The organism is Pseudomonas sp. MF08875, assembly GCF_059862525.1.
The window spans coordinates 1-57,671 of the sequence record NZ_JCBCUW010000005.1; the positions used below are offsets into that span (position 1 = coordinate 1).

41 protein-coding genes and 2 pseudogenes (1 of these 43 running past the window's edge) are annotated in these 57,671 nt (G+C 63.5%); 22 read left to right on the forward strand and 21 right to left on the reverse strand.

Annotated elements, in window-relative coordinates:
- The first annotated feature begins 331 nt into the window (after positions 1-331).
- The 7 genes from glyA to fdhA all read left to right on the forward strand — a co-directional run bounded on the left by glyA (position 332) and on the right by fdhA (position 9,164).
- Positions 332-1,585 (forward strand): serine hydroxymethyltransferase, encoded by a 1,254-nt coding sequence (gene glyA / locus AC19YT_RS04095; RefSeq protein WP_095110932.1) that lies wholly within the window; start codon positions 332-334, stop codon positions 1,583-1,585.
- Positions 1,586-1,607: 22 nt separating this feature from the next.
- Positions 1,608-2,858 carry a sarcosine oxidase subunit beta gene (locus AC19YT_RS04100; protein WP_095110931.1) on the forward strand — a complete coding sequence of 417 codons (1,251 nt, stop codon included), beginning with the start codon at positions 1,608-1,610 and terminating at the stop codon, positions 2,856-2,858.
- 15 nt (positions 2,859-2,873) lie between these two features.
- Positions 2,874-3,203 carry a sarcosine oxidase subunit delta gene (locus AC19YT_RS04105; RefSeq protein ID WP_095110930.1) on the forward strand — a complete coding sequence of 110 codons (330 nt, stop codon included), beginning with the start codon at positions 2,874-2,876 and terminating at the stop codon, positions 3,201-3,203.
- A complete protein-coding gene (locus AC19YT_RS04110; RefSeq protein WP_500609805.1) occupies positions 3,200-6,217 on the forward strand; it encodes a sarcosine oxidase subunit alpha in 3,018 nt (1,005 codons plus the stop codon). Before AC19YT_RS04105 ends, AC19YT_RS04110 begins: the two co-directional genes overlap by 4 nt.
- A gap of 77 nt (positions 6,218-6,294) precedes the next feature.
- The gene (locus AC19YT_RS04115; protein WP_500609806.1) at positions 6,295-6,927 is read left to right on the forward strand and encodes a sarcosine oxidase subunit gamma; all 633 of its coding nucleotides are present in this window, start codon (positions 6,295-6,297) and stop codon (positions 6,925-6,927) included.
- 68 nt (positions 6,928-6,995) lie between these two features.
- Positions 6,996-7,853, forward strand: coding sequence for a formyltetrahydrofolate deformylase (purU, locus tag AC19YT_RS04120; RefSeq protein WP_095110927.1), 858 nt, complete (start codon positions 6,996-6,998; stop codon positions 7,851-7,853).
- Between the two features lie 111 nt (positions 7,854-7,964).
- Positions 7,965-9,164, forward strand: a complete 1,200-nt coding sequence (gene fdhA / locus AC19YT_RS04125) for a formaldehyde dehydrogenase, glutathione-independent (RefSeq protein WP_095110926.1) — start codon at positions 7,965-7,967, stop codon at positions 9,162-9,164.
- A 47-nt stretch (positions 9,165-9,211) separates the two neighbouring features.
- On the opposite strand, the gene AC19YT_RS04130 is transcribed toward fdhA, so the two are convergent.
- On the reverse strand, positions 9,212-9,559 hold the full coding sequence (locus AC19YT_RS04130) for a DUF3757 domain-containing protein (RefSeq protein WP_095110925.1): 348 nt from the start codon (positions 9,557-9,559) through the stop codon (positions 9,212-9,214).
- Between the two features lie 250 nt (positions 9,560-9,809).
- On the opposite strand from AC19YT_RS04130, the gene AC19YT_RS04135 reads away from it, so the two are divergent.
- The gene (locus tag AC19YT_RS04135; protein ID WP_095110924.1) at positions 9,810-10,361 is read left to right on the forward strand and encodes a DUF2780 domain-containing protein; all 552 of its coding nucleotides are present in this window, start codon (positions 9,810-9,812) and stop codon (positions 10,359-10,361) included.
- A gap of 1 nt (position 10,362) precedes the next feature.
- On the opposite strand, the gene yihG is transcribed toward AC19YT_RS04135, so the two are convergent.
- Positions 10,363-11,250, reverse strand: a complete 888-nt coding sequence (gene yihG, locus AC19YT_RS04140; RefSeq protein ID WP_095110923.1) for a 1-acylglycerol-3-phosphate O-acyltransferase, YihG family — start codon at positions 11,248-11,250, stop codon at positions 10,363-10,365.
- Positions 11,251-11,424: 174 nt separating this feature from the next.
- Between yihG and rloA2 the strand changes: the two genes are divergently transcribed.
- The 4 genes from rloA2 to creD all read left to right on the forward strand — a co-directional run bounded on the left by rloA2 (position 11,425) and on the right by creD (position 15,561).
- Positions 11,425-11,925 carry a retropepsin-like aspartic peptidase RloA2 gene (gene rloA2, locus AC19YT_RS04145; protein ID WP_095110922.1) on the forward strand — a complete coding sequence of 167 codons (501 nt, stop codon included), beginning with the start codon at positions 11,425-11,427 and terminating at the stop codon, positions 11,923-11,925.
- A 61-nt stretch (positions 11,926-11,986) separates the two neighbouring features.
- Positions 11,987-12,667, forward strand: a complete 681-nt coding sequence (creB, locus tag AC19YT_RS04150) for a two-component system response regulator CreB (RefSeq protein ID WP_500599899.1) — start codon at positions 11,987-11,989, stop codon at positions 12,665-12,667.
- Positions 12,667-14,091 carry a two-component system sensor histidine kinase CreC gene (gene creC, locus AC19YT_RS04155; RefSeq protein WP_500609807.1) on the forward strand — a complete coding sequence of 475 codons (1,425 nt, stop codon included), beginning with the start codon at positions 12,667-12,669 and terminating at the stop codon, positions 14,089-14,091. Before creB ends, creC begins: the two co-directional genes overlap by 1 nt.
- A gap of 105 nt (positions 14,092-14,196) precedes the next feature.
- The gene (gene creD, locus AC19YT_RS04160) at positions 14,197-15,561 is read left to right on the forward strand and encodes a cell envelope integrity protein CreD (protein WP_095110919.1); all 1,365 of its coding nucleotides are present in this window, start codon (positions 14,197-14,199) and stop codon (positions 15,559-15,561) included.
- A 198-nt stretch (positions 15,562-15,759) separates the two neighbouring features.
- Here the strand turns inward: creD and AC19YT_RS04165 are convergent, their stop codons facing one another.
- From AC19YT_RS04165 to AC19YT_RS04200, 8 genes are all read right to left on the reverse strand, one after another.
- Entirely contained in the window at positions 15,760-16,389 is a 630-nt protein-coding gene (locus tag AC19YT_RS04165) for a glutathione S-transferase N-terminal domain-containing protein (protein ID WP_500599903.1), read from the reverse strand.
- Positions 16,390-16,540: 151 nt separating this feature from the next.
- Positions 16,541-16,720 (reverse strand): hypothetical protein, encoded by a 180-nt coding sequence (locus tag AC19YT_RS04170; RefSeq protein WP_500609808.1) that lies wholly within the window; start codon positions 16,718-16,720, stop codon positions 16,541-16,543.
- Positions 16,717-17,835, reverse strand: coding sequence for a PepSY-associated TM helix domain-containing protein (locus AC19YT_RS04175; RefSeq protein ID WP_500599906.1), 1,119 nt, complete (start codon positions 17,833-17,835; stop codon positions 16,717-16,719). The genes AC19YT_RS04170 and AC19YT_RS04175 overlap by 4 nt, the downstream gene beginning before the upstream one ends.
- A 169-nt stretch (positions 17,836-18,004) precedes the next feature.
- Positions 18,005-20,452: a TonB-dependent siderophore receptor gene (locus AC19YT_RS04180; RefSeq protein WP_500609809.1), complete on the reverse strand. Its 2,448-nt coding sequence runs from the start codon at positions 20,450-20,452 to the stop codon at positions 18,005-18,007.
- A gap of 347 nt (positions 20,453-20,799) precedes the next feature.
- Positions 20,800-21,777 carry a FecR family protein gene (locus AC19YT_RS04185; protein WP_095110914.1) on the reverse strand — a complete coding sequence of 326 codons (978 nt, stop codon included), beginning with the start codon at positions 21,775-21,777 and terminating at the stop codon, positions 20,800-20,802.
- Positions 21,774-22,292 (reverse strand): RNA polymerase sigma factor, encoded by a 519-nt coding sequence (locus AC19YT_RS04190; protein ID WP_095110913.1) that lies wholly within the window; start codon positions 22,290-22,292, stop codon positions 21,774-21,776. Before AC19YT_RS04190 ends, AC19YT_RS04185 begins: the two co-directional genes overlap by 4 nt.
- A gap of 122 nt (positions 22,293-22,414) precedes the next feature.
- Positions 22,415-23,122, reverse strand: coding sequence for a 3'-5' exonuclease (locus tag AC19YT_RS04195; RefSeq protein WP_500599912.1), 708 nt, complete (start codon positions 23,120-23,122; stop codon positions 22,415-22,417).
- The gene (locus AC19YT_RS04200) at positions 23,119-25,053 is read right to left on the reverse strand and encodes a putative nucleotidyltransferase substrate binding domain-containing protein (protein ID WP_095110911.1); all 1,935 of its coding nucleotides are present in this window, start codon (positions 25,051-25,053) and stop codon (positions 23,119-23,121) included. The genes AC19YT_RS04195 and AC19YT_RS04200 overlap by 4 nt, the downstream gene beginning before the upstream one ends.
- A 243-nt stretch (positions 25,054-25,296) precedes the next feature.
- Here AC19YT_RS04200 and AC19YT_RS04205 point away from each other — a divergent pair, with 243 nt between their 5' ends.
- On the forward strand, positions 25,297-25,740 hold the full coding sequence (locus AC19YT_RS04205; RefSeq protein WP_095110910.1) for a response regulator: 444 nt from the start codon (positions 25,297-25,299) through the stop codon (positions 25,738-25,740).
- A gap of 82 nt (positions 25,741-25,822) precedes the next feature.
- On the opposite strand, the gene AC19YT_RS04210 is transcribed toward AC19YT_RS04205, so the two are convergent.
- Positions 25,823-28,000 carry a malate synthase G gene (locus tag AC19YT_RS04210; RefSeq protein ID WP_500599915.1) on the reverse strand — a complete coding sequence of 726 codons (2,178 nt, stop codon included), beginning with the start codon at positions 27,998-28,000 and terminating at the stop codon, positions 25,823-25,825.
- Positions 28,001-28,494: 494 nt separating this feature from the next.
- Here AC19YT_RS04210 and AC19YT_RS04215 point away from each other — a divergent pair, with 494 nt between their 5' ends.
- Positions 28,495-29,013: a glycine cleavage system transcriptional repressor gene (locus AC19YT_RS04215; protein ID WP_095110908.1), complete on the forward strand. Its 519-nt coding sequence runs from the start codon at positions 28,495-28,497 to the stop codon at positions 29,011-29,013.
- A gap of 219 nt (positions 29,014-29,232) precedes the next feature.
- Here AC19YT_RS04215 and rarD read toward each other — a convergent pair whose 3' ends face one another.
- The 8 genes and pseudogenes from rarD to AC19YT_RS04255 all read right to left on the reverse strand — a co-directional run.
- Positions 29,233-30,120, reverse strand: a complete 888-nt coding sequence (gene rarD, locus AC19YT_RS04220) for an EamA family transporter RarD (protein ID WP_095110907.1) — start codon at positions 30,118-30,120, stop codon at positions 29,233-29,235.
- Between the two features lie 227 nt (positions 30,121-30,347).
- Complete coding sequence (locus AC19YT_RS04225) at positions 30,348-31,322, reverse strand: serine/threonine protein kinase (protein ID WP_095110906.1); 975 nt, start codon at positions 31,320-31,322, stop codon at positions 30,348-30,350.
- Positions 31,323-31,477: 155 nt separating this feature from the next.
- Positions 31,478-33,379 carry a PhoX family protein gene (locus AC19YT_RS04230; protein ID WP_500609810.1) on the reverse strand — a complete coding sequence of 634 codons (1,902 nt, stop codon included), beginning with the start codon at positions 33,377-33,379 and terminating at the stop codon, positions 31,478-31,480.
- A 66-nt stretch (positions 33,380-33,445) separates the two neighbouring features.
- A complete protein-coding gene (gene selO / locus AC19YT_RS04235; protein WP_500599920.1) occupies positions 33,446-34,909 on the reverse strand; it encodes a protein adenylyltransferase SelO in 1,464 nt (487 codons plus the stop codon).
- A gap of 48 nt (positions 34,910-34,957) precedes the next feature.
- Positions 34,958-38,308: a mechanosensitive channel MscK gene (gene mscK, locus AC19YT_RS04240; protein WP_095110903.1), complete on the reverse strand. Its 3,351-nt coding sequence runs from the start codon at positions 38,306-38,308 to the stop codon at positions 34,958-34,960.
- A 34-nt stretch (positions 38,309-38,342) separates the two neighbouring features.
- Entirely contained in the window at positions 38,343-40,085 is a 1,743-nt protein-coding gene (locus AC19YT_RS04245) for a potassium/proton antiporter (RefSeq protein WP_500609811.1), read from the reverse strand.
- A 353-nt stretch (positions 40,086-40,438) separates the two neighbouring features.
- Positions 40,439-41,311 carry a methyl-accepting chemotaxis protein gene (locus AC19YT_RS04250; RefSeq protein WP_500599935.1) on the reverse strand — a complete coding sequence of 291 codons (873 nt, stop codon included), beginning with the start codon at positions 41,309-41,311 and terminating at the stop codon, positions 40,439-40,441.
- A gap of 30 nt (positions 41,312-41,341) precedes the next feature.
- Positions 41,342-42,064 (reverse strand): annotated as a pseudogene (locus AC19YT_RS04255) (MCP four helix bundle domain-containing protein); the annotation flags it as partial.
- 267 nt (positions 42,065-42,331) lie between these two features.
- Between AC19YT_RS04255 and AC19YT_RS04260 the strand changes: the two are divergent.
- Both AC19YT_RS04260 and AC19YT_RS04265 read left to right on the forward strand, forming a co-directional pair.
- On the forward strand, positions 42,332-42,562 hold the full coding sequence (locus tag AC19YT_RS04260; RefSeq protein WP_095110900.1) for a hypothetical protein: 231 nt from the start codon (positions 42,332-42,334) through the stop codon (positions 42,560-42,562).
- Positions 42,559-42,864 carry a cell division protein ZapA gene (locus AC19YT_RS04265; RefSeq protein ID WP_095110899.1) on the forward strand — a complete coding sequence of 102 codons (306 nt, stop codon included), beginning with the start codon at positions 42,559-42,561 and terminating at the stop codon, positions 42,862-42,864. The genes AC19YT_RS04260 and AC19YT_RS04265 overlap by 4 nt, the downstream gene beginning before the upstream one ends.
- A gap of 117 nt (positions 42,865-42,981) precedes the next feature.
- On the opposite strand, the gene AC19YT_RS04270 is transcribed toward AC19YT_RS04265, so the two are convergent.
- Entirely contained in the window at positions 42,982-44,784 is a 1,803-nt protein-coding gene (locus AC19YT_RS04270) for an acyl-CoA dehydrogenase (protein WP_500609812.1), read from the reverse strand.
- A 215-nt stretch (positions 44,785-44,999) separates the two neighbouring features.
- The gene (gene putA, locus AC19YT_RS04275) at positions 45,000-48,953 is read right to left on the reverse strand and encodes a trifunctional transcriptional regulator/proline dehydrogenase/L-glutamate gamma-semialdehyde dehydrogenase (RefSeq protein WP_500609813.1); all 3,954 of its coding nucleotides are present in this window, start codon (positions 48,951-48,953) and stop codon (positions 45,000-45,002) included.
- A gap of 461 nt (positions 48,954-49,414) precedes the next feature.
- Here putA and putP point away from each other — a divergent pair, with 461 nt between their 5' ends.
- From putP to AC19YT_RS04305, 6 genes and pseudogenes are all read left to right on the forward strand, one after another.
- Positions 49,415-50,899 carry a sodium/proline symporter PutP gene (gene putP / locus AC19YT_RS04280; protein WP_095110896.1) on the forward strand — a complete coding sequence of 495 codons (1,485 nt, stop codon included), beginning with the start codon at positions 49,415-49,417 and terminating at the stop codon, positions 50,897-50,899.
- A gap of 300 nt (positions 50,900-51,199) precedes the next feature.
- On the forward strand, positions 51,200-54,082 hold the full coding sequence (locus tag AC19YT_RS04285; protein ID WP_500609814.1) for a type VI secretion system Vgr family protein: 2,883 nt from the start codon (positions 51,200-51,202) through the stop codon (positions 54,080-54,082).
- Positions 54,072-54,668, forward strand: coding sequence for a peptidoglycan-binding domain-containing protein (locus AC19YT_RS04290; protein WP_500599929.1), 597 nt, complete (start codon positions 54,072-54,074; stop codon positions 54,666-54,668). The genes AC19YT_RS04285 and AC19YT_RS04290 overlap by 11 nt, the downstream gene beginning before the upstream one ends.
- 75 nt (positions 54,669-54,743) lie before the next feature.
- The gene (locus AC19YT_RS04295; protein ID WP_095110894.1) at positions 54,744-54,968 is read left to right on the forward strand and encodes a hypothetical protein; all 225 of its coding nucleotides are present in this window, start codon (positions 54,744-54,746) and stop codon (positions 54,966-54,968) included.
- 35 nt (positions 54,969-55,003) lie between these two features.
- Positions 55,004-57,024 (forward strand): annotated as a pseudogene (locus AC19YT_RS04300) (T6SS effector phospholipase Tle3 domain-containing protein).
- A protein-coding gene (locus tag AC19YT_RS04305; RefSeq protein ID WP_500609815.1) for a type VI lipase adapter Tla3 domain-containing protein crosses the window boundary here: on the forward strand, positions 57,021-57,671 show its beginning. The gene runs 1,005 nt beyond the window's last position; 651 of the gene's 1,656 nt are visible here — the first part of the coding sequence; its start codon is at positions 57,021-57,023; its stop codon lies off the right edge, out of view. The pseudogene AC19YT_RS04300 and the gene AC19YT_RS04305 overlap by 4 nt, the downstream one beginning before the upstream one ends.

Sequence of the window (57,671 nt, forward strand, 5' to 3'; positions counted from 1 at the left end):
TTCGGCGCGTGGGTGCATGCCCGGCACTACATGAACCGCCGGGCGATCCATCGGTTATCCACCGCGCCGGACCCCGGTTTCTTGCAGCGTTTGGAGCTGGCGTATGAGAGGTTTTTCGCCCATTGAGCGCCGCGCCAGTACTGCCGGGGAGTGTTTAGCCGCAATGCGCGAATGGCCGCTGGCCGCCCATGTCGCAAACAAACCCCTGCGTGGCGTCCATGGGCATTTGGCCGGCCTGCGCCAGCCCTACCATCGCATCCAAAGGGCACGGCCTTAAGGGCTTTTGCCTCACCGAGACGAATGGCGCAGCGCCGCCGCTGGGAGAGATGCGATGTTCAGCAAGCAAGACCAGATCCAGGGTTATGACGATGCACTGCTGGCGGCGATGAATGCCGAGGAGCAACGCCAGGAAGACCACATCGAACTCATCGCGTCGGAGAACTACACCAGCAAGCGGGTGATGCAGGCCCAGGGCAGCGGCCTGACCAACAAGTACGCCGAAGGCTACCCGGGTAAGCGCTACTACGGCGGTTGCGAGCACGTGGACAAGGTCGAGGCGCTGGCCATCGAGCGCGCCAAGCAGCTGTTTGGCGCCGATTACGCCAACGTCCAGCCCCACTCCGGGTCCTCGGCCAACAGCGCCGTGTACCTGGCCTTGATCCAGCCCGGCGACACGATTTTGGGCATGAGCCTGGCCCACGGCGGGCACCTGACCCACGGCGCCAAGGTGTCGTCTTCGGGCAAGCTGTATAACGCCGTGCAGTACGGCATCGACACCCGCACCGGGCTGATCGACTACGACGAAGTCGAGCGCTTGGCGGTGGAATGCCAGCCGAAGATGATCGTTGCCGGCTTCTCGGCCTATTCCAAGACCCTGGATTTCCCGCGCTTTCGCCAGATCGCCGATAAGGTCGGCGCGCTGCTGTTCGTCGATATGGCCCACGTCGCCGGGTTGGTCGCCGCCGGCCTGTACCCGAACCCGCTGCCCTACGCCGACGTGGTCACCACCACCACCCACAAGACCCTGCGCGGCCCCCGTGGCGGCTTGATCCTGGCCAAGGCCAACGAAGCGATCGAGAAAAAACTCAACGCCGCGGTGTTCCCCGGTGCCCAGGGCGGCCCACTGATGCACGTCATCGCCGGTAAAGCGGTGTGCTTCAAGGAGGCCCTGGAGCCTGGCTTCAAGGTTTACCAGCAGCAGGTGATCGACAACGCCCAGGCCATGGCCGGCGTGTTTATCAAACGCGGCTACGATGTAGTGTCCGGCGGCACCGACAACCATTTGTTCCTGGTCAGCCTGATCCGCCAGGGCCTGACCGGCAAGGACGCGGACGCGGCCCTGGGCCGGGCGCACATCACGGTGAACAAGAACGCGGTGCCCAACGACCCGCAGTCGCCGTTCGTCACCTCGGGCCTGCGCATCGGCACCCCGGCGGTGACCACGCGCGGCTTCAAGGTCAGCCAGTGCGTGGAACTGGCCGGCTGGATCTGCGACATCCTCGACAACCTCGGCGATGCCGATGTCGAGGCCAATGTGGCGCGCCATGTCGCGGCCCTGTGCGCGGACTTCCCGGTTTATCGCTGAGCGCGGTTTTGGAGTAACGACTATGCAACGCTATTCGGGCTTCGGCCTCTTCAAGCACTCCTTAAGCCACCACGAAAACTGGCAGCGCATGTGGCGCACGCCCACCCCGAAAAAAGTCTATGACGTGGTCATCGTCGGCGGCGGCGGGCATGGCCTGGCCACGGCCTATTACCTGGCCAAGGAGCACGGCATCACCAACGTGGCCGTGGTCGAGAAAGGCTGGCTGGGCGGCGGCAACACGGCGCGCAACACCACCATCGTGCGCTCCAACTACCTGTGGGACGAGTCGGCGCACCTCTACGAACATGCGATGAAGCTCTGGGAAGGCCTGTCCCAGGACCTCAACTACAACGTGATGTTCTCCCAGCGTGGTGTCTACAACCTGTGCCACACCCTGCAGGACATCCGCGACTCCGAGCGCCGGGTCAGCGCCAACCGCCTTAACGGCGTTGACGGCGAATTGCTCAACGCCCAGCAAGTGGCCGACGAAATCCCGTACCTGGATTGCTCGAAAAGCACCCGCTACCCCGTGCTGGGCGCCACCGTGCAACGGCGCGGCGGCGTGGCCCGCCACGATGCCGTGGCCTGGGGCTTTGCCCGGGCGGCGGATGCCCTGGGCGTGGACCTGATCCAGCAGACCGAAGTCATCGGTTTTCGTAAGGAAAACGGCGTGTGCATCGGCGTCGAAACCAACAAGGGTTTTATCGGTGCCAAGCGCGTCGGCGTGGTTACGGCCGGTAACTCCGGGCACATGGCCGGCCTTGCGGGGTTCCGCCTGCCGATCGAATCCCATCCGCTGCAAGCGCTGGTTTCGGAGCCGATCAAACCGATCATCGACAGCGTGATTATGTCCAACGCGGTGCACGGCTATATCAGCCAGTCCGACAAGGGCGACCTGGTGATCGGCGCCGGCATCGACGGCTACAACGGCTACGGCCAGCGTGGCTCGTACCCGGTGATCGAGCACACCATCCAGGCCATCGTCGAGATGTTCCCGGTGCTTTCGCGGGTACGCATGAACCGCCAATGGGGCGGCATCGTCGATACCACGCCGGACGCCTGCCCGATCATCTCCAAGACCCCGGTGCCGAACATGTTCTTCAACTGCGGCTGGGGTACGGGCGGCTTCAAGGCCACGCCGGGCTCGGGCAACGTCTTCGCGGCCAGCCTGGCCAAGGGCGAAATGCACCCCTTGGCGGCACCTTTTTCCATCGACCGGTTCCACAACGGTGCGTTGATCGACGAACACGGCGCTGCGGCCGTCGCCCACTAACAGGAGAAATTCCCTATGTTGCATATCTTCTGTCCTCATTGCGGCGAGCTGCGCTCGGAAGAGGAATTCCACGCCTCCGGCCAGGCCCACATCCCGCGCCCGCTGGACCCTAACGCCTGCACCGATGAGCAGTGGGGCGACTACATGTTCTTTCGCGACAACCCCCGTGGCCTGCATCACGAGTTGTGGATTCACGCTGCCGGTTGCCGCCAGTATTTCAACGCCACCCGCGACACCCTCACCTACGAAATTCTTGAAACCTACAAGATCGGCACCCGGCCGCAATTCACGGCCAGCGCAGGCGACACCAAAGCGGCCGCGCCGGCCTTGGGAGAGAAGGTATGAGCCAGATCAATCGCCTGGCCAACGGTGGCCGGATCGACCGCACCAAAGCCTTGACCTTCACGTTCAACGGCCAGAGCTACAAGGGCTTTGAGGGCGACACCCTGGCCGCGGCCCTGTTGGCCAACGGCGTGGACATCATTGGGCGCAGCTTCAAGTATTCGCGCCCGCGCGGCATCTTCGCTGCCGGTGCCGAGGAGCCCAATGCGGTGCTGCAGATCGGCGCCACCGAAGCGACGCAGATCCCCAACGTGCGCGCCACCCAGCAGGCGCTGTATCAAGGGTTGGTCGCCACCAGCACCAACGGCTGGCCAAGCGTGAACAACGACGTGATGGGCATTCTTGGCAAGGTCGGCGGCAAGCAGATGCCGCCGGGTTTCTACTACAAAACCTTCATGTACCCGCAGTCGTTCTGGATGACCTACGAGAAGTACATCCGCAAAGCTGCGGGCCTGGGCCGCTCGCCCACCGAGAACGACCCGGACACCTACGACTACATGAACCAGCACTGCGACGTGCTGATCGTCGGCGCCGGCCCCGCCGGGCTGGCCGCCGCCCTGGCCGCCGCGCGCAGTGGTGCGCGGGTAATCCTTGCCGATGAGCAGGAAGAGTTCGGCGGTAGCCTGCTGGATTCACGCGAGAGCCTGGACGGCAAACCGGCCATGGATTGGGTGGCCAGCGTCATCGCCGAATTGAAAGTGCTGCCCGACGTGCTGCTGTTGCCGCGCGCCACGGTCAACGGCTACCACGACCACAACTTCCTGACCATTCATGAACGCCTCACCGACCACCTCGGCGACCGTGCGCCCATCGGCCAGGTGCGCCAGCGTATCCACCGTGTGCGGGCCAAGCGCGTGGTGCTGGCCACCGGCGCCTGCGAGCGGCCGCTGGTGTACGGCAACAACGATGTGCCGGGCAATATGCTCGCCGGCGCGGTGTCTACCTACGTGCGCCGTTACGGTGTGGCGCCGGGTAAAAAACTCTTGCTCTCGACCAACAACGACCACGCCTACCGCGTGGCCCTGGACTGGTTCGACGCAGGCCTGGCCGTGGTGGCCGTGGCCGATGCCCGCCACAACCCACGCGGTGCGTTGGTGGAAGAGGCGCGGGCCAAAGGCATCCGCATCCTCACCGGCAGTGCAGTGATCGAGGCTCGTGGCAGCAAGCACGTGACGGGTGCCCGGGTCGCCGCCATCGACGTGCGTGCCCACACCGTCACCAGCCCCGGCGAATGGCTGGACTGCGACCTGGTGGCCAGCTCCGGCGGCTACAGCCCAGTGGTCCACCTCGCCTCGCACCTGGGCGGCAAACCGACCTGGCGCGAAGACATCCTGGGCTTTGTGCCGGGCAATGCCCCGCAAAAACGCGTGTGCGTCGGCGGTATCAACGGCGTGTATGGCCTGGGGGATTCCCTGGCCGACGGTTTCGAGGGCGGCGTGCGTGCTGCCAGCGAAGCGGGTTTCGGCGCGGTGCAAGGGGTGTTGCCCAAGGCCCTGAGCCGCCTCGAAGAGCCAACCCTGGCGCTGTTCCAAGTGCCCCACGAAAAAACCACGGCGCGGGCGCCCAAGCAATTCGTCGACCTGCAAAACGACGTCACCGCCGCTGCCATCGAACTGGCCACCCGTGAAGGCTTCGAGTCGGTGGAGCACGTCAAGCGCTACACCGCCCTGGGGTTCGGCACCGACCAAGGCAAGCTGGGCAACGTCAATGGCCTGGCCATCGCCGCCCGCTCGCTGAACGTGACCATCCCCCAGATGGGCACCACCATGTTCCGCCCCAACTACACGCCGGTGACCTTCGGCGCCGTGGCGGGCCGCCATTGCGGGCATATTTTCGAGCCGGTGCGCTACACCGCGCTGCACGCCTGGCACGTGAAGAACGGCGCCGAGTTCGAGGACGTCGGCCAATGGAAACGCCCTTGGTACTTCCCACGCAATGGCGAAGACCTGCACGCGGCGGTCAAGCGCGAATGCCTGGCGGTGCGCGACAGCGTGGGCCTGCTCGACGCCTCCACCCTGGGCAAGATCGACATCCAGGGCCCCGACGCCCGTGAGTTTCTCAACCGCATCTACTCCAACGCCTGGACCAAACTCGACGTGGGCAAGGCCCGCTACGGCTTGATGTGCAAGGAAGACGGCATGGTCTTCGACGACGGCGTGACGGCATGCCTGGCCGACAACCACTTCCTGATGACCACCACCACCGGCGGCGCGGCCCGCGTGTTGCAGTGGCTGGAGATCTACCAACAAACCGAATGGCCGGACCTGAAGGTGTACTTCACTTCGGTCACCGACCACTGGGCGACCATGACCCTGTCGGGCCCCAACAGCCGCAAGCTGCTCAGCGAAGTCACCGACATCGACCTGGACAAGGACGGCTTCCCGTTCATGACCTGGAAAGAAGGCCTGGTGGGCGGCGTACCGGCGCGGGTGTTCCGCATCTCGTTCACCGGCGAGCTGTCCTACGAGGTCAACGTGCAGGCCGACTACGCCATGGGCGTACTGGAAAAAATCGTCGAGGCCGGCAAACCGTACAACCTGACCCCCTACGGCACCGAGACCATGCACGTGCTGCGGGCCGAGAAGGGTTTCATCATCGTCGGCCAGGACACCGACGGCTCCATGACCCCCGACGACCTGAACATGGGCTGGTGCGTGGGCCGCACCAAGCCGTTCTCGTGGATCGGCTGGCGCGGAATGAACCGCGAGGACTGCGTGCGTGACGAGCGCAAGCAACTGGTGGGCCTCAAGCCCATCGACCCGAAGGTGTGGCTGCCGGAAGGCGCGCAACTGGTGTTCGACCCCAAGCAGACGATCCCGATGAAGATGGTCGGCCACGTCACCTCCAGTTATGCCCACAACTCCCTCGGCTATTCGTTTGCGATGGCGGTGGTCAAGGGCGGCTTGAAGCGCCTCGGTGAGCGGGTGTTCTCGCCCCAGGCGGACGGCAGCGTGATCGAGGCCGAGATCGTTTCCTCAGTGTTCTTCGACCCTAAAGGCGATCGCCAGAACATCTGACGGACCCACGCGCCTGCATCGGGGGCTTGCCCCCGGTGAGGCCAGAACAGCCACCACAGAATTCGCACAGGTGCTTTATGACCGCAGCCAACGTTTACCAACAACGCCCCACTACGGGGGCCAGAGCCGAATCTTCGCTGCATCACGCCGACCTCGCCAGCCTGGCCGGCAAGGGCCGCAAAAGCGCCGGCGTGACCGTGCGCGAACGCAAACTCCTGGGCCACCTCACGATCCGGGGCGACGGCCACGACCCGGCCTTCGCCGCCGGCGTGCACAAGGCTTTGGGTATCGAACTGCCCGGCGCGCTGGCTGTGATCGTCAAGGGCGAGACCAGCCTGCAATGGCTCGGCCCGGACGAGTGGCTGCTGGTGCTGCCGGGCGGTGAAGAATTCGTTGCCGAACAGAAACTACGCGAAGCGTTGGGCGAGCTGCATATCCAGATCGTTAACGTCAGCGGCGGCCAGCAGATCCTCGAACTCAGCGGCCCGAACGTGCGCCAGGTGCTGATGAAATCCACCAGCTACGACGTGCACCCCAACAACTTCCCGGTGGGCAAGGCCGTGGGCACGGTGTTCGCCAAATCCCAACTGGTGATCCGCCATACCGCGCCCGACACCTGGGAACTGCTGATCCGCCGTAGCTTCTCGGATTACTGGTGGTTGTGGTTGCAGGACGCCGCGGCCGAGTATGGCCTGAACGTGCAGGCCTGATATGACACTGCCCCGGGTAGCAAGCCCGCTTGCTACCCGGGCCCGTCACCCAGAGGAGTCACCGAGCAATGAGCCGCGCCCCCGACACATGGATTTTGACCGCCGACTGCCCCAGCGTGCTGGGTACGGTGGATGCGGTGACCCGTTTTCTGTTCGAGCAAGGCTGTTACGTCACCGAACACCATTCCTTCGATGACCGGCTCTCGGGGCGGTTTTTCATTCGCGTGGAGTTCCGCCAGCCCGAAGGTTTTGACGAACTCGCCTTTCGTGCCGGCCTGGCCGAGCGGGGCATTGCCTTTGGCATGGTCTTCGAGCTGACCCCGCCGCACCACCGGCCCAAGGTGGTCATCATGGTGTCCAAGGCCGACCACTGCCTCAACGACCTGCTCTACCGCCAGCGCATCGGCCAGTTGGCGATGGAGGTGGTGGCGGTGGTGTCCAACCACCCGGACCTCAAGCCCCTGGCCGACTGGCACCAGATCCCCTACTACCACTTTCCCCTGGACCCCAACGACAAACCGTCCCAGGAGCGCCAGGTGCTGCAGATCATCGAGGAGGCGGGCGCCGAATTGGTGATCCTTGCGCGCTACATGCAAGTGCTGTCGCCGGAGTTGTGCCGGCGCCTGGACGGCAAGGCGATCAATATCCACCACTCCCTGCTGCCCGGTTTCAAGGGCGCCAAGCCCTACCACCAGGCCTACAACAAAGGCGTGAAACTGGTGGGCGCCACGGCGCACTACATCAACAACGACCTGGACGAAGGCCCGATCATCGCCCAGGGCGTGGAAGTGGTGGACCACAGCCACTACCCCGAAGACCTGATCGCCAAGGGCCGCGACATCGAAGGCCAGACCCTGGCCCGGGCGGTGGGTTATCACATTGAGCGCAGGGTCTTTTTGAATGCCAACAGAACGGTGGTGCTTTGAGTGGCGAGCGGCAAGTAAGGGCATTACACCGCACACCACTTGCAGCTTGTAGCTTGCCGCTCAAATCGCTTCCTGATTTTTCATAACAACAAATGAGTAAAGGTGACTGACATGTCTGACAATCGTGGTGTCGTATATCTCGGCAACGGTAAGGTCGAAGTGCAGAAAATCGACTATCCGAAAATGCAGGATCCCCGTGGCCGCAAGATTGAACACGGCGTCATCCTGCGCGTGGTCTCCACCAATATCTGTGGCTCCGACCAGCACATGGTGCGTGGCCGCACCACGGCCCAGACCGGTTTGGTGCTAGGGCACGAAATCACCGGTGAGGTGATCGAGAAAGGCAGCGACGTCGAGAACCTGAAGCTCGGCGACCTGGTGTCGGTGCCGTTCAACGTGGCATGCGGCCGCTGCCGTTCCTGCAAGGAGCAGCACACCGGCGTGTGCCTGACCGTCAACCCGGCCCGCGCCGGTGGCGCCTACGGTTATGTGGACATGGGCGACTGGACCGGCGGGCAGGCCGAATATGTGCTGGTGCCGTACGCCGATTTCAACCTGTTGAAGCTCCCGGACCGCGACAAGGCCATGGAGAAAATCCGCGACCTGACTTGCCTCTCCGACATCCTCCCCACCGGCTACCACGGTGCGGTCACCGCCGGCGTCGGTCCGGGCAGCACGGTGTACATCGCCGGGGCCGGCCCGGTGGGCCTGGCGGCGGCCGCATCGGCGCGCCTGCTGGGGGCGGCGGTGGTGATAATCGGTGACGTCAACTCCATCCGCCTCGCTCACGCCAAGGGCCAGGGTTTTGAGGTGGTCGACCTGTCCAAGGACACGCCGCTGCACGAACAGATCGCCGCGCTGCTGGGCGAGCCTGAGGTGGATTGTGCAGTGGATTGCGTCGGTTTCGAGGCCCGCGGCCACGGCCATGACGGCGTGAAACACGAAGCCCCGGCCACGGTGCTCAACTCCCTGATGGGCGTGGTGCGGGTGGCGGGCAAGATCGGTATCCCCGGCCTGTATGTCACCGAAGACCCGGGCGCGGTGGACGCCGCGGCGAAAATGGGCAGCCTGAGCATCCGCTTCGGCCTGGGCTGGGCCAAGTCCCATAGCTTCCACACCGGCCAGACCCCGGTGATGAAGTACAACCGCCAACTGATGCAAGCCATCATGTGGGATCGCATCAAGATCGCCGATATTGTCGGTGTGGAAGTCATCAGCCTCGACGACGCCCCCCGTGGCTACGGCGAGTTCGATGCCGGCGTGCCGAAGAAGTTTGTGATCGACCCGCACAAGCTGTTTAGCGCGGCCTAAACCCTTTGGCGGAAGTAGCAAGTGGGCGAGCCCGCTTGCTACGACACCTACTGGCGCACCATCTTCAAGTAAGGCTTAGAAACGAACTCGCCTTCGGTCACAGCGGTGCCGCCATAGGAGCAGATGACCTTTGCGCCTTGAGTCTCTACCGACTCGGCTTTGAGCGCGTACTTCGCGTCCAGGAAGTCGTCGTCGGTGGCCATGGTTTCTCCCGTCCACTCTTTCCCATCGACTCCTTTGGCCGTGTAGGTGAAGCCGGCGAGGTTTCCTTCTTTGCCATTCCCTTCTGACGTGATCTCAGACACCTTCGGGCAGATGGATAAATCCTCTTCGGCATAGACATTACCCATCAATGCCATCGTGGCCAGGACGGCTGCAATCAATTGCGTGTGCATGGGGCTGTACTCCTTTATGTGGTTGGAGTGCTCATGGTGGGCAATTTTGCCTAGTGGAGTAACTGTCAGATATGACAGGTATCTAGACTGTTTTCGACTAGCGCCCAAAGGCGGTTAGATCGTTTTCCAGTCGCCGCATTCAAGGCTCCAATGTTCGCCAGGCTGTGGAACAATGCCCCCCGTTTGCCGGTCTTATCGGCAGCTTTGCGCCCGATTCCGGGCCCGTATTTAGCCCCAGGAGTGGTTCCCGATGAAGATGTCTCGCGGTTTGGTTTTGGCTTCGCTCTTGGCCCTGGCGGCCGGGCCGGTGTTTGCCGGTTTTAGCTTGAACGATGTGGTGGGCGCGGCGGCGAGCATGCAGGGCGGTGACAAGGCAGCCGCTGCGGCGCCGACTTCCCAGACCGCTGGCCTGCTCAGCGCGCTATCGGCGCTGGACGTCACGCCGCAGCAAGCGGTGGGCGGCACCAGTGCGATGTTGGGGCTGGCGAAGAACCAGCTCAGTTCCACCGATTACTCGCAGTTGGCCAAGAGCGTACCGGGGCTGGACAAGTTGTCCGGTGGCGGGCAGTTGGGCGCCTTGAGCGGCTTGCTTGGCGCCTCCGGCAAAGCCGCAGGCCTGGAAAACGCCCTGGGCAACGTGAAGAACACTGCCGACCTGAACAGTGCCTTCGGCGCGCTGGGGATGGACAGCGGCATGATCGGCCAGTTTGCTCCGGTGTTGCTCAAGTACCTGGGCGAGCAGGGCGTTGGCGGCCCACTGCTGCAAAGCCTGGGCAGCATCTGGGGCGCCAGCGCCGGTTGATTCAGGGGCGCTCGTCGCGCAACGCGGCGATGCGCGCGTCCTTTTCGGTCCAGAGCTGGTTGACCCAGTTCTGCACCGTTTGGCGAAACACCGGGTCGTTTTCGTAGTCGCCCTGCCACAGCGCCGGGTCCAGTTCGCGGGTGCGGATATCGATGATGACCTTGGGCACGTCGCCGCAAATCAGGCGCCAGAACCCCGGTATCCGTTGTGACGGATAGACCACCGTCACATCCAGCACCGCATCCAATTGCTCCCCCATCGCCGCCAGCACAAAGGCCACGCCGCCAGCCTTGGGCTTGAGCAGGTAGTTGAAGGGTGATTGCTGTTGCGCCCGTTTGGCGGGGGTGAAGCGCGTGCCTTCGAGGTAGTTGACCACGGTCACCGGTTGGCGCTTGAACAGCTCGCAGGCCTGTTGGGTGATCTTCAAGTCCTGGCCCGCCAGTTCCGGGTGCTTGGCCAGGAACGCCTTGGTGTAGCGCTTCATGAAGGGGTAATCCAGCGCCCACCAGGCCAGGCCCAGGAACGGCACCCAGATCAGCTCTTTCTTGAGGAAGAACTTGAAGAACGGCGTGCGCCGGTTGAGGGTCTGGATCAGCGCCGGGATATCGACCCAGGACTGGTGGTTGCTGATGACTAGGTACGAGGTGTCGCGGCGCAGGCCTTCACCGCCGCGGATGTCCCATTGGGTGGGGATGCACAGGGCGAAAATAAGCTTGTCGATTTCGGCCCAGGTCTCGGCTATCCACATCACCGCCCAGGAGGCGTAGTCGCGGCCACGGCCGGGCAGCAGGAGTTTGAGCAGGGCGAACACCATTAGCGGGCCAAACAGCACGAGGGTGTTGAGCAGTAGCAGCAGGGTAACCAGACAGCCGGTGAGCAGGCGGCGCATAAGCAACTCTTGGGTCATGTGGGACGGGGCATGATAAGCAGCTTAGTGGCGCAGGCCAACTTTGCCGGGGTCACGAATGTTTCACGCGCGCCTCGTTATGTTGAGCAACTGAGGAACCAACCTGCGGCCCGGGGTCTAAAATCCCGCTGCTTCCACTCCAAGGACATTGCCCACGTGAAATCCCTTCTCGCACTGCTGACCCTGGTGGCCCTGCCGGCCCTGGCCGCCGAACCGACCCTGTACGGGCGCTACGAATACATCCAGTTGCCGGAGATCGGCGGTGAGGTGCTCAAGGCCAAGATGGACACCGGCGCGTTGACCGCGTCCCTGTCGGCCAAGGACATCGAAACCTTCACCCGCGACGGCGAAGACTGGGTGCGCTTTCGCCTGGCGACCAAGGGCGCGAGCAACAAGGTCTACGAACACAAGGTCGCGCGCATCAGCAAGATCAAGAGCCGCGCCGACGAAGACGAGGAAGAAACCCCCGAAGCGGCGCGCCGCCCGGTGGTCGATCTAGAGCTGTGCCTGGGCAACGTCAAGCGCACGGTGGAGGTCAACCTCACCGACCGCAGCAGCTTCAACTACCCGTTGCTGATCGGCGCCAAGGCCCTGCGCGAATTCAATGCGGCGGTGAACCCGGCGCGGCGTTTTACCGCGGACAAACCTGACTGTTGAACGATTGACGGCGCCCCAGCCTTGGGGCACCGTTCGCGCACTCCACTCCTGGCCCGATGCCATGCCCCATATCCTGATTGTCGAAGACGAAGCGGCCATTGCCGACACCCTGGTGTTCGCCCTCCAGGGCGAGGGCTTCACCACCACTTGGCTGAGCCTCGGCGCAGCGGCCCTTGAGCACCAGCGCAACACCCCGGCGGACCTGCTGATCCTCGATATCGGCCTGCCGGATATCAGCGGCTTCGAGACGTGCAAGCAACTGCGGCGCTTCAGTGACGTGCCGGTGATGTTCCTCAGTGCCCGTGACGGTGAGATCGACCGGGTGGTGGGTTTGGAGATCGGTGCCGACGATTATGTGGTCAAGCCCTTCAGCCCCCGGGAAGTGGCGGCGCGGGTGCGTGCCATCCTCAAACGCATGGCGCCACGGGTGACGCTGGCCGGTTGCAGCCCGCTGTTCCAGGTTGATGCCGAGCGCGTGTTGATTACCTACCGCGGCCAGCCCCTGAGCCTGACCCGCCACGAATTCCGTTTGCTGCACTGCCTGCTGGAGCAACCGCAGCGGGTGTTCAGCCGCGAGCAATTGCTCGATGCCCTGGGCGTGGCGGCGGATGCCGGCTACGAGCGCAGCATCGACAGCCATATCAAAAGCGTGCGCGCCAAATTGCGCCTGGTGGCGCCCAACGCCGAGCCGATCCAGACCCATCGGGGCCTGGGCTACAGCTACAGCCCGGAGCATGGCTGATGCCCCTGGGGGTGCGGATTTTCCTGGTGTACGCGCTGTTCATCGGCCTCACCAGCTACTTCGTACTGAACACGGTGATGGAAGAAATCCGCCCCGGCGTGCGCCAGTCCACCGAAGAAACCCTGGTGGACACCGCCAACCTGATGGCCGAGATCCTGCGCGACGACGTCAAGGCCGGCACCCTGGGCCAGAGCCGCTGGCCACAACTGCTCAAGGCCTACGGCGACCGCCAGCCAGCAGCCAGCATCTGGGGTTTGGCGAAGAACCAGGTCAACCACCGCATCTACGTGACCGACGCCCAGGGCATCGTGTTGCTCGACTCCAGCGGCCTGGCCCTGGGCCAGGATTACTCGCGCTGGAACGACGTCTACCTGACCCTGCGCGGTGAATACGGCGCACGTTCCACCCGCAGCGATGCGCATGATTCCACCTCTTCAGTGATGCACGTGGGCGCGCCGATCCGCGATAACGGCCGGATCATCGGCGTGGTCACGGTGGCCAAGCCCAACAGCTCGCTGCAACCCTATATCGACCGCACCGAGCGGCGGCTGCTGTGGTACGGCGCGGCGCTGATCGGCCTGGGCCTGTTGTTCGGCGCCTTGCTGTCGTGGTGGCTGAGCCGCTCGCTGCGCCGCCTCACTGCCTACGCCCAAGCCGTCAGCGAAGGGCGCCGGGCCCAGGTGCCGCACTATCGCGGTGGTGAGCTGGCGCAACTGTCCAGCGCCGTGGAGCACATGCGCACCCAACTGGAGGGCAAGGCCTACGTCGAGCGCTACGTGCACACGCTGACCCACGAATTGAAGAGCCCATTGGCGGCGATTCGCGGCGCGGCGGAGTTGCTCCAGGGCGACATGCCGGTGGCGGCGCAGCAGCGCTTCGTGAGCAATATCGACAGTGAAAGCGCGCGCATGCAGCAGTTGATCGAACGCCTGCTGAACCTGGCCCTGGTGGAACAGCGCCAAGGTTTGGAAGAGCGGGTGGCGGTGCCATTGGCGCCGCTGTGGGAACAATTGCTCAGCGCGCAAAGTGCGCGGATCGAGGCACGGCAAGTGCGCATCGAACACACCATCGCCCCGGACCTGGCCCTGATCGGCGAGCCGTTCCTGCTGCGCCAGGCCCTGGGCAACCTGCTGGAAAACGCCCTCGACTTCACCCCGCCCGGCGGTTTGCTGCGGCTGCAGGCCCAGCGGCGGGGCGAGCAGGTCGAGGTGACGCTGTTCAACCAGGCCGCAGCCATTCCCGACTATGCCTTGCCCAGGCTCTGTGAGCGCTTCTACTCCCTGCCACGGCCCGACAGCGGGCGCAAAAGCACCGGCCTGGGCCTGAATTTCGTCGAGGAAGTGGTGCAACTGCACGGCGGGCGCATGAGCATCGGCAATGTCGACGGCGGCGTGCAAGTTACCCTCCTACTCCCCTGCCAGTAGCCTGCGGGCGGGCCCGCTTGCTACCACCACACAATCTCCACATTCGCTCCATAAAGCCTCCACCGACGCGCCCCAGACTCTCCCCATCCAAACAGGGAGACACCCATGAACCGCAGCCTGACTTTAAAACTAGGGGCCATTGCCCTACTGATTGTGCTGTTGTTGATTCCGCTGCTGATGATCGACGGCATGATCCAGGACCGCCAGCAACTGCGCGACGGCGTGCTCGAAGACATCGCCCGCAGCTCCAGCTACAGCCAGCAACTGACCGGGCCGATCATGGTCGTGCCGTTTCGCAAGGTGGTGCGCACCTGGAAGACCAACGAAAAAACCAACCAGCGCTACCAGGAAATCGGTGAGCAGCGCGGGCGCCTGTACTTTCTGCCGGAGCGTTTCGAGCTCGACGGTAAGGTGCAGACCGAACTGCGTTCGCGGGGTATTTACCAGGCGCGGCTGTTCCACGCCGATAACCGCATCAGCGGCCAATTTGTGATTCCCCCGCAGTGGGGTATCGACGAAGACTTTGCCGACTATCAGTTTGAGCAGGCCTTTGTCGCGGTTGGCATCAGCGATATCCGCGGCATCGAGAACGCCCTCACGTTGCAGTTCAACGGCCAGGACCTGGACTTCATCCCCGGCAGCAACGTCGATTGGTTGGGTGAAGGCGTGCGCGTCGCCCTGCCGCCGCTGAACCCGGCCAAGGCTTTGCAATTGCCGTTCGGCTTCGACCTGCGCTTGCAAGGCACCGGCCAGTTGCAAGTGACGCCGGTGGGCAAAACCAGCGAAGTGAAACTGGCGGCCAACTGGCCCCACCCCAGCTTTATCGGCAACTACCTGCCGACCCGGCGCGAGATCGGCGAGAGCGGCTTTACCGCCCAGTGGCAGACGTCGTTCTTCTCCACCAACCTCGAAGAAGCCATGAGCACCTGCGTCAACGGCGCCCGCTGCGAGGAGTTCAACGGCCGCAGCTTTGGCGTGAGCTTTATCGACCCGGTGGACCAGTACCTCAAGAGCGACCGGGCGATCAAATATGCGCTGCTGTTCATTGCCTTGACCTTTGCGGGCTTCTTTCTCTTTGAAGTGCTCAAGAGCATGGCGGTGCACCCGATCCAATACGCCCTGGTGGGCGCGGCTTTGGCGTTCTTCTACTTGCTGCTGTTGTCGTTGTCCGAGCACCTGGGCTTTGCCCTGGCGTACCTGCTGTCGGCCAGTGCCTGCGTGGTGTTGATCGGCTTTTACGTCAGCCACGTGCTGCGCAGCGCCCGCCATGGCTTGAGTTTTTCGGCGGGGTTGGCGGCCCTGTACGGCTTGCTCTACGGCTTGCTCAGCGCTGAAGACTACGCACTGCTGATGGGCTCGCTGCTGCTGTTCGGCTTGCTGGGGGTGTTCATGGTGCTGACGCGCAAACTGGATTGGTACGGCATCGGCCCAGGCAAATCGGCCAAGGCGCTGGAGGTGGCCGATGAGTAGGTCGCTGGGGTTGCGCGAGGATCAGCGCGAAGGGGAACGGTTGGTGATGTGGTTGGCGCAGGTTTTTGTGGGGGACCTACAGGCGCTATCGCGGGCAAGCGGTGCGCCGCCCGGCCCTCTCCCACATTGGAATGCGCTTGCCCGTGGGAGCGAGCCAGCTCGCGATAACCCTTGCCCCTCCACCGCGATGCCGGGGCTTTACTGCGGTGGTTCAGTCTCGCGCATCGATTCACGCTGACTGACCTGGGCATACCACGCCGCCAACTGTGGGTTGGCGGTGCGCCATTGCAGGTCGGGGTGGCGAAAATCCAGGTAACCCAAGGCGCAAGCCAGGCTGATGGCGGCCACGTCAAAGTGGCTGGCGAGTTCGGCGATGGCCTGGGCCTCGAAGGCCGCCAGGGCCCGGCGCATTTTGTCGCGTTGGGCCTCGAGCCATTGTTCCCAGTGCTTCTCAGGCGCGCGCAGGGCCAGTTCGTAACGCACCAGCACGGCGGCGTCCAGGATCCCGTCGGCCATTGAGGCCAGCGTCAGGCGCCGCCAGCGCGCCGGGCCGTCGCGGGGGATCAGCGGGTTGCCGACATGCTGGTGGTCGAGGTAGTCAAGGATCACCCGGCTGTCGTGGATGACAGTGCCGTCGGCCAGGCGCAGGGCCGGGATCTTGCCCAGGGGGTTGTCCAGGTTCAGCGCCGCATCGGGGTGCACCGGGCTTAACTGGCTCAGTTGCAATGCCACCCGGCTCTGTTGCCCGGTTTCGTGGAGCAGCACCCTGACCTTGCGCACATAGGGCGAGGCCGGGTTGTGGAAGAGGGTCATGCTGGGCGCGGACATGGGCGTTCCTCGAAAAGCATCGAGTGTAGCTGCGGGCGGTCTGCGTGGGAAAAGGCTGGGTTGTTTTTCTGGTCGCCAGATGGCTATCGCGGGCGGGCCCGCTCCCACAGGGTTCAGCGCAATCCCCGTGGGAGCGGGCTGGGCGGCGCCCTCAAGCCTTACGCCACAACCCCCGAATACCCAACACCGCCGGCACCCCCAACCCCAACCAACTCAAGCCGTCCCACACGCCATCCCCCAGCAGCGCGGCAAACAGCCCGGCCGCGCTGAGCAGGGCGATGACGCTGGGAATGGCGAAGACCTTCCAGAAATTCGATTGCCGTGGCTTCACGCGGGCACCTCCACGGCTTTCGCCGCTTTGCGCCGCACGACCCACAGGTACAGGCCACTGCCAAGGACGACGATGGTCAGCACGTCCAGCACGGCCCAGAGGATTTTCATCGGCATGCCGCCGTAGTCGCCAAAGTGCAGGGGCTGGGACATGCCCATGGCGTCCATGTACCAGGGCCGTTGCGCCACGGCAGTGACCTTGAGGGTGCTGGCGTCGATCAGTACCGGGGTGAGCAGGTGTGAGGTCAGGTGGGTGCTGCCTTTCATGAACACCGCGTAGTGGTGCTCGCTGGAAAAGCGCGTGCCGGGGAAGGCGATGAAGTCCGGGCGCATGCCGGGTGCAGCTTCTTGCGCGATGTCGAGCAAGCGGCTGGCCGGGGCCAGCGCGGCCAGCGGCGGGGCATCGCGGTAGGGCTGGACCATGGCGCTGAGACTGTCGTTGCGCCACGCCGCGATAATCAGGTCGGCGCAGGCGCTGATGACCCCGGTCACGCCCACCACCAGGGCCCAGGTCAGGGTCACGACGCCGATCAGGTTGTGCAGGTCGAGCCAGCGCAGGCGGGTGGATTTGTCGTGGCGCACGGTGGCGAATTTCAAGCGGCGCATGAACGGCAGGTACAACACCGCGCCCGAGACAATCGCCAGCACGAACAGGATGCCCATGAACGCCAGCAGCAGCTTGCCCGCTAACCCGGCGAACATATCCACATGCAGGCGCAGGATGAACATCATCACCCCGCCATTGGCCGAAGGCATGTCCACCACCTCGCCGGTGCGGGCATCGAGCATGAAGGTGTGGGACGCGTTGGGCTCGGTGCCGGCGGTGGCGGCCATGATCGCCACCACGCCGTTGGGGTCTTCTTCATCCCAGCCGAAGTACTGCATCACTTCCCCGGGGCGATGGGCCTGGGCCTTGAGCACCAGTTGCTGCAAGTCCAGTTGGGGGGTATCGGCGGGCAATTGCGCCAGCTCGGGCGCATCGCCCAGCAGGTGATCGATTTCATGGTGAAAGATCAACGGCAGGCCGGTCAGCGCCAGCATCAGCAGGAATGCGGTGCAGATCAGGCTGGTCCAGGTATGAACCGCAGACCAGCGGCGGATGGTTCGGCTTTTCATCGGGGCTCCACAGGCAAAAATAGGCTGCCTTGCGGGCAGCCTATAGGTCACGGGATTTTTCTTGGGTGGGAGCGAGCCTGCTCGCGATAGCGCCGGCCCAGCCAACATCGCTGTCGGTTGGCCGGCCGCCATCGCGAGCAGGCTCGCTCCTACAAGGGTTTATCTCTTTTTAGAATTTGTAATTCACGCTGGCGACCACGTTGCGTTCGTCACCGTAGTAGCACCAGTAGCCGTCGCAGTTGGCCAGGTAGTCCTTGTTGAACAGGTTCTTGGCTTCGACGGCGACGGTCATGCCTTTGAGGCTGTTGCCCAGGCGGCCCATGTCGTAGTGCACGGCGGCGTCGTACACGGTGTAGGAGCCCACGTGGGCGACGGCGGTGTTGCTGGCATTGCCGTAGGTGTCACCGACGTAGCGCACGCCCGCGCCCATGCCGAAGCCGTCGAGCACGCCGGCGTTCCAGGTGTAGTCGCCCCACAGGGTGGCCTGGTTGCGCGGGATCAGCGCCATACGCTTGCCCACTTCGTCGGGTTTGCCCTTGAGGGTTTCGGTGTCGGTGTAGGTGTAGGAGCCGACCACCTTGAGGTTGTCGTTGACCTGGGTGGTGGCTTCCAGCTCCAGGCCGCGGACCTGCACTTCGCCGACCTGGCGGGTGAGGCTGCCTTCGGCGACTTTCACGTTGCTCTGGCGCAAGTCATACACGGCGGCGGTCAGCAGGCTGCGGCTGCCCACGGGTTGATACTTTACGCCGGCCTCGTACTGGCGGCCCTCGGTGGGTTTGAACGATTGCGCCGCATCGACGCTGGCGCCGGTGCTCGGTTGGAACGACTCGGTGTAGGACAGGTACGGCGTCACGCCGTTGTCGAACACGTAGCTCAGGCCGACGTTGCCGGTGAAGGCTTTGTCGCGCTGGGTGCTGGTGGCGTCGCCTCTGTTGTGGAAGGTGGTGCCGGTGTGCACCCAGTCTTCACGCCCGCCCAGGGTCAGGCGCCAGTTGTCCAGGGCCATCTGGTCCTGGATGTAAACGCCGGTTTGCTGGGTTTTCTGGCCAAAGTCCTGCAACGCGAAGTAGCTGACATTGGACATGTCCTGGCCGTGCACCGGGCGGTTCACGTTGATCGGCGGCACGTTGTAGCCATTGGGTTTACCGTCGGCGCCGTAGGTGTACGAGCCGCCGTACAGCCATTGGTAGTTGGTGTTGGAGCGCTGGTGATCGACGCCCAGCAACAGGGTGTGCTGCACGGCGCCGGTCTGGAAGTCAGCCTGGAAGTTGTTGTCCACGGCGAACTGGCTGATGTCTTCGTTGACGATGCCCGCCTCGCGGTTGACGTTGCCATCGGCATCGACCGTGTTGATGGTGCCGACGTTGACGGCTTGAAAACCCAAATCGCTCTTGGTGTAGCGCAGGTTTTGCTTGAACTGCCAGGTGTCGTTGAGGTGCGTTTCAAAGGCGTAGCCCAGGGCGTAGTAGGTGCGGTCGTAGAAGTCCCAACCCGGCTCGCCGAGGTTCTTGTGGTGGGAAATCTTGCTGCCTGGCAGTTGGGTGCCCTGCAACGGCAGGAACTGCCCGGTGATGCCGGTATCGTCGCGGGTGTACTGGGAAATGAACGTCAGCTTGGTGTCGTCGTTGATGTTCCAGGTCAGGCTGGGGGCGATGTTGTAGCGCTTGTCCGGGATGTGATCGACCGGCGCGTTGCTGTCGCGCACCACGCCGCTGACGCGGTAGAGAAAGCGGCCTTCGTCATCGATTTTGCCGGTGCTGTCGAAGTTGATTTGCTTGTGTTCGTTGCTGCCGGCCTGGGCTTCGACCTGGTGGGCACTTTCAGCCTGGGGGCGGCGGCTGACCATGTCGAGCATGCCGCCGGGCGGGGTCTGGCCGTACACGGACGAGGCCGGGCCGCGCAACACGGTGATGCGCTCCAGGTTCCACGGCTCGACCTTGGGGTTGGAGAACGAGCCCTTGGGCAGCGGGATGCCGTCGAGGAACTGGGTCGGGTCGAAGCCGCGCACCCGCAGCCAGTCGGCGCGCGAGTCGGAACCGTAGCCGCTGCTCTGCACGCCGGCGGTGTAGCGCAACGCGTCGTTGAGGTTGAGCACTTGGCGCTCGTCCAGTTGCTCGCGGGTAATCACCGTCATCGAGCGCGGTGCTTCGACAATCGGCGTGTCGGTCTTGGTGCCGGCGGCGGTGCGGGTGGCGACGTAACCGTCGGCCGGGCCCCAGGCGCTTTCCAGGTTTGCCTGGCCGGTGATGCTGGTAACCGGCAGGGCCAATGCGCCCTCCGGCACTGGGGCCAGGCTGTAGGTGCCGGCGCCGCTCTGTTCCAGTTGCAGGCCGGTGCCACGTAGGGCCTGGCGTAGGGCGGTGCTGGCGTCGAACTGGCCCTGCACCGGCGCCGAGGTCTTGCCGGCGGCCAGGGCGGGGTCCAGGGTCAGGGCCAGGCCGGCCTGGCTGGCGATCTGATTCAGGGTGCCGGCCAAGGGTGCAGCCGCCAGGTTGTAGGCGCGCACGGCGGACGCCTGCTCGGCGGCGATCAAGGCGGTGCTGGCCAGCGGTGTGCACAGGGCGATGGCGACGGCCAACAGGCTGGGGCGCAACAGGGTATCGAACGAACGGGACATCGGCGGCTCCTGAATGGAAATATTTCTCAATTGCCTAGGTGCCGAACGAGATGGGAAAAGTGATAGGGCGTGAATGAAATTAATTTCGATTCAGCAAGTAAAGAGGGGTGTGGGCCGGGCGCCGCTCCGCTCGCCCGCGATGAGGTCGGCCATCGAATGGATACGTATCGACAGTACTGCCGCCATCGCGGGCAGGCCCGCTCCCACAGTTGAATGGTGGTGAGGGTGGAATTTTATTTTTTCTGTGGGCGCGAGCCTGCTCGCGATGGCGGCACTGAGTGGCGGTGACGAATGGTCGAGGTAAGACCGTTGCTCCCACAGGAAAATGCCCCAACAGCGTTTTGAGGCTAAAGCGGCTCAACCTTGGCCTCGACCGTCACCCACCACGGCGTGTGCTGCTGGATCTGCACCGGCAGGGTCGGCAGCAGGGCGGTGAGGGCCAGGTCGGTGTCGTGCAGCGGGAAGCTGCCGGTGATACGCAGGTCGGCCACTTGCGCGGTCACGCCCAGGTGGCCGGGGCGGTAGCGGCTCAGTTCGTTGACCAGGTCTTCCAGGCGCGCGTTGTCCACCACCAGCATGCCGCGGGTCCAGGCGTCGGCGCCGGGCTTGAGGGCGATCAGCGGGCCGAGGCCGTCGCGGCGCATCAGCACTTGCTGGCCGGCCTGGTAGATCTGCTCGTCGGCGCCGGCCTGCGGGTGGGCGGCCACGGCCGATTGCAGCACGCTCAGGCGCGTGCCGGCCTCTTCGCGGCGCACCAAGAAGCGTGTGCCCAGGGCGCGCAGGCTGCCGTCGGCGGTTTCGACGATAAACGGGCGTGGGTCGTTGTGGCCGGTCTCGACCAGGATTTCCCCTTCCTGCAACACGATGCGCCGCTGCTTGTCGTCGAAGCGCACGTCCATCGCGCTGTGGGTGTTGAGGTTGATAAGGGTGCCGTCGGCCAGGCGCAGCGTGCGTTGCTCGCCGGTGGCGGTGCGTTGGTCGGCCAGCCAGTAATCCACAGGCAGGTAGCGCGGGCCGGCGAACAGCGCCAGGCCGCACACCAACACCACACTGGCCAACCCGGTGCCGAGTTTGCGCACGCGCCGGCGGATGCCTTCGCGCGATTGCAGCAGGGCCGTGCGCGCCGGGCCGCTGGCGGCGCTGAAGCGTTGGTCGAGCATGCCCAGTTGCCGCCAGGCGCGGGCGTGTTCTTCGGCGGCGGCGTGCCATTGGGCGAAGGCTTCGCGCTCCAGCGCGCTGGCGGCGCCGCAGTCCAGGCACAACTGCCAGGCAATCGCGGCGTCCAGCACCTGTGCCGAGACGGGTTGGCGTTCGGCGCGGCTCATTGCGGCGCGCCGTACAGGGCGATGTAGCACTGGCGGATGCCCTGGGCCAGGTACTGGCGCACGCGGGGCACCGACACACCGAGGCGCTCGGCGATTTCGCCGTGGCTCATGCCGTCGAGACGGTTGTAGAGGAACGCGGCGCGGGCCTTGGTCGAGAGCTTGCCTAGCAGGCGATCGATGGCCTTGAGGTCTTCGAGGATCAGTTGCTGTTCTTCCGGGGACGGTTGTTCGTGCACGGGGATCAGCATCAGTTCGCTGAGGTAGGCCTGTTCCAGCGCGGCGCGGCGGAAGTAGTCGAACAACAGGCCCTTGGCGATGGCCACCAAAAACGCCCGCGGTTCACGCGGGGCGTTGAAGCTGTCGCGGCCCAGCAGGCGCACGAACGTGTCCTGGCTCAGGTCCTCGGCGCGCTGCGGGCAGGCCACATTGCGCCGCAGCCAAGCCAACAGCCAGCCGCGATGGTCGCGATAAAGCGAACCTACCAGCTCATTGTTGGGGTTTTGGACTGACGACACAGGGCATCACCGACGTAGGAGTTTAAGCTAACGAGAATTGTTCGCGATTCTGGCAGAAGCCTGGAGGCGGCGCAATTGGCGTTGGTCGGGTGCTGCTGTAGCAGGCGGGCGAGCCCGCTAGGTCAGAACGACTGCGCCTGGCGTCGGCGTTTCCATTGGCCCAGGCGTTGTTGCAGGTTCAGCGGGCTGTGGATTTGCTGCTGGCGGGCGCGGCTAAACAGGATCAGCGCCAGTTCGGCGGTGGCCAGGGCGTCGGCGCTGGCGTGGTGGCGTTCGCCCACGTGCAGCTTGAAGTGCTCGATCCAGTCGTCCAGCCCCGCCTCGCGGATGTGCGCCTGGGGGCAGACCAGCGGCGCCATGTCCGCCACATCCAGGAACGGGTGCTGCAAGCGGTAGCCCAGGCTGGTTTTCAGGGCGCGGCCGAGCATGTGCTGGTCGAAGGGCGCATGGAAGGCCAGCAGCGGGCTATCGCCGACAAATTCCATGAAGTCGAGCAAGGCCTCCACCGGGTCGCTGCCGGCGGCAATCGCGCTGGGCCCCAGGCCATGGATCAACACGCTGGGCCCGACGCTGTGGTCGGGGCGTTGCAGGGTGCGCTCGAACTGTTGACGAAAATCGATGGCGCCGTCTTCGATCACCACGGCGCCGATGGACAGCACTACATCTTTGTTCAGGTTCAGGCCGGTGGTTTCCAGGTCCACCACCACCCAGCGCTGCTCGCGCAGGCTGCACTCGTCCAGTGGCGCGGCGGGCGCCAGGGCCTCCAGGCGTTGTTGCTGGGTTGGGCTCAGGGTCGGCGCGCTGGGGCGCAGCCAGTTGAACAGGCTCATAGCTGATACCGCAGGGCCAGGCTGCTTTGCAGGCGTTGGGCCTGGCGCAGGGACTCGCGCAGGATGCGCCGGTCGAGGTGGTTGAGGCTGTCGGGGTCGACGCGGTTGGAGTAGGGCAGGTTTTCCCGGGTCTGCAATTGGTGTTGCTGCATGCGGGTTTGCTGGATGAAGTGGTAAGCCTCCTCGTAGGCGGCGCCGTCCAGGCGTTCGATCACTTCGCGCTCGACCAATTGGCGCAGGCGTTCGAGGGTGTTGTTGGCTTCCACGCCGTTGGCCAGGGCCAGCAGGCGGGCGCCGTCGACGAAGGGGGTCAGGCCTTGCACTTTCAAGTCCAGGGTGGCTTTGTCCGTGCCTTTGCGCGTCAGCACGAAATCGCGGAAGCGCCCCACGGGCGGGCGTTGGCGCAGGGCGTTCTCGGCCATCATGCGTTGGAACAAGCGGTTGTCGGCGACCTGCTCCAGGATGCCCCGGCGCAGTTGCTCGCAACCCTGTTCGTCACCCCATACCACCCGCAGGTCGAAGTAGATGCTGGAGGCCAGCAGGTTTTCCGGTGTCGCCTCGCGGATAAACGCCGCGAAGCGCCGCGCCCATTCGGCCCGCGACAGGCACAGCTCGGGGTTGCCGGCCATGATGTTGCCTTTGCACAGGGTAAAACCGCACAACGCCAGGTTCTGGTTGATGTGCTGCGCCAGGGGCAACAGCTTGCCGCGGATCTCGGCGGCATGGGCGGCGTCGCGGGCCTCGAAGAGGATGCCGTTGTCCTGGTCGGTGTGCAGGGTCTGCTCGCGGCGCCCTTCGCTGCCAAAGCACAGCCAGGTGAACGGCACGCCGGGGTCGCCCTTGTCGGCCAGGGCCAGCTCGATGACCCGACACACGGTGTGGTCGTTGAGCAGGGTGATGATGTGGGTGATTTGGGTCGAAGACGCACCGTGGGCCAGCATGCGCTCGACCAATTGGCCGATTTCCCCGCGCATGGCCACCAGGTTCTCCACCCGGGGCGCATTGCGGATGGTGCGGGCCAGGTGCACCAGGTCGACCCGCTGCAGGGAGAACAGATCGCGCTCTGACACCACGCCGCACAGGCGCTGATCCTTGACCAGGCAGACGTGGGCGATATGCCGCTCGGTCATGGCGATGGCCGCATCAAACGCACTGTGCTCGGGGCTGAGGAAAAACGGCGCCTGGGTCATGTGCCGGGCGATGCTTTGGTTGAAATCGCTGGTGCCGTCGGCCACCACTTGGCGCAGGTCGCGCAGGGTGAAAATGCCCAGCGGTGCCTTGTGCTCATCCACCACCACAATGCTGCCGACCTGCTGCTCATGCATCAGCGTCACCGCCTCGCGCAGGGGCGTGGCGGGCAGGCAACTGACCGGGTGGCGCATGGCCAATTCACCCAGGCGCGTGTTCAGGGAGTATTGGGTGCCGAGGGTTTCCACGGCTTTTTGCTGCACCTGCTGGTTGACCTGGTCCAGCAGGCTGCTGACCCCGCGCAGGGCAAAATCGCGAAAGGCGCTGGAGAGGGCGAACAGCTTGATGAACGCGAGTTTGTTCAGTTGCAGGCAGAAGGTGTCCTCCCCCGCCCGATGCTCGGTGCGGGTGGCGCGCTCGCCCAGCAGCGCGGCCAGGGGAAAGCACTCGCCCGTGGTGATCTCGAACGTGGTTTCGGTACCGCCCCGCGCCGTGTGCGGGCGCTCACCCACCACGCGGCCCTGCTTGACGATAAAAAAATGCTCCACCGGCCCGTCGGCAGGTTTGACGATGCTCTCGCCAGCGGCATAGAAGCGCAGTTGGCATTGCTCCACCAGGTACGCCAAGTGGGCGTTTTCCATCTGGTTGAAGGGCGGGAAGCGCTGCAGGAACTGCATGGTGCCGTGGATGTTCTGCAACACCGCGGTTTTCCCTGCCTGGGTGAAGGCATCCGTTTTGCTCATTGGCGTGTACCGCAGTCTTTTTGGATTTGTTGTGGCGGCCATGGTCGGCTGCCCGGTGCGCAGTGCCCATTGGACGTAAGTCTAGGCTCGGTCACAAATATTCAGACATGGCCTACGAGAACTGGCGAATAAACCGCTTGTCGGCACTCTTGGAAAACTTTCCGACGAAGCGCACATTGAAGCTTCGCCCGGCGATGTCAGACCACTGTGCTGGGAGATTGTCTTGAACCTGTAGAGATTGTTATGCCTGACCACGATATTTTGAGCGAGGCCGAGCGCGAGGCGCTCAGTGCCGTGATGCTGGAACCGGATTTGCCGCCGCAACGGGTACTGATCGTTGACGACGACCGCGATGCCCGCGAGCTTCTCGCAGAAATCCTCGCCCTGGACGGCATCCACTGCCTGACTGCCGCCAGCGGCAAGGCCGCGCTCGACCTCTTGGCCTCGCGCAACTCCATCGGCCTGCTGATTACTGACCTGCGCATGGCGCCCTTCGATGGCCTGGACCTGATCCGCCAGGTGCGCGAATCGGTGCGCGCAGCGCTGCCGATCATCATCGTTTCCGGCGACGCCGAAGTGGGCGACGCCATCGCCGCCATGCATTTGAACGTGGTGGATTTTTTGCTCAAGCCCATCGATACCGACAAGCTGCTGGCGCTGGTCAAGCACGAATTGGGCATGGCATAGCCAGCCTGCGTCCTACGAACAGGTGCCAGAAACGACAAAGCCCCGACCTTGCGGCCGGGGCTTTGTGGTTTACGGCGTTGGCTTACAGGCCGTTGGCAGCCTTGAACTCACGGCGGCGGCGGTGCAGCACCGGCTCCGTGTAGCCGTTGGGCTGTTTGGTGCCTTCGATCACCAGTTCGACCGCTGCCTGGAAGGCAATGTTGCTGTCGAAGTTCGGGGCCAGTGGGCGGTACAGCGCGTCCCCGGCGTTCTGGCGGTCTACCACTGGGGCCATGCGCTTGAGGCTTTCCAGCACCTGAGCTTGAGTGACGATGCCGTGACGCAGCCAGTTGGCGATGTGCTGGCTGGAGATACGCAGCGTGGCACGGTCTTCCATCAGGCCGATGTCGTTGATGTCCGGCACCTTGGAGCAACCCACGCCTTGGTCGATCCAACGCACCACATAACCGAGGATGCCTTGGGCGTTGTTGTCCAGTTCGTTCTGGATTTCTTCGGCCGACCAGTGGGGATTGCTCGCCAACGGGATGGTCAGGATGTCGTCCACCGACGCGCGGCCGCGCTTGGCCAGTTCGGCCTGGCGGGCGAATACATCGACCTTGTGGTAGTGCAGCGCGTGCAGCGCGGCGGCGGTCGGCGACGGTACCCACGCGGTGTTGGCGCCGGCCAGCGGGTGGGCGATTTTCTGCTCCAGCATGGCGGCCATCAGGTCAGGCATGGCCCACATGCCTTTGCCGATCTGGGCGCGACCTTGCAGGCCGGTGCTCAGGCCGATATCGACGTTCCAGTTCTCGTAGGCGCCGATCCACTTCTCGGTTTTCATGGCGGCTTTGCGCACCATCGCGCCGGCTTCCATGGAGGTGTGGATTTCATCGCCGGTGCGGTCCAGGAACCCGGTGTTGATAAACACCACGCGCTCGCTGGCGGCCTTGATGCAGGCCTTGAGGTTGACCGTGGTACGGCGCTCCTCGTCCATGATCCCGACTTTGAGGGTGTTGCGTGGCAGGGCCAGCACGTCTTCGATGCGGCCGAACAACTCGTTGGTGAACGCGGCTTCTTCCGGGCCGTGCATCTTCGGTTTGACGATGTAGACCGAACCGGTGCGGCTGTTCTTGCGCGAGGTGTTGCCGTTGAGGCTGTGGATCGCCGCCAGGCTGGTCATCAGGCCATCGAGAATGCCCTCGGGGACTTCGTTGCCGTCCTTGTCGAGGATCGCGTCGATGGTCATCAGGTGGCCCACGTTACGCACGAACAACAGCGAACGACCGTGCAGGCTCAGTTCGCCGCCATCCGGGGTGGTGTAGGTGCGGTCGGCGTTCATGGTGCGGGTGAAGGTCTGGCCGCCCTTGGCCACTTCTTCGGCCAGGTCGCCCTTCATCAGGCCGAGCCAGTTGCGGTAGATCACCACTTTGTCGTCGGCATCGACGGCGGCGACGGAGTCTTCGCAGTCCATGATGGTGGTCAGCGCGGCTTCCATCAGGATGTCTTTGACACCGGCGGCATCGGTCTGGCCCACCGGGGTGCTGGCATCGATCTGGATTTCGAAGTGCAGGCCGTGGTTTTTCAGCAGCACGGCGGTCGGTGCCGCGGCATCGCCGTGGTAGCCGATCAGTTGCGCGTCATTGCGCAGGCCACTGTTGCTGCCGCCCACCAGGGCGACCACCAGTTTGCCGTCCACAATCTTGTAGCCCGTGGAATCGACGTGGGTGCCAGCGGCCAGGGGCGCGGCTTCGTCGAGGAAGGCGCGGGCGAAGGCGATGACCTTGTCGCCACGGACCTTGTTGTAGCCTTTGCCCTTTTGCGCGCCATCGGCTTCGCTGATGGCGTCGGTGCCGTACAGCGCGTCGTACAGCGAACCCCAGCGGGCGTTCGAGGCGTTGAGGGCAAAGCGGGCGTTCATCACCGGCACCACCAGTTGCGGGCCGGCCATGCGGGCGATTTCGTCGTCGACGTTTTGCGTCGTCGCCTGGAAATCCGCTGCTTCTGGCAGCAAATAACCGATGTCTTGCAAGAAGGCTTTGTAGGCCACGGCGTCGTGGGCCTGGCTGGCATGAGCCTGGTGCCAGGCATCGATACGCGCCTGGAAATCATCGCGTTTGGCGAGTAGGGCTTTGTTCTTCGGTGCCAGGTCATGGATGACCTTGTCGGCACCGGCCCAGAACTGGTCGGCGGTGAGGCCGGTACCGGGAATGGCTTCGTTATTCACGAAGTCGAACAGGACTTTGGCGACCTGCAGGCCACCGACTTGAACGTGTTCAGTCATTGCTTGCCTCACTCTGCTCAGCTATTTCGCTTTTCAGCTCTTGTAAAAAAACAATGAAGCCTCTGGCCATTTAAACCACAAACCCCGGTGCCAGTACATGCCATCACTGTGGCGGCTGGTTCGTTCCAATCACAGGCTTGACGCCTTGCCGATAGTGCCGTGCGGGGTTGCGATGGCGCCGTGGCAGACATCGATCCAACGTTATGTAGTGCGCGCCGGGGCATACTACATGATGAATTGCGGTTGTGAAAATTAGACTAAATACGTCGTTCTGCGACCTAAGTCGGCAGTCTGGTCACGCCGTGGTGGGCGATGTTCTCAAAAAACAGATGAATTGTTCCAGATAAATATAAAAACAGTACACAGAATGTTTTTTAACCGGCTCCACAGAGGCTCCGTCGCCAGCGCGCTAGCCCGCTTGCTACAGCAGATGGGCCTCCGGCAGGCGAGGGCGCTGCCTATACTGGTTCGATCCATCACCTGAGGGCTTTGCCATGGACCACCTCGTACTCACCGTGATCGCCCCGGACAAACCCGGCCAGGTCGAGCATATCGCCCAGTGCATCGCCGAGCACGGCGGCAATTGGCTGGAAAGCCGCATGGCGCGCATGGCCGGGCAGTTTGCCGGGATCCTGCGCATCGGCGTGCCCGCCGAGGCCTATGACGCGTTGGTCGATGCTCTGCAAGGCTTGGCCACCCACGGCATCCGGGTGCTGATCGCCGAAAGCGGCATCGAACAGTCGTGCACCTGGAAGCCTATCGCTATGGAACTGGTAGGCAACGACCGGCCGGGTATCGTGCGCGATATCACGCGGCTGTTGAGCGAGCAGGGCGTCAACCTGGAGCGGTTGGTAACCGATGTGCGCCCCGCGCCCATGAGCGGCGAGCCGCTGTTCCATGCCGAGGCGCTGCTGGCGGTGCCGTTGACCCTGTCGCTGGACGTGCTGCAAACACGCCTGGAAACCCTGGCCGACGACTTGATGGTGGAGCTGGTGCTGCGCAGCGACAGCTGAAGGGCGGGGTTATCCAAGGAAACCTTGCACCTGCCTGTGGATAACCTGTAGAGACTCGCCGCCAGCCCAGGCGGGCCGGGCTGCTTCAGCAATTGAGCAAAAAACCAGCAGTTTCAACGGCTTGTGCACAAACGCCGGGGATGGGCCTGTGGATAACCTTGGGAAAGATGCGTGCAGGCCACGGCGGGCGTGGCCTGGGAGGGTTTGTACGTTTTTCGATCAGCGCCGCTTGCGGATGCTCAGCCAGATATCGACGCTGTACACCACCAGGGCCGCCCAGATAAAGACCAACGCCACCAGGGTGCTGGGCGACAAGTGTTCGCCAAACAACAGCACCGCTTGCAGCAACACCAGGGTGGGGGCGATGTACTGCAAAAAGCCCAGGCTGGTGTAAGGCAAGTGCCGTGCGGCGGCGTTGAAGCACACCAGCGGGATGAGCGTCACCGGCCCGGCCGCCACCAGCCACCAGGCTTCGCTGGTGCTCCAGAACGCCATCTGCGCGCTGTGGGCGCCGGGGTTGAGCAGCAACCAGCCCAGGGCAATCGGCACCAGCATCCAGGTTTCCACCACCAGCCCCGGCAGGGCTTTGACCGGCGCCTGTTTGCGGATCAGGCCGTAGCAGCCGAAGGTCAGCGCCAGCACCAGGGAAATCCACGGCACGCTGCCCAGTTGCCACACTTGCTGCGCCACGCCCAATGTCGCCAGCCCCACCGCGACCCATTGCAGGCGCCGCAGGCGCTCGCCCAGGATCACCATGCCCAGCAGTACATTGACCAAGGGGTTGATGTAGTAGCCCAGGCTCGCCTCGACCATGTGCCCGCTGTTCACCGACCAAACGTAGGTCAGCCAGTTCGCCGCGATCAGCGTGCCGCTCAGCGCCAGGATCGCCAGGCGCCGCGGGTTATCGCGCAGTTCGCGCCACCAACCGGGGTGCTTCCACACCAGCAACAGCAAGCCGCCGAACAGCGCCGACCACAACACCCGGTGGATGATGATCTCGACTGCCGGCACCGAGGCGATGGCCTTGAAGTAAAGCGGGAACAGGCCCCAGATGATGTAGGCACTCAGGCCCAGGATGTAGCCGTGGCGCGGGTTGGCGGCTGGCATGCAAAGTCCTTGCTTAGGCAACTAACAAAGCGGTGATTGTAAGGAGGTTTGTCCGCGGTTGCCGCTTTTTGTGGGGGCGGGCTCGCGACGATGGCAGGCATTCAGTCTTCTTCTGTGGGGGCAGGCGTGCCCGCGATGGCGGCCTCCCAGCCGCTGGAGGAGTGGTGCTTTATCGCGAGCAGGCTCACTCCCACCCGCATCACCACTCCTCAGTAGCCACGCGGTGTTCAGAACAAGCGCAACGGCTCTTCATTGAGCGCCGACAGTTGCTCGCGCAGGGCCAGCACCTGGTCGCCCCAATAGCGCTCACTGCCGAACCACGGGAAGCTGTGGGGGAACGCCGGGTCGTCCCAGCGCCGCGCCAGCCAGGCGCTGTAGTGCATCAAGCGCAGGGCGCGCAGGGGTTCGATCAGCGCCAGTTCGCGCGGGTCGAAGTCGTGGAATTCCTGGTAGCCATCCATCAGTTCTGACAGCTGCCCCAGGCATTCCTGACGGTCGCCGGCGAGCATCATCCACAAGTCTTGCACCGCCGGGCCCATGCGGCAGTCGTCGAGGTCGACGATGTGGAACACCTCGTCGCGGCACATCATGTTGCCGGGGTGGCAATCGCCGTGCATGCGGATGTTCTTGTGGGGCGTGGCCTTGTAGACCTCTTCCACGCGCTTGAGCAGGTCACGCGCCACCGACTCATAGGCCGGCAGCAGGCTTTTGGGGATGAAGTTGCCGTCCAGCAGGGTGTTGAGCGAGTCGTGGCCGAAGTTCTTCACGCCCAGCGCTTCGCGGTGCTCGAACGGGCGGGTGGCGCCCACAGCGTGCAAGCGCCCCAGCAATTGGCCGAGGCGATGGAGTTGGTCGAGGTTGCCCGGCTCCGGCGCCCGGCCGCCACGGCGCGGGAACAGGGCGAAGCGGAAACCGGCGTGCTCGAACAGGCTTTCGCCGTTGTGGATCAGTGGCGCCACCACCGGCACTTCGCAGTCGGCCAGTTCAAAGGTGAAGCGGTGTTCTTCCAGGATGGCGTCGTTGGTCCAGCGCTGGGGGCGGTAGAACTTGGCGATCAGCGGTTCGCTGTCGTCGATGCCGACTTGGTAGACGCGGTTTTCGTAGCTGTTGAGCGCCAGCACGCGAGCGTCGCTGAGGAAACCGATGCTTTCAACGGCATCGAGCACCAGGTCGGGGGTAAGGGTTTCAAACGGATGGGCCATGCTGACTCCTGCGCGCAGCAGGCTGCCGCGTCCGGCCCGGCATGTTAGCGCAGACGGGCGCAGATAGGTGGGGATCGCTATCGCGAGCAGGCTCGCACCCAGCCTTGAAGGGTGCCAAGCATTCAAGGCTGGGGCGGGCCGGCGATGGCGGTTTATCAGGCGCCGACGATCCCGCCATCCTCCCGGCTGATTGCCATCACCGATGAACGCGGCTTGCCGTTAGGCAGGTGCTCGGGGAAGGTCGAACCGCCGTTTTCGCCAGGGTGCTGAATGCCCACGAACAGGGTCTTGAAGTCGGGCGCGAAGCTGATGCCGGTGACTTCGCAGCCCACCGGGCCGACCATGAAACGACGGATCTCACCGCTGTCCGGGTCGGCGCAGAGCATTTGGTTGTTGCCCATGCCGGCGAAGTCGCCGCCGTTGCTCGAATCGCCGTCGGTGAGAATCCACAACCGCCCGGCACCGTCAAAACCCAGGCCATCGGGGCTGTTGAACATGTTCTGTGGGGTGATGTTGGCCGAGCCACCCTTGGCCGTGCCGCCGTGCACCACCGGGTTGCCGGCGACCACGAACAGATCCCAGGCAAAGGTCGGGGCGCCGTGTTCGCCGCGCTCAGGCTGCCAGCGCAGGATCTGCCCGTAGACGTTTTTCTCCCGTGGGTTGGGGCCGCCCACCGGTTGGCCGTCTTCGCCGCGCTTGGCGTTGTTGGTCAGGGTGCAATAGACCTGGCCGTCCTTGGGGCTGACCACGATCCATTCCGGGCGGTCCATGCGCGTGGCCTTGACCACGCTGGCGGCCAGGCGCGCATGGATCAGCACCTGGGCCTGGTCGGCGAAGCCGTTACTGGCGTCGAGGCCGTTTTTGCCGTGGCTCAACTCCACCCACTGGCCCTGGCCCTTGGGGTGGTCGGTGTTGCCGTCGCCGCCATCGAACACGGCGACGTAGAGGGTGCCGTGGTCCAGCAGGTCGCGGTTGGCCTTGGGGTTTTTGTGGTCGATCTTGTCGCGGCTGATGAACTTGTAGATGAACTCGCCGCGCTCGTCGTCGCCCATGTACACCACGGCGCGGCCGTCGCCGGTTTCGGCCAGGGCTGCGTTTTCATGCTTGAAGCGGCCCAGAGCGGTGCGCTTGACCGGGGTGGATTGTGGGTCGAACGGGTCGATTTCCACCACCCAGCCATGGCGGTTGAGTTCGTTGGGGTTCTTCGCCAGGTCAAAACGCGGGTCGTGCTGATGCCAGTTGATTTCTTTGCTGGCGGCCACGGCGCCGTAGCGCTTTTGCGCGGCGTCGAAGTGCTGCTCGGCGTTGCTGCTGCCAAAGCAGTCGGTGAAGTTTTCTTCGCACGTCAGGTACGTGCCCCACGGGGTCTTGCCGTTGGCGCAGTTCTGGAAGGTGCCCAGCACAAGTTTGCCGCTGGGGTCGGCGCTGGTTTTGAGCAGCGCGTGGCCGGCCGCCGGGCCGCCGACGCGGATCGGCGCGTTGCCGTGGATGCGGCGGTTGTAGCGCGAACCCTGGACGAACTGCCAGTGGCCGTCGCGGCGCTGCACTTCAATCACCGAGACGCCTTCGCAGGCCTGGGCCTTGTGCACGTCCTCGGCCGATTGCGGCATGCCGCCGTGGGGGTAGAGGTAGCGGTAGTTGGTGTATTCGTTGTTGATCGCCATCAGCGCGCGGTTGGGGTCGTCGGGGAAGGCGAACAGGCTCATGCCGTCGTTGTTGTCGCCAAATTGCAGCTCCTGGGCCTTGGCCGTGCCATTGCCGCTGGGGTCGAAGGCCGGGCCGCCCTGGTGCAGCGGTTGGCCCCAACTGATGAGGACCTTGGCGCTGTAGCCGGCGGGCAGGCTGATGGTGTCGGTGGTGGCGGCGGCGATGCTGGCAAACCCGAGCAGAGGGCTGGTGCCGCTGCTGGCGCCGATGGCCAGGGCGCTGCGGCTGAGCAGGTTGCCGCCCAAAAACATCGCCGCGCCACACAGGGCGCCGGCGCTGATAAAGCCACGCCGGCTCATGCCCACCAGGGTTTCGAGGTCGGTGGGTTGGTTGTCTTCTAATAGGTTCACATCAGGCTCCCTGCAGGTTTTTGCAGTCACCTTAACCAGCGCGTATGACACAAATGTTGCAGGTGCCTAGGACGAACAACTGATCTCCAGGTGCTTGCCCCACTCCGGTGGGCGCTGTGCGTAGGCGGCCATGCCCGGTTGTTCGTCAAAGGGTTGGCTCAACACCTGGTGCAATTGGCGCACGACGCTGTAATCGCCGTTTTCGGCGGCATCGATGGCGTGTTGCGCCAGGTAGTTACGCAGGATGTACAGCGGGTTGACGGCGTGCATGCGGTTGCGGCGCAGGTCTTGCCGCGGCTCGCCGTCGCGGGCGACGCGGGCGGTGTAGTGCGCGGCCCAGGCGTCGAAGCCCGGGCGGTCGATGAAGTCATCGCGCAGGCGCGCCACGGCTTGTTCGGCGGGCTCATCGCCGAGGCGGCGGAAGAACAGGCTGTAGTCGATGCCGCCGCTTTGCATCAGTTGCAGCAGGTGCTCGATCAGTTTCGCGTCGCTGTCTTCGGCGCGGGTCAAGCCCAGGCGCCGGCGCATCAGGTCCAGGTAGTGGGCCTGGTACAGCGGCAGGAACAGCCCCAGGGTTTCGCGCAAGGCTTCGACCTCGATCAGCGGCGTCAGGGCTTGGGCCAGGGCGCTGAGGTTCCATTGGCCGATGGGCACCTGGTTGCTGAAGGCGTAGCGGCCACGGTCGTCGGAGTGGTTGCAGATGAAGTTGGCGTCGAAGTCGTCGAGGAAGGCGAACGGGCCGAAGTCGAAGGTGATGCCCAGGATCGACATGTTGTCGGTGTTCATCACCCCATGGCAGAAGCCATAGGCCTGCCACTTGGCGATCAGTTCGGCGTTGCGCTCGACGATCTCGCGGAACATCGCCAGGTACGGCTGCGGCTGCTCGCGGCACTGGGGGAAATGCGCGGCCAGCACGTGTTCGGCCAGGGCGGTGTGCTCGTCAGTACGCTTTGTGTAGTAGAAATACTCGAAGTGGCCAAAGCGCACATGGCTGGGCGCCAGGCGCAGGACCATGGCGGCGCGCTCCTGTTTTTCGCGCCACACCGGGGTGCTGGAGCCGATCACGCACAGCGCCCGCGAGGTGGGAATACCCAGGGCATGCAGGGCTTCGCTGGCGAGAAATTCGCGGATTGAAGAGCGCAGCACGGCGCGGCCATCGCCCATGCGCGAGTAGGGCGTTTGCCCTGCGCCTTTGAGATGCAGGTCCCAGTGCTCGCCCGCCGCGTTGCAGACCTCCCCCAGCAGCAGGCCGCGGCCGTCCCCCAGTTGCGGGTTGTAGCTGCCGAACTGATGCCCGGAATAGACCATCGCCCGCGGTTGCGCCTCGGCCCACAGTTTGTGGCCGCCGAACAGTTGGGCAAACACCGGGGTGTCGGCCTGCGCCGGGTCGAGGTCGAGCAGGGCCATGGCGGCGGGGCTTGCCACCACCAGGCGCGGGTCGTCGATGGGCTCGGGCAGTACGTGGGTCGAGAAGGCGTCGCCCAGGCGGGCGAAGCGGTTGTCGAAGGTCAGTTCGTCGAGGGCTTTCAAGGGCCATCTCCAGCAGAATGTCCGAGCATTCTGCTGGGATTAACCGGGCTAGTCGAGCTTGGCCGGCGGTGGCTCGCTGTCGGGTTTACCGTCGGCCTTGGGCCCGATGGTTTTGGTTTCCGGGTCGATGGGCACCATTTTGTATTCCTGGCCTTGGAGGTTTTTCAGGTAGACCTCCATCTGGCGGAACGAAATGTTGATGTGCTGCTTCTTGAACTCGCGGTTGATGAAACGGTTGACCTCGTCCACCACCGGGTTGCGGTCGCCCAGGTCGCGCACGTGCATGCGCAGTTCGTGGTCCAGGGTGCTCTCGCCGAAGTTGAGGAAGTACACGAGGGGCTCGGGCTCCTTGAGCACGCGGGGGTTTTCCCGGGCGGCCTTGAGTAGCAGTTCCTTGACCAGGTCCAGGTCGGAGCCGTAGTCCACCCCCAGCTTCAGGGTGACGCGGGTGATGGTGTCGGTCAGCGACCAGTTAATCAGTTGCCCGGTAATGAACGTCTTGTTGGGGACGATGATGTCCTTGCGGTCGAAGTCGGTGATGGTGGTGGCGCGGATGCGGATCTTGCTCACCGTGCCCGACAGGTTGCCGATGGTGATGGTGTCGCCGATGCGCACCGGGCGCTCGAACAGGATCATGATCCCGGAGATGAAGTTGGCGAAGATCTCCTGCATGCCAAACCCCAGGCCCACCGACAGCGCGGCCACCAGCCATTGCAGCTTGTCCCAGCTCACGCCCAGGGTGGACAGGGTGGAGACAAACCCCACGCCGGCGATCACGTACGACAGCAATGTGGTGGTGGCGTAGGCGCTGCCCTGGGCCAGGTCGAGCTTGGACAGCACCAGCACCTCCAGCAGGCCCGGCAGGTTGCGCGCCAGGGCGAAGGTGATGCCGATGATAATCAGCGCGCCGAGCATGTCGCCGATGCTGATGGGCACCATGCTCATGTTGGCGCCGGTGCCGCTGGTGTATTCGTAGAGGGTGATGTTGTCCAGGTAGGAGAACACGGTAATCAGGTCGGCCCAGACCCAGTACAGCGCTGCGATGAACCCGCCGAGCAAGGCCAGGCGGATCAGGCGCATGGACTGCTCGTTGACCTGTTCGATGTCCAGGGTCGGTTCTTCGACCACCACGTCGCCGTCGCCCGCCTCCTTGGCGGCCTGGCGCTTGCTCAGGGCCCGGGCATAGGCCAGGCGCCGCGCCGCCACGCCCAGGCCACGCACGAAAGTGGCTTCGATCACCAGCCAGAACATCAGCAGGTACAGGGTGTTGATGAGTCGGTCGCTGAGTTTGAGCGCGGTGTAGAAGTAGCCAAAGCACACGGCGATGAACAGGGCGATGGGCAGCGCGGTGAACAGCACCCCCAGGGCCTTGCGAAACAGCGAGGTGTTCTTGTGGGTCGGGCTGCTCAGCAGCAGGCGGCTGAGCAGCCACGCCATCAGGGCGTAGCAGGTCAGCACCACGGCAATGCCCAGCACGTCTTCTGCCAGCGCCGCCGGTTGGTGTTCGGCCACGGCCACCACCGCCACCAGCGCCAGCACCACGATGCCCAGGCGCCGCACCCACACCTGCAGGAACTCGACCTGAGGTTTCTCCCAGCGAAAATGCAGCTCCGCCACGCCCCCGGGGGCGAGGATGCGGTAGGCGGTGTAAAACACCAGCCAGGCCTGGGCGGTCTGGATCAGCGCCGCGCCGAGGTTGGCGTTCTGCCCGCGGGCGTCGATCTGCAAGGCGTAGCCGCACAGGGCCAGGGCCAGGGCCACCGGCATCGCCAGCAGCACGTTGATAAGGATCGCCTGGGGCGTGTGCCACTGGCTGTCGCGCTTGAAGTGGCCGATGTCCTGGTGGACCTTGTTGAGCCGCGCATATAAGGGCTTGCGCCGCCACAGCAACACGCCGAACAGCAGTAGCAACGGCAGGAACAGCAGCGGCCGCTGGGTCAGGCCGTCGCGCAACTCGCTCAGGCTGGAGGCCCAGGGCAGGTTATCGATCTGCTTTTCCAGGCGCTGGGGCATGGTGCGCAACCATTCCAGGTCCAGGGGCTTGTTGCTGGGGATCCAGAACATCTGCTCGTCGAGGGTGGCGCGCAGGTTTTGCGCGGTGGTCAGCAGTTGCTTCTGGTTCAGTTGCAGGGTGATGGATTCGTTGAGCAGGGCGCTCAGTTCGCGGCTCAGGCGCTCCAGCAGGTCGGCGCGGGTCATCGCCAGTTCCAGCAGGGTGCGGCGCAGTTGCGGGGTGATTTGCTCCGCGGGCTGGGTGGCCAGCAGGTTGTCCACGTACTTGCTCGGGCTGCTGATGAGTTCGCGTTGCTGGTTGACCTCGAACTGGTAGAGGCGGATGTCGGCGATCTGGTCGGCCAGGTCGCCGTCCATCTGCAGGCGCGGCAAGGCCTGCTTCTGTTTGTAGAGGATCTTGGACAGCAGCAGGCTGCCCTTGAGCACGCTGATCTGCTCGTCCAGGGCCGCGTCGCTCTGGGTCACGTTGTCGAGCAATTGCTTGGTCTTGAGGTTCTGTTGGGTCAGTTCGTTGAGGCGGTCGGTGCTTTTGAGCAGGTAATCGGAGAGCTTGAGGTTGGCCGAGCTCTCGCTGGCCAACAGGCTGCTGCCGCCGGCCTTCTGCGCCTCGATCGATTGCTGGGTCACGGTTTCCTGGGACTGGGCCAGGCGCTTCTGGTTAATCAGGGTTTGCAGGTCCTGGATTTCCTGCTCCAGGCGTGCGGCTTTTTCCAGCACCAAATCGTGCTGGCTGTTGCCCAGGTCTTGCAGTTGGCTGTTGCCGGCCAGTTCCTGGCGGCGCAGCGGAATCAGGGCGTTGAGGGCCGCCAGCTCGGCGTTGAGCTGGTCGCGTTGCTCGGCGGTAAGGGGCTTGCCGCCGTCCTTGCCGGCCTTGAGCAGGCTGTTGATTTGCAGGATGCGCGTTTGGCTGCTGCTGATTTCGGCCTGGGCCCGCTCGGGGCGCGTCTGGGCGGTGATGGTCAGGCTGTTGGCGTCGGCCAGGGCCTTTTGCAGGTCGCTTTGCTGGGTGCTGCGCTCGGTCAGCAACTGTTCGAGCCGCGGCACGTCCAGGTTGGCGTAGCGCTGGGCCACGGGCACCACTTTGGTGGCCTTGAGGCGTTCGAGTTCTTTCTGGTTTTCGCTGTTCTGGCGCGGGGCGTTGGCCAGTTGCTGCTTGAGGTCGATCAGCCGCTGCTCGTAGTCAGCCTTGTTATTGAGCTGGTTGAGGGTTTGCTGCAACACCGCTTGCAGGGCTTTCTGGTCGGCCTCCGGCAGTTTGCGGTCGGCGATTTTGTCCAGGCTGCGCTGAACCGCTTCGCTGCTGGGGGGCTCGGCTGCCTGGACGGCACCGAGGGACAGGCACAGGCTCAGCAGGGCCGTGGCAAAAAGAGTGCGCAAGATTGGCATAGAGACCGGTCAAGACAGGGTGGAAAAACGCAGTTTAGAGGAACAACCCGGGGCCCGGGCGACTTCCTTCGGGGAATCTGACGCCCACTTTGCCAATCTTGTTCCCGTCCATCACCGCGACGGTCCAGATTGTGCCGTTCCATTCCACCTGGTCGCCCACCACCGGCGCGCCGCCGACCTTCTGGGTAATGAAGCGGCTCAGCGGCATGTCGGGGTCCAAGCCCTCGAATTGCAGGCCGTACAACGCCGACACCGCGCCCAGTTGGGCATCGCCTTCGAGGACGAAATCGCCGAAGAAGCGCAAGTCCAGGCCCCGTTGCGGCGCCTGGCTGAACAGCTTGCCCAGGGCTGGGAGGTTGTGTTCGTGGCCGATCACACACAGCAGGTCGTCGGCTTCTAGCACCGTGCTACCGGAGGGGTGGAGCAGTTGCTGGCCGCGGAACAACGCGGCGATCCGCGTACCCTCGGGCATTTTCAGCTCGCGCAGGGCGGCGCCGATGCACCATTTCTCCGCGCCGAGGCGGTAGACGAATAGCTCCCACTCGCTGGTGACATGCACCTCCAGCGCCGCCCGGGAGATCGGCGCCGGTTCCGGCGGCACCGTGACCTTGAGCAACTTGGCCACCCACGGCAGGCTCGTGCCCTGCACCAACAGCGACACCAGAACGATGAAGAACGCCAGGTTGAAGTACAACTGGGCATTGGGCAGCCCGGCCATCAGCGGGAACACCGCGAGAATGATCGGCACCGCGCCGCGCAGGCCGACCCAGGAAATGAACACTTTTTCGCGGCCATGGAACGCCTTGAACGGCAGCAGGCCGACCATCACCGACAGCGGCCGGGCGAACAGGATCATCCACAGCGCCAGGCCCAGTGCCGGCAGAGCGATGGGCAGCAGGTCATGGGGCGTGACCAGCAGCCCCAGCACCAGGAACATGCCGATCTGCGCCAGCCACGCCATGCCATCAAGCATATGCAGGATGCCGTGGCGGCTGCGCACCGGGCGGTTGCCGATCACCAGGCCACACAGGTACACCGCCAGGAACCCACTGCCGTGCAGGGCGTTGGTCAGGGCGAACACCAAGAGGCCGCCGGCGATCACCAGGATCGGGTACAGGCCCGCGGCCAGGTTGATGCGGTTGACCAGTTGCAGCAGCAACCAGCCGCCGCCCAGGCCAATGGCGCCGCCGATGCCGAATTCGCGCACCAAGTGGCCCAACAGGCTCCAGTGCAGGTCACTCTGGCCGCTGGCGAGGATGTCGATCAGGGTCACGGTGAGGAACACCGCCATCGGGTCATTGCTGCCGGACTCGATCTCCAGGCTGGCGCTGACCCGCTCGTTCAGGCCCTTGCCGCCCAACAGTGAAAACACCGCCGCGGCATCGGTGGAGCCAACGATGGCGCCCACCAGCAGGCCTTGCATCAGGCTCAGGTCAAACAGCCACGCGGCGGCCATGCCGGTCAGCCCGGTGGTAATCAACACCCCCACCGTGGCCAAAGACAACGCCGGCCACAGCGCCACGCGAAAGCTCGACACCCGCGTGCGCAAGCCACCGTCCAGCAGGATGACCGCCAGGGCGAGGTTGCCGACCAGATAGGCCGTGGGGTAGTTGTCAAAGATGATGCCGCCGCCATCGACGCCAGCGGTCATGCCCACCGCCAGGATAATCACCAGAATCGGGATGCCCAGGCGTGAAGAAAGGGAACTCACCAGAATGCTCGCACCTACCAGCAACGCGCCGATCAAGAACAGGCTGTTGATGGTCGTCGCATTCAAAGGCAGTACTCCAGAAGCAGAAGGGCGGGCGCAAACTGACCATGCAGTCTGCGTGCCAGGGATTCTAACCTGTTGAAATAGCGTACTGTCAAAAAGCTTTTATCTGGCCACACCGCGTGAACCCACTCCCAGCCGGAGTGGGCTGGCCCGCGATGAAGCCGGTATAACCACTACTCCTCTATTGGCTTGAGTCCCGCCATCGCGGGCGAGCAAAGCGCCGCCCGGCCCACAGTTGAACTGTGATGCGGGCGGGATTTTCACTTTTCCACGGTGGGAGCGAGCCTGCTCGCGATGGGGGCACTGAGTGGCCAGGGGTAAGCCAGTTGCTCCCACCGTGCTCTGGGCCGCAAGCCTTAGAGGCTAAACCGCCCAACCAGGCTGTTGAGGTCCACGGCCAGGCGCGACAGCTCATTGCTGGCGGCGCTGGTCTGGTTGGCGCCGGTAGCCGATTGCACCGACAGATCGCGGATGTTCACCAGGTTGCGGTCCACTTCGCGGGCGACTTGGGCCTGTTCTTCGGCAGCACTGGCGATCACCAGGTTGCGCTCGTTGATCTCGACGATGGCAGTGTTGATGGTATCCAGGGAGATACCCGCACCTTTGGCGATGTTGAGCGTCGATTCGGCGCGGTCGGTGCTGTTGCGCATCGAGTCCACCGCATGTTCAGTACCGCTTTGGATGCTGGCGATCATGCGTTCGATTTCGCTGGTCGACTGCTGGGTGCGGTGGGCCAGGGCGCGCACTTCATCGGCGACCACGGCAAAACCGCGGCCCGCCTCGCCGGCACGGGCGGCTTCGATGGCGGCGTTGAGGGCCAGCAGGTTGGTCTGGTCGGCGAGGCCGCGAATCACATCCAGCACCTTGCCGATGTCACGGGATTCTTCGGCCAGCTCACCGATCAGGGTGGCAGTGCTCTGCACATCACCACTCATGCGTTCGATGGCACTGACGGTTTCCTGCACCAAATCGCGGCCGTCGCTGGCCGAGGTGGTGGCGTTGCTGGACGCCTGAGAGGTGCTCACCGCGTTACGGGCCACTTCTTCCACGGCGCTGGTCATTTCATTGACCGCCGTGGCGGCCTGTTCGATTTCGTTGTTCTGCTGGGTCAGGCCCCGGGCGCTTTCGTCGGTGACGCTGTTGAGCTCTTCTGCGGCGGAGGCCAGTTGGGTGGCCGAGCCGGAAATCCGTTGCAGGGTGTCGCGCAGTTTTTCCTGCATCCGCGCCATGGCCAGCAGCAAGCGGCCGGCCTCGTCGCTGCCGTCCACCGTGATCGGCTGGGTCAGGTTGCCCTCGGCGATGGCCTCGGCGGCGCTCAGGGCGTTGGCGATAGGCCCAGTGATGCTGTGGGTCAACAGCCAGGCGAACAACACCGTCAGGGCACTGGCCACCAGCAACAGGCCCACCACCAGGTTGAAGGCGTGGTCGTACTGGTCGGCGGCATTTTGGTCGGTGGCGTGGGTCTGCTCGGTGTTGATGTCCATCAGGCGCGCGAGCACGCTGTTGATCGCCTCGGAATTGTTCAACAACTCGGTGTTGAGCAACTCGCGCAACTCATCGACCCGGTCATTGCGCGACAGGTTTTTCATCCGCTCTTCGAGCTGGCGGTACTGGCCCAGGAGCTGCACGTACTGGTCGTAGGCGGCCTGTTCCTGGGCGCCGTTGATGAGTTTTACGTAGTCGCGCTGGGCGCTGGCGATCTGCTGGTTGCGCAGGTCGAACAGCTCCAGGGTCTTTTGCTGCACGTCCGGTTCGCGGTTGATAAGCAGGCGATAGGACAGCACGCGCAGGCGCAGGGTCAGTTGGGTGAACTCGTCCAGGCTCTTGAGGCTGGGCACGCTGGTCAGGGCGATGTCTTCGCCGCCGGCGCGGATCTTGCTCATCTGGTTGAGGGCAAACACCCCCAGCAGCAGCATCAGGGCGCCAATCATGGCAAAACCGAGGAACGCCCTCGGAGCGATGTTCATATTGCGAAGAGACATGACAGTTACCGACAAAAGGCTCGCCTTGGCGCAGGGTGCAAAAAAGGCAGAATCCTGACCTATCGGTCATGTAGGCAAAGTCTTGAGTGCCTGTGCGGTTTTGTCGCAGCCCCCCAGGGGGGGAACCAGAAGCGCTAATCGCAGTCTGTAAAGCTCGCAAGCCGGTCCATCGCCAGGAAAATCAAGGCTTTGCACCCGGATAACCCTGGCGTGTGTGGTGACTTTTCTTTATCGTACGCGCCCTTCGAAAAAGCCCGAGAAATCAAAATGTTGGAAGCATCCCTCAGTCAATTGGAGCAACTGGTCGGCGATCTGGTGCAACAGAACCAGGCCCTGGCCGACAGCAACCGCACCCTGAGCGCCGAACTGGCCCAGGCCAAGGACGAAAACGAAAACCTGCAACTGAACTTGATGGAGCAGGAAGAAAAACACGGCGCCACCGCCGCGCGTATCCAGGCGCTGGTCGAGCGCGTCAGTGCAGGCCCTGGCAACGCATGAGACAGGGGCCAGACGCAATCAAGGTTGTCTCCATTCTCGGTGAGGACTACTCGATCAAGGCCCCCGCGGGGGAAGAACAGACCCTGCTGGACGCCGCCCTGATGCTCAAGGCCGCGCTGGCCGAAACCAAACGCAAGTACCCGACCCTGATCGGCGACAAGTTGCTGGTGCTGGCGGCGATGAACCTGTGCTCCCAGCAGTTGGAAATGCAAAAGCAGCACAAGCTGGAACTGGACCGTTATCAAGAGCAGGTCAGCGCCACGGTCGAGGTGATTTCCAAAGCCATTGGCAGCGAAGCGTGAGCCTCTAGCTGATTGTCGGGGCACATTTTTGACAGCTGGCACCGTGATCTAGGCGACTGGCGCGCTGCGCAAAAGGCGCAGCGCGCGGGTGGTCAGTTGCCAGCGTGTGGGATCCAACTAAAACCACTCATCCTGCATCCCCAGGCAGGTGTCATCCCGCGCTTCGAGAATCGCCAGTTCATGGTGGCAACCCGGCACTTTCCAGGTCAGGAAGTAGCGTGCGGCTTGCAGCTTGCCTTTATAGAAGGTGACATCCGCCGCATTGCCCCGCAGTAGGCCTTCCTCGGCGCGAATCGCCTGTTCCAGCCAGCGCCAGCCAATCACCGTATGCCCGAATACTTTCAGGTACAGCGCCGAGTTGGCCAGGCTGCTGTTGACCTTGCCTTGGGCCAGGTCGCCGAGCAGGCCCAGGGTCACCGTTTGCAGGCGCGCCACCAGTTGTTCCAGCGGTTCACGCAAGGCGTTGAGTGATGGGTATTCCTGGGCCCGCGCGCCGGTGTCGGCGATCAGGCGAATCAGTTGCTTGAGCCCCGCGCCGCCGTTTTGCGCCAGTTTGCGCCCCAGCAGGTCCAGGGACTGGATGCCGTGGGTGCCTTCGTGGATCGGGTTCAGGCGATTGTCGCGGTAGTACTGCTCCACCGGGTATTCGCGGGTGTAGCCGTGGCCGCCGAGGATTTGGATCGCCAGTTCGTTGGCCTTGAGGCAGAACTCCGATGGCCAGGACTTGACGATGGGCGTGAGCAAATCCAGCAGTTCCTGGGCCTGCTTGCGCTCGGCCTCGCCTTCCAGCGTGGTGGTGTCATCGAACAGCCGCGCCGCGTACAGGCCCAGGTCGAAGGCGCCTTCCACATAGGCCTTTTGGGTGAGCAGCATGCGCCGCACATCGGCGTGCTGGATGATCGATACCGGCGCGGTGTTGGGGTCCTTGCTGTCGGGCAGGCGCCCCTGCGGGCGTTCGCGGGCATAGTCCAGGGAATACAGGTAGCCGGCATAGCCGAGCATCACCGCGCCCATGCCCACGCCAATGCGCGCCTCGTTCATCATCTGGAACATGCAGCTCAGGCCCTGGTGCGGTTTACCTACCAGATAGCCGACACAGTTGCCGTTATCGCCGAAGTTCAGCGCCGTGGACGTGGTGCCGCGCCAGCCCATCTTGTGGAACAACCCGGCCAGCAGCACGTCATTGCGCGGGCCGAGGCTGCCGTCCTCGTTGACCAGGAACTTGGGCACGATAAACAGCGAAATACCCTTCACTCCGGCCGGCGCGTCCGGCAGTTTGGCCAGCACCATGTGCACGATGTTTTCCGACAGCGGATGGTCGCCCCCGGAGATGAAAATCTTATTGCCCTTGAGCCGGTAAGTGCCGTCCGCCGCGGGTTCGGCGCGGGTACGGATGTCCGACAGCGACGAGCCGGCATGGGGTTCGGTCAGGGCCATGGTGCCGAAGAAGCGGCCGTCGATCATCGGTTGCAGGAAGCGCTGTTTTTGCTCCGGCGTGCCAAAGCTCTCGATCAGGTTGGCCGCGCCCATGGTCAGGAACGGGTAAGACGTGGACGCCGCGTTGGCGGCCTGGAAGTGCGCGAAGCAGGCTTGCGACAGCAGCGTCGGCAACTGCATGCCACCGGCCTCGAAACTGCGCGCGGCGTTGAGAAAGCCCGCTTGGAGAAAGGCATCCACCGCCGGTTTGACTTCCGGGATCAGGATCGCGTTGCCGTCCTCATAACGCGGCTCGTTCTCGTCGCCCTTGCGGTTGTGCGGGGCGAAGAACTTCTCGGCAATGCTGCGCGCAGTGCCGATGGCGGCGTCAAACGTCTCGCGGTTGTGCTCGGCGAACCGCTCACGCCGGGTCAGGCCCTCGGCGTCGAGGACTTCATACAGCTCGAAAGCCAGATTGCGGGAACTGAGCAGCGTCTCGGACATGGCGGCCTACCTTTTTTTGGAATGGACCGAGTCTAGGCGCGTGAATAAGGGCTGAACAGGATGATTGATGAGCGTGATGGTGGGGCAGAGCAGCGGCTTAACCAGCCACCTAAAAAACGTTGCCGGAAACCTGTGTGGAAGCGCGCCGGGCGGCGCGCCCACAGGTTTTTCAAGCACACCGGGCCGCCATTGCAGCGGCCCGGTGTTGGTGCGGTTTAGCCGATGGTCATCAGGCTGGCGTTGCCGCCCGCGGCCGCGGTGTTGACGCTCAGGGCGCGTTCGATCACCAGGCGTTCCAAGGCGACGTTGGTTTCGCCCTGGGACAGGCCCTGGACGCCGACGATGGCACCGGCACGCTTGGCCACTTGCTGGCAGACCTGGCGCAACTGGTCGCTGTGACCGTGATGCAGGACGGCGTCGAGGGTGACTTCGTCCTTGGTCCAGTCGGCCACCAGGGTGATCTTCGCCTGAAGAGCCTTGGGCAAACGTGCGAACACAGCCTTGGTCAACTCCCCTTCCGGCCACACTGCCGAACCGCCGACTGCCAGTACGGCCGCCAGTTGGGTCAGCAGGTCGCCTTCGACTTCCGCCAGGCACAGCACGTGTTCGCGCGGCAGGATGGCGTAGCTGTTGCGCTCGCCGGTCGGGCCGTTGAGGGTGCGGGTGATGCCGCTTTGCGACTGGGCCGCGAACTGCACGCACAGGGCGCTCAGGTCGGCCAGTTTGTGGCTGTCGGCCCAGGTTTGCAGGGCGGTCAGCGGCTGGAGCAGGGCTTCACGCAGGCGCATGTCTGGGGCGTTGGCCGCATCGCTGCGTACGAACGATTGTTCGATGGCATCGGTAGGGCGGGTCGACAGCAAGCGGTACAGGTACAGCGGGCCGCCGGCTTTCGGGCCGGTGCCCGACAGGCCTTCGCCGCCGAACGGCTGTACGCCCACTACGGCACCTACGATGTTGCGGTTGACGTAGACGTTACCGGCGTTGACGTTGTCGATCACCTTGGCGATGGTTTCGTCGATGCGGGTGTGCACGCCCAGGGTCAGGCCGTAGCCCGACGCGTTGATCTGCTCGATCAACTGGTCGATATCTTTGCGCTTGTAGCGCACCACGTGCAGCACCGGGCCGAAGATCTCCCGTTGCAGTTCGTCGAAGCTTTCCACCTCGATCAGGGTCGGCATCACGAAGGTGCCGCGCTTGACCTCTTCGCTGTCGGCGATGGCGACCTGGTACACGTTGCGGCCTTTATCGCGCATGCCCTGGATGTGCTTGTCGATGCCAGCCTTGGCTTCGGCGTCAATCACCGGGCCGATGTCCACGGACAGGCGCTCCGGGTTGCCGAGGCGGCATTCGGCCATGGCGCCCTTGAGCATTTCGATGACGCGGTCTGCCGAATCTTCCTGCAGGCACAGTACGCGCAGGGCCGAGCAACGCTGGCCGGCGCTGTCGAAGGCCGAGGAGACGACGTCGATGACCACTTGTTCGGTCAGCGCCGAGGAATCGACGATCATGGCGTTCTGCCCGCCCGTTTCGGCGATCAGCGGGATCGGCCGGCCCTGGGCGTCCAGGCGCCCGGCGATGTTGCGTTGCAGCAGGCGCGCCACTTCGGTGGAACCGGTGAACATCACGCCTTTGACGCGCTCGTCACCCACCAGGCGGGCGCCCACGGTTTCGCCACGGCCGGGCAGCAGTTGCAGCACGCCTTCGGGAATCCCGGCTTCCAGCATCAGGCGCACCGCTTGCGCGGCCACCAGCGGGGTTTGCTCGGCAGGCTTGGCCAGCACCGGGTTACCGGCGGCCAAGGCTGCGGCGACTTGGCCACTGAAAATCGCCAGCGGGAAGTTCCACGGGCTGATGCACACCACCGGGCCCAGTGGGCGGTGGGCGTCGTTGGTGAAGTCGTTGCGCGCCTGCACTGCGTAGTAACGCAGGAAATCCACGGCTTCGCGCACTTCGGCGATGGCGTTGGCGAAAGTCTTGCCGGCTTCGCGGGCCAGCAGGCCCATCAGCGGCTGGATCTCGGCTTCCATCAGGTCGGCGGCGCGCTCCAGGATCGCGGCGCGCTCGGCCGGCGGGGTGGCCTGCCAGATAGGTGCGGCGTTGAGGGCGCACTGGATGGCGTTATCAACGTCTTCGACGGTGGCTTCCTGCACATGGCCGACCACGTCACGCAGATCCGAAGGGTTGAGCACCGGTGCCGGGGTTTCGCTGCTGGCAGCGCAACCGAGCATGGGCGCGGCTTTCCAGTGGTTATGGGCGGTGGCCAGCAAGGCGCAGGACAGCGATGCGAGGCGATGTTCGTTGGCCAGGTCGATGCCGGCGGAGTTGGCGCGTTCGTGGCCATACAGGTCACGCGGCAGTGGAATGCGCGGGTGCGGCAAGCCGAAGCCGCCTTCCACCGTGGCCATTTGCTCGATGCTGGCCACTGGGTCGGCCACCAGCTCCTGGATGGAGATGGATTGGTCGGCGATGCGGTTGACGAACGAGGTGTTGGCGCCGTTCTCCAGCAGGCGACGCACCAGGTAGGCCAGCAGCGTTTCGTGGGTGCCGACCGGGGCGTACACGCGGCACGGACGGTTCAGCTTGCCTTCGGAAACCTTGCCCACAACCTGTTCGTACAGAGGCTCGCCCATGCCGTGGAGGCACTGGAACTCGTACTGGCCCGGGTAATAGTTCTGCCCGGCGATGTGGTAGATGGCCGACAACGTGTGGGCGTTGTGGGTGGCGAACTGCGGGTAGATGACTTCCGGCACCGAGAGCAGTTTGCGTGCGCAGGCGATGTAGGAAACGTCGGTGTACACCTTGCGGGTATAGACCGGGTAGCCTTCCAGGCCTTCAACCTGGGCGCGTTTGATTTCGCTGTCCCAGTACGCGCCTTTGACCAGGCGGATCATCAGGCGATGACGGCTGCGGCGAGCCAGGTCGATCACGTAGTCGATCACATACGGGCAACGCTTCTGGTAGGCCTGGATCACGAAACCGATGCCGTTCCAACCGGTCAGTTGCGGCTCGAAGCACAGGCGTTCGAGCAGGTCCAGCGACAGCTCGAGGCGGTCGGCCTCTTCGGCGTCGATGTTCAGGCCGATGTCATATTGCTTGGCCAGCAGGGTCAGCGACAGCAGGCGCGGGTACAACTCGTCCATCACGCGCTCGTACTGGGCGCGGCTGTAGCGCGGGTGCAGGGCCGAGAGCTTGATGGAGATGCCTGGGCCTTCATAGATGCCGCGGCCATGGGAAGCCTTGCCGATGGAATGGATGGCTTGCTCGTAGGACGCGAGGTACTTCTGGGCGTCATGTTCGGTCAGTGCGGCTTCACCGAGCATGTCGTAGGAATAGCGGAAACCCTTGGCCTCGAACTTGCTGGCGTTGGCCAGGGCCTCGGCGATGGTCTCGCCGGTGACGAACTGCTCGCCCATCAGGCGCATGGCCATGTCGACGCCCTTGCGGATCATCGGCTCGCCGCTCTTGCCGATGATGCGGCTCAGGGACGAAGTCAGGCCGGTTTCATTGTGGGTAGAGACCAGTTTGCCGGTCAGCAGCAGGCCCCAGGTGGCGGCGTTGACGAACAGCGAAGGGCTGTTGCCCAGGTGCGGCTGCCAGTTGCCGGTGCTGATCTTGTCGCGGATCAGGGCGTCGCGGGTGCCTTTGTCCGGGATGCGCAGCAGTGCTTCGGCCAGGCACATCAGCGCCACGCCTTCCTGAGACGACAGGGAGAATTCTTGCAGCAGGCCCTGCACGATCCCGGCACGGCCGCCGGCGCTCTTCTGGTTGCGCAGTTTTTCGGCAATCGAGGCGGCGAGTTTGTTGGTGGCTTCGGCCATCGCGGCGGGCAGGCGCGCCTGCTCGATCAGCATCGGCACCACTTCGGGCTCAGGGCGGCGGTAGGCGGCGGTGATGGCGGCGCGCAATACCGATTGCGGCAGGATGCTTTCGGCGAACTCCAGGAAGCACTGGTGCGCGTGGTCGGCTTGCACTTCGCCGGCGTCGTCTGCGTCCTTGGCGGTCAAACCGCTGAGTTCGGTCAGGGTTGCACCACCCTCGAGTTTTTCCAGGTAATTGAAAATTGCCTGCTTAATCAGCCAGTGCGGCGTGCGATCAATCGAGGTCGCGGCTGCTTTGAGGCGCTCGCGGGTTGGGTCGTCAAGTTTGACCCCAAGGGTGGTGGTAGCCATATTTTTATCCTCATGTTTGCCACGACCGGTGGCATCAGCTGGCGGCAAGATTAGCGGCGAGCCGATAGAGGTGCAACCGGGTGCAACCCTTTTTTTGACGGAATAATAGGCGGCTCGTCAGGAAAATTTTTCCTGCCTGTGTAGGATGCACGGCCTTGGTGCATTTGGGCTTAGCAATGCGGCGTTTTGTGCTCCAAAAAGGAGCATAAAACCGCATGGGAAATTTATTTCCGACTAGGTGCAACTTATTCCCGAGAAACTGGTTGCACCTTATTTGCTTTGTTGCATAGCATTCGCGGCCAAGGTGCAACCGGACCAAAAGAACGGTGCATCGGCCGATGGCTTTCCTGGGGAAACATCGGTCATAAATGCGTGGCTCGTGCAATCGTCTGTCAAACGTGATCCGTTGGCGGAGGGCTAGAAGCCGCCGCTACATAAAAACAAAGCCAGGGCGTAACTCAATGAGTGCAAGTAATCCAACCCTGATCACTTTCGTGATCTACATCGCGGCAATGGTCCTGATCGGCTTTGCGGCCTATCGCTCCACCAACAACCTTTCTGACTACATCCTCGGTGGCCGCAGCCTGGGCAGCGTCGTGACCGCATTGTCGGCCGGTGCCTCGGACATGAGCGGCTGGTTGCTGATGGGCCTGCCGGGCGCCATCTATATGTCGGGCCTTTCGGAAAGCTGGATCGCCATCGGCCTGATTATCGGTGCCTACCTCAACTGGCTGTTCGTGGCCGGTCGCCTGCGGGTGCAGACCGAACACAACGGCGACGCGTTGACCCTGCCGGACTATTTCTCCAGCCGTTTTGAAGACAAAAGCGGCCTGCTGCGGATTATCTCGGCCATCGTGATCCTGGTGTTCTTCACCATCTATTGCGCCTCCGGCATCGTGGCCGGCGCCCGTCTGTTCGAAAGCACCTTCGGCATGTCCTACGAGACCGCGCTGTGGGCCGGTGCTGCGGCGACCATTGCCTACACCTTCGTGGGCGGTTTCCTGGCGGTGAGCTGGACTGACACCGTGCAAGCCACGCTGATGATCTTCGCCCTGTTGCTGACGCCGATCATCGTGCTGCTGGCCACTGGTGGCGTGGACACCACTTTCCTGGCGATCGAAGCGCAGAACCCTGACAACTTCAACATGCTCAAGGGCACTACCTTCATCGGCATCATCTCCCTGCTGGGCTGGGGCCTGGGCTACTTCGGCCAGCCGCACATCCTCGCGCGTTTCATGGCGGCGGATTCGGTCAAGTCGATCGCCAATGCCCGTCGCATCTCCATGACCTGGATGATCCTGTGCCTGGGCGGCACCGTGGCCGTTGGTTTCTTCGGTATCGCCTACTTCTCGGCGCACCCGGAAGTGGCCGGCCCTGTGACCGAGAACCACGAACGTGTGTTCATCGAACTAGCGAAAATCCTCTTCAACCCATGGGTTGCCGGTGTACTGCTGTCGGCCATCCTGGCGGCCGTGATGAGTACCCTGAGCTGCCAGTTGCTGGTGTGCTCCAGCGCCCTGACCGAAGACTTCTACAAAGCTTTCCTGCGTAAAAGCGCTTCCCAGGTCGAGCTGGTATGGGTCGGTCGTGCCATGGTGCTGGTGGTTGCACTGGTCGCCATCGCCTTGGCCGCCAACCCGGAAAACCGCGTACTGGGCCTGGTGAGTTACGCTTGGGCCGGTTTCGGTGCCGCTTTCGGCCCGGTTGTGCTGATCTCGGTACTGTGGAAAGGCATGACCCGCAACGGCGCACTGGCCGGTATTCTGGTCGGCGCGATCACCGTGATCGTGTGGAAACACTTCGAGCTGCTGGGCCTGTACGAAATCATCCCGGGCTTCATCTTCGCCAGCCTCGCCATCTACCTGGTGAGCAAGGCCGGCGCGCCAACCGCGGGCATGATCCAGCGCTTCGATGCGGCAGAAAAAGACTTCGCCCTGAACCACTGATGGCGTTGAGCTGAGGCTCTAACGCCAGCAGCGAAACGAAAAAAACCCGCGTCCCAAGGACGCGGGTTTTTTTTGGCTTGAATGTTTAAGGGCGGTGCGTGGCGCCTACCCTCAGTGCTGTTGCCTTGGCAACTGCTGCCAGCCGATATGCCGTGTTTTCGGAGTGCTCCTACTTGTCGGTGGCTTGCGTCCGACATGTCGTTTTCCTTTTCCCATGCTCAAATTCGCGCGGTCAGGCGAATGGGTAGCCCCTCCCCTATAGATGAACGTTCGCCCTCCTCAGCATAAGAAGAGGCCAGCATGCTCATCACCCCTGCATTACTTCTCAGCGCGCAAAAACAGCGTTTGATAAAGCTGACCGTCCCCACTGAACCCAAGCATGAATTACTGCTGGACAGCTTCAGCGGCAGTGAAGCGATATCGCAACCGTTCAGCTTCGATCTGGCGTTACTGAGCCCTGATCCACGTATTGAACTCAAGACCCTGATCGACCAAGGCGCGTTGCTTGAAATCGAACTGGCCAACGGCGCCCACCGCTGCATTCATGGCCATATCACTGCCTTCAGCCACTTGAAGAATGACGGTGGCTTGAGCCACTACTGCGCGACACTAAGCCCATGGCTTTGGTATTTGGGGCAGCGGGTTGATGCCCGTATTTTTCAAGAGCGCACGGTGGTGGATGTACTGCGCACGGTGTTCGCCCATTACGGCGCATTGGCGGTGTTGCGCTTCGATCTTCAGCAGGATCTGCCCCTGCGAACCCACAGTTGTATTACCCAGTTCAATGAAACCGACGAGCACTTCGTGCGCCGTTTGCTGGAAGAAGAGGGCTGGCTGTTCTACTTCGAGCACACGGCGCAAGGGCACACGCTGGTGGTGCGCGATGACTGCCGTGGGCTCTCGCCACTGCCACAACAACCGGTGATTGCGTACCTCCAGGGCTCGATCCCGACCCATGCCGACACCATCAGCGAATGGACCGCCCAGCGCGTACGGCAACCCGATGCCGTTAGCGCTGGCACGTTCGATTACAAACAGGTGGGCCAGTGGGATCGCGTGTCTACAGCGCTACTGACACCCGCCAGTGGCTCCGTGCCACTGGAGCGCTACGCCTTTTCAGGGCAATACAGCGCTGGCGATGAACGCGAGGCCAAGCATCGGCTCGACAGGCGCCGCGATGCCTTGCATGTGCTGAGTAAGACTTTTCGCGGTGTCAGCAACTGTCGCGCCATGGAGCCGGGCTACACCTTCACCCTGACAGAGCATCCCCGGCATGAGGGGGCGCCGGCCCAGCGCCCTCATTTGTACGCCAGGGAGTTTCTGCTGCTAAGCGTCCAACATCAGGGGCGCAACAACTACCTCAACGAAGACAAAGCGGATTACCGCAACCGCTTTTCCAGCATTCGTCGCGACATTCCCTACCGCCCCCAATGCTTGACGCCACGCCCGGTGGTGGCGGGGCCTCTGACTGCCGTCGTGGTGGGCGATCTAGCGTTGGGCGAGGTGTACACCGATGAGTGGGCGCGGGTGAAAGTGCGCTTTCATTGGCAACGCCAACAGCCTGATGAGCACGACAGCGCCCGGCAGCATGCGCAAGACACCGCGTGGCTGCGGGTGGCCCAGCCCAGCGCCGGGGACGGTTTTGGCCACCAGTTCATGCCGCGCATCGGTCAGGAAGTGGTGGTGAGTTTTATCGCAGGTGACATCAACCGGCCGTTGATTACCGGGGCTGTCTACAACAGCAGCCACCACTCGCCACGCTTCAGCGACGTGGGGGGAACCGGGCAATTGCCCGCCAACCAAGCCCTGTCCGGGATCAAGACCAAAGAGCACAAGGGCGGCGGCTATAACGAGTTGCTGTTCGATGACACCGCCGGTGAACTGCGCGCCCGGCTGGCCAGCCGCCATCAGGATAGTGCGTTGAACCTGGGCAAACTCACTGCGCCGCGCAGTGAAGGCAGGGCCCAGCCGTTGGGCAACGGCGCGGAGCTGCGCACTAACGCCGCAATTGCCTTGCGAGCCGCACAAGGTTTGCTGCTGACCAGCTATGCCAAACATCAGGCCCTGGACCCGCAACTGGGCCGCGAAGCGCTGTTGGAGTTGCTCAGCCAATGCGCTGACCTGTTCAAGGCCTTGGGCGAAACCGCCTCGGCACAAGGCGCCCAGGCCCTCGATCACGCCGGTATCGAGGCCCTTCGCCAAACCCTGGATCAATGGCCCGCCGCCGACAGTTCTGGCCGTGGTGAACCGTTGATCGCCATCACCGGCGAGGCGGGCATTGTCAGCGCTACCCCTGCATCCCAAGCCCATTACGCCGGTGGCAACCACGACACGACCGCGCAGGACCACTTGCAAATGACCAGCGGTGCGGCCATGCGCCTGCACGCGGGCCAAGGCATCTCTGCGTTTGCCCAGGATGCAGGCATCAGCGCCATCGCCAACCGCGGCAAGGTGTTGGTGCAGGGCCAGAGCGACGACATCGCCCTCAATGCACACAAGAGCCTGCACGCCTCGGCGGCGGAAGGTGAAATCGTCCTGACGGCGCCGACCATTCGCTTGGTCGCCGACGACGGCAGCTACATCAAGCTTGGCGGCGGCATCGAGATCGGTACGGCGGGCAGCGCCATCGTGCATGCGGCGGCCCATGATTGGGTCGGTCCCAAAACTGACCGCGTGCCGATGCCAGCGTTTGGGCGTGATGGGGCAGATCAGCGTCACGTTTTGCACTTCGAAGGTGACGCAAAGGCGGCTGCGTTATCGCAGGCTTACAACGTCGCGTTGGAGGATGGCAGCTTGGTGCAAGGGATCACTGGAGGTGACGGGGGGACGGAAAAGATTCAGCGAGAAGCCATGCAGTTGGCGAATGTGAATGTGTTGAAGCCGTTACTTGACTCAGGTGCAACGGGTGTGGGGGGCGGCCTGAAACCTGCGCCCAGCAAGAACAGCCCGTATGACCTCACCTATCTCATCAAAGACAAGCAGACCGGCGTGCCGCTCAGCGACGTGAAATATCGAATTCAGCTTGAGTCCGGCGATGTCGTCATTGGCATCACCGACGAGCACGGCAACACCCAAACCGTGCAATCCGACACACCACAAATCGCCAAAATCGAGGTGCCTTACGATGACGATAGCCCGACACAACCTCACACCCACGTCGGACCAGACACCTGTGATTGTTGAGATTTCCACGAAAAAGCCCAGCGGCCGCTCGTGGGTGAGTGAATTTCCGACCAGCGTCAGCCTGGATGACTTAGCCGCACCGTTTGCGACGAAGGCAACGGCCTTCATTGCTGCGCTTCGTGCTGCCGGCGCAACCGTCAGCATCTCTGCAACGTTACGGCCTGCCAACAGGGCCTTCCTCATGCACTGGGCATGGCAAATCGTGAACAAAGCCGCTGACCCACAAACCGTGCCGGAACGTGAAGGCATCGATATTGAGTGGGCCCATCAAGACGATGCAGGCGCTTATTCGCGTGTTAAATCCGTGGCTGGCGCTAAAGCGATGGTCAATGCATACGGCATGCAAAACCTTAAAACCTCTCCATCCCTAACGTCCCGACATATTGAAGGTAACGCCATCGATACGACGATCAGTTGGGCGGGGACCCTCACTATCAATAACGCATCAGGTACTGCGGTGATCATCAATACCGAACCTCGAACCGAAATGAACCTTGAGCTGCACGCTGTGGGGAAGACCTACGGCGTTATCAAATTTCTGCGGGGCGACCGAGACAAACCGCATTGGTCGACGGATGGAAAGTAACCCATGACTACCCATTTCTCAGTAGCGGCAGTGCTGTTATTCGCATTGACTCAAGTGGCTTGCGGATCGGAACAAATGCCCAGCGATATCAGTGAATTCGTTCAACAGCGGGACCTGTGCGACCACTTGCGTGGCGAAATCCCCGACCAAGGTGATGAGCAATCGCAGGCCATCGACGACATCAACCAGCAATGCCGAGGCACGGACGCTGAACTGCAACGGCTCAAGCTCAAATACACCGGCAGCACTGCGTTTGAGCAGGTGTTGAATCAGTACGAACCGGACATCGAATCCCCGTGAGGTGGGCTGATGGCCGCCTTCAAAGGAGCTAAGGCATGAGCGACCCCAACTACAGTGTTATCGCCGAACTACGCAGTCGGCTTGTCCCTAATCGACCGGGTGATCGACTGGTCGCCATTCCGCGTGACATGCCCGGCATTGTGATTTTTTGCATGGTGTTAACGACCCTGGCGCTTCGTATGAGTCGGTGGAGACCGGATTGCTTCAGGGACTGAACGAGCGCCTGCACCGCCCGGATTTGTGTGCGGGGCGCTATGGCGCTGAGTTTGCGGCGGCGCAGGCGATGCCTGTAGAGCGCTTGTCTGCGCGAAACAAAGACAGACTCGACGACCCCGACACCTACCTCTACAAACGCAGCACCGATAAAACCACCCGCAGTTGTTTCATCCCGTTCTACTGGGGGTATCGCGCCGCGCCCAACGAGATAAAACGCGACAAGAACGGCGACCCGACCCAGCTGCGCACCCAGTATCAGGACGTTTTCGACAATCGCCTGGACCGCCACTTCGCCAAGGGCGGCGGGTTTTTCGCCAATGCCACCAACAACCTGCTGGAGATGTTCGGCGAGGGCTTCAGCAAAATCACCCGGCATGCGGCCAACCTGTCGCTGCCCAACACCTTGTTCATGGGGGCCAACCCGCACCGCCGCTATTTCATCCTGGCCGCCCATCGGCTGGCCATGCTTATCAGTGAAGCGCGTCGCCTGGCCCCGGATGAAACCATCACCATCATGGGGCACAGCCAGGGCACGTTGATAACCCTGTTGGCGCAGGCCTTGCTGGTGGATCGCGGCGAGCGCTGCGCTGACTGCGCGATCATGGTCGCTTCGCCCTATTGCCTGTTGCCCGATAAAACCCCGCAAGGCTGCGACACCCTCGCCACCCTGATCGATATCGTCCAGGCCATGACGGCCACGCCCCACCCGCAACCGCCCCTGAGCGCGATGCAATACGGCCAGCCCGGTTATGGCGGCCGCACGGGGCCGAATTGGTCACCGCAGCAGGGCCAGCGCCTGGGGCCGGATAACAGCACCCTGGTGTTTCCCGAGCGGGACAACCGCGGCAAGGTTTACCTGTATTTCAGCCATGACGACTCCACCGTGGGCCTGAGCGATGTCAGCGGTATCGGCACCTTCGGCGTGCCGTCGCACTTGCCCGATGGCACGCCGGTCATGCCCGCCATGCCTGCGGGGTTTTATCAGCGCTTGTGGAGCACGCGCCAGCGCGATGGCCGGCCGATCTACGTGGGGGCTGAGCCGGCGCTGGTGCCGTTGCGGGTGTGGGGGGAGCGCTACGCCGCGGAACACCATCCCGGCAAAGCGCTATTACAGGCCACCACCGGCCTCAATGAAACTGTCTACATCAACGGCGAAGCCCTGGTGCCGCCCCATGCGCCGCAGATGTTTGGCGGCGAGGCCATCACCGGCAGCCCGACCCAACCGGGCCTCGACGCACCGGATGCGGTGTCGCAGAACAACGCGTTGGGCAATAGCAACGCCGAATTCAAATGGGTTGAGCTGCGCAAAAGCCCGACCCGGGTGGACGAGGCCCAAGAGCTGGCCGCCTGGAACCAGGGCAAGGCGCCGGACGACCAGACCCGCGTGCTGCGCCAGAGGATGTCGGGCAACCCGATGCTCAGCCCGGTCGGTTATTTCTTGATCGAACGCGAAGAAACCCCCAACGAAATCCGCGCACGCCTGGCAGTCGACCCCAACGAATGGGGCAGCAACAGTTATCACTCGGCGGTGTTGCGCAGCCCGGAAAACCACCGCTGGGTGACGGCGATGGATGTGGCGGTGGGGCAGGGAAAATGTTTGGACGATCCGCATATTCGTGAGGTGCTGATTGCGGTGGCGGATTGGCGGATGAGTAAGGAGCTGTTCAACGATGGGATAACACAAATGCCTGGCTGGCCAAAGCTCAGTGCCCAGGCGCGAGCCTTGGTCACTGCCAGCTACCTGTACTACGACGAAGGAACATTCCCCTCCCCGGAATTGGTGCCAATGACGCCGCCCCCACTGGTCAGAAGGCCCGGCCACACAGGAGGTCAATCATGAGCAGCCGACCGCGCTTAACGGTTTTCCTCTGGATCGGTCTGCTCCTGGCGCTCGGCTGGCTGACGTTCGTGACCTATCAAGCGATAACGTACTTAGAGACAGAAGAAATGACGATGAGAAACATTGCGCCACCCACCCTCGTTGGCCTGGCTGCCGTATGCGGTGTCGTGGCGTTGCTGTATGGCGCGGTGTGGGGTGGCAAGGCCCTGATGCAGTGGGTCAATCCAAGGCTGGCGGTTACGCAACCGGCGCCACTGACCGCCGAGCAAATCGCGGAACGTGAACGGACCTATGCGCTGGAAATCAGGGCGGCAGGGCTCGCCATAGATGAAAACCAGCAATCCGGCATCTGGCGCCTGATTCAAAAGAAGAACGACAACTTCAGCTCGATCCATTCACAGAAGGCCGAGGATTATCCTTACTCAGCGGGCACTCGCCGTGATGATTCCAAAATCAACACCCGTGCATCATTCCGCCATTCCGCCCGCGATGCCGTGGCCTACTGGCCCTTGCCGACCTTTGCACTGGGGCCTCCTAAACAGCCACACAATATGGGCGCCGAAAGCGACATTCTCAGTGGCCGTAATAAAGCCACCCTCGGTGTAACCCTGTTCTTGTGGCAGGAGGCCGATAACACCACGCACGCC

Coding starts and splice junctions, on each gene's coding strand:
- AC19YT_RS04200 (WP_095110911.1), bottom strand. CDS start 25,053: ATGAGCAAAACGGATGCCTTCACCCAGGCAGGGAAAACCGCGGTGTTG.
- AC19YT_RS04260 (WP_095110900.1), top strand. CDS start 42,332: ATGTTGGAAGCATCCCTCAGTCAATTGGAGCAACTGGTCGGCGATCTG.
- rarD (WP_095110907.1), bottom strand. CDS start 30,120: ATGCCAGCCGCCAACCCGCGCCACGGCTACATCCTGGGCCTGAGTGCC.
- AC19YT_RS04165 (WP_500599903.1), bottom strand. CDS start 16,389: ATGTCCGCGCCCAGCATGACCCTCTTCCACAACCCGGCCTCGCCCTAT.
- AC19YT_RS04115 (WP_500609806.1), top strand. CDS start 6,295: ATGACCGCAGCCAACGTTTACCAACAACGCCCCACTACGGGGGCCAGA.
- putA (WP_500609813.1), bottom strand. CDS start 48,953: ATGGCTACCACCACCCTTGGGGTCAAACTTGACGACCCAACCCGCGAG.
- creC (WP_500609807.1), top strand. CDS start 12,667: ATGCCCCTGGGGGTGCGGATTTTCCTGGTGTACGCGCTGTTCATCGGC.
- AC19YT_RS04135 (WP_095110924.1), top strand. CDS start 9,810: ATGAAGATGTCTCGCGGTTTGGTTTTGGCTTCGCTCTTGGCCCTGGCG.
- putP (WP_095110896.1), top strand. CDS start 49,415: ATGAGTGCAAGTAATCCAACCCTGATCACTTTCGTGATCTACATCGCG.
- AC19YT_RS04175 (WP_500599906.1), bottom strand. CDS start 17,835: ATGAAAAGCCGAACCATCCGCCGCTGGTCTGCGGTTCATACCTGGACC.
- creD (WP_095110919.1), top strand. CDS start 14,197: ATGAACCGCAGCCTGACTTTAAAACTAGGGGCCATTGCCCTACTGATT.
- AC19YT_RS04270 (WP_500609812.1), bottom strand. CDS start 44,784: ATGTCCGAGACGCTGCTCAGTTCCCGCAATCTGGCTTTCGAGCTGTAT.
- AC19YT_RS04110 (WP_500609805.1), top strand. CDS start 3,200: ATGAGCCAGATCAATCGCCTGGCCAACGGTGGCCGGATCGACCGCACC.
- AC19YT_RS04100 (WP_095110931.1), top strand. CDS start 1,608: ATGCAACGCTATTCGGGCTTCGGCCTCTTCAAGCACTCCTTAAGCCAC.
- AC19YT_RS04265 (WP_095110899.1), top strand. CDS start 42,559: ATGAGACAGGGGCCAGACGCAATCAAGGTTGTCTCCATTCTCGGTGAG.
- glyA (WP_095110932.1), top strand. CDS start 332: ATGTTCAGCAAGCAAGACCAGATCCAGGGTTATGACGATGCACTGCTG.
- purU (WP_095110927.1), top strand. CDS start 6,996: ATGAGCCGCGCCCCCGACACATGGATTTTGACCGCCGACTGCCCCAGC.
- creB (WP_500599899.1), top strand. CDS start 11,987: ATGCCCCATATCCTGATTGTCGAAGACGAAGCGGCCATTGCCGACACC.
- AC19YT_RS04210 (WP_500599915.1), bottom strand. CDS start 28,000: ATGACTGAACACGTTCAAGTCGGTGGCCTGCAGGTCGCCAAAGTCCTG.
- mscK (WP_095110903.1), bottom strand. CDS start 38,308: ATGCCAATCTTGCGCACTCTTTTTGCCACGGCCCTGCTGAGCCTGTGC.
- AC19YT_RS04130 (WP_095110925.1), bottom strand. CDS start 9,559: ATGCACACGCAATTGATTGCAGCCGTCCTGGCCACGATGGCATTGATG.
- AC19YT_RS04295 (WP_095110894.1), top strand. CDS start 54,744: ATGCCCAGCGATATCAGTGAATTCGTTCAACAGCGGGACCTGTGCGAC.
- AC19YT_RS04195 (WP_500599912.1), bottom strand. CDS start 23,122: ATGAGCCTGTTCAACTGGCTGCGCCCCAGCGCGCCGACCCTGAGCCCA.
- AC19YT_RS04205 (WP_095110910.1), top strand. CDS start 25,297: ATGCCTGACCACGATATTTTGAGCGAGGCCGAGCGCGAGGCGCTCAGT.
- AC19YT_RS04225 (WP_095110906.1), bottom strand. CDS start 31,322: ATGGCCCATCCGTTTGAAACCCTTACCCCCGACCTGGTGCTCGATGCC.
- yihG (WP_095110923.1), bottom strand. CDS start 11,250: ATGCGCCGCCTGCTCACCGGCTGTCTGGTTACCCTGCTGCTACTGCTC.
- AC19YT_RS04180 (WP_500609809.1), bottom strand. CDS start 20,452: ATGTCCCGTTCGTTCGATACCCTGTTGCGCCCCAGCCTGTTGGCCGTC.
- AC19YT_RS04185 (WP_095110914.1), bottom strand. CDS start 21,777: ATGAGCCGCGCCGAACGCCAACCCGTCTCGGCACAGGTGCTGGACGCC.
- AC19YT_RS04250 (WP_500599935.1), bottom strand. CDS start 41,311: ATGGCGCGGATGCAGGAAAAACTGCGCGACACCCTGCAACGGATTTCC.
- AC19YT_RS04215 (WP_095110908.1), top strand. CDS start 28,495: ATGGACCACCTCGTACTCACCGTGATCGCCCCGGACAAACCCGGCCAG.
- AC19YT_RS04285 (WP_500609814.1), top strand. CDS start 51,200: ATGCTCATCACCCCTGCATTACTTCTCAGCGCGCAAAAACAGCGTTTG.
- AC19YT_RS04105 (WP_095110930.1), top strand. CDS start 2,874: ATGTTGCATATCTTCTGTCCTCATTGCGGCGAGCTGCGCTCGGAAGAG.
- fdhA (WP_095110926.1), top strand. CDS start 7,965: ATGTCTGACAATCGTGGTGTCGTATATCTCGGCAACGGTAAGGTCGAA.